We start from the raw sequence: 57671 nt of genomic DNA, 5'->3' as shown, positions 1-57671 counted from the left end.
CGGCGGTCGCCGCAGTCTTCCTCTTTGGCGGCATGCTCCTCGCCTCTTCCATGAAGCTCACAGGGTACTCCCGGGCCGCGGTCGCTGCCCCTCTTCAGGGAGGCCACAACTCCCTCCCCTCATTCGCGGACCTTGCGGAAGGACTTGGACCTGCGGTAGTGAACATAAAGGTCACGAAGGTCCAGAAGACGGGCTTTTCCGATCCCTCACAGATGAGGGAGGGGCCCTTCGGCGATATGTTCCGCCATTTCTTCGGTGACATGCCGAAAGGCGGCGGGACATACAAGACCCAGGGCGCGGGCTCGGGGGTGATCATCAGCGCCGACGGCGTAGCCCTCACCAATTACCATGTGGTGGAAGAAGCGAAAGAGATCGTGGTAACCTTCAGCGACAAACGGGAGTTCAAGGCACGTGTCATAGGCAAAGACCCCAAGACGGACCTCGCGGTCCTGAAACTCGAAGGGCAGGGCTCTTTCAAGGCGGCAGTACTGGGAAACTCCGAGGCCCTGCGCGTGGGCGAGTGGGTCCTCGCCATCGGCAACCCCTTCGGCCTCAGCAACACGGTCACCTCGGGCATCGTGAGCGCAAAGGGCAGGATCATCGGCGCGGGACCTTACGATGACTTCATACAGACCGACGCGCCCATCAACCCCGGTAATTCCGGCGGCCCCCTGTTCAATATGAAAGGCGAAGTAGTGGGCATCAATACGGCGATTATCCCCCAGGGCCAGGGCATCGGCTTTGCGATCCCGGTGAACACCGCAAAGACACTCCTGCCCCAGCTCGTTTCCAAGGGCCAGGTGACGAGGGGATACCTCGGCGTGAGCATTCAGAACCTCACTGAAAACCTTGCCTCCTCCCTTAATATGAAATCTGTAAAGGGGGTCCTGGTAAGCGATGTGGTCGAAGGCAGCCCTGCGGACAAAAGCGGGATAAAACGGGGAGATGTGATCTTCTCCTATGACGGCAAAGAGATCAAAGAAGGTCACGAGCTTTCTTCCGCCGTGGCAGCCACCCCCGTCGACCAGGTAACATCTCTGCGCATCTTCAGGGAAGGTAAAGAGATGACCCTCAAGGTAAAGACCGGGAAGCTGGCGTCCGCGGATACCGAGACCGTGAAGGAAGAGGAAACCACGAAGGGGGCGTGGGGGCTTACGCTCCAGGACCTGAGCCCCGAAACCGCGCGGAGCATGGGTCTACGCATCAGCCAGGGTGTGGTGGTCGCCGGAGTGGAGCCGGGAAGCCCTGCTGACGAGGCATCCGTCCAAAGGGGCGACGTGATTATCGAAGTGAACCGGAAACCGGTCAAGAGCGTCACAGAGGTAAAGCGGGAAGCACAGAAAGCAGGAGACAAGGGTCTCCTCCTGCTCCTCGTGCAGCGCGGAAGCGCGAGCCTCTATATTACAATGAAAGGCTGAACCGGGGGAAAAGAAAGAGAAAGGGCCGCCTGCCGGATGACAGGCGGCCCTGTTTTTACCTTTTAACCTTAAAGGGGAAGCCCAAGGGCCTTTCCCAGGCCCGTGAAATCCATATATTTATCGAGGAGGGCCTTGAAGTGCTCAACCTTTTTCGGCTGGTGAAACCTTGTTTTGCCGAAGAAGCCCTCCACGATCTCCATGGTTTTCATGGTGTCGTAATGGGAGAGGATAATGGGCACGCCCCTTTCTTCGGCGAGGCCGATGATAAGGGAAGAAGGCCGCAGGTTTCCCGTGAGGATGAGGCAGCGCGTGGAAGTCTCCAGGGCCGCGAGCTGGATATCGGGCCTGTCGCCGCCGGTGATGACCGCCTTGTTCACCCCCCTGCGGAAGTGGGTGAGGGCGCTCTCCGCGCTCATGGCGCCTACCATAAGGGTCTCCACGAGCTCGTCGTCTGCATTCCGGCAGCAGAGCACCTCGCCTCCCAGCTCATCTACAAGCTCCCGAATGCTTATTGACATGAGGGCTTTGTTGCGGGGGATGACGGCGAATACGGGGAGGCCTCGTTTTTCCATATAAGGCTTCACTTTCTCCTGGACGAGACCCATGTTGTACTGGGGCACGCTGTTGATGACCGCCCCCAGGGCAGATCTCCCGAGCCATTCATGGGCTGCGAGAAGGTCGTCGATGGTCTGGAGCGTATTCTGGTACGGTACGATGACGACGGTCCGGGCCCCGGTGACTTCCGCCACCTTCGCGGCCTGGAGGTTGACGATAAAACCTTCCCGTAAGCTCGAGCCGCCCTCCATGATCACCACGTCCTTGTTCTCGCTCACAACGCGGTGGGCGGCGAGGAGGCGTGCCTCGATCTCCTTGTGGTCCGGGCGCTCGAGGGCTGCCCGTGCCTCCTGTTCGGAAAGAATGAGAGGGACCATTATCTCGGGAGGATCGGTCTGACCGAGGGCGGCGCGTATGAAGACCGCGTCCTCATCGATGATCTGCTCGCCCACGGCGCGGGCGGTGGTGCTTACGGGCTTCATATAGCCGCTCGCGAGGCCGGCTTTCTGAAAACGGTAGGCAAGGCCCATGCAGAGGGCGGTCTTGCCCGAGAACCTTTTGGTCGATGTTACATAGAGAGTTGTAGCCATTACTGCCTCCTTGTCATGCGAGAACCAGCCTCATGTCCATGCCCATGGCGCCCCTGCCGTCCTCGAAGACCATCAACGGGTTTATATCCATCTCCACGATATCGGGAAAATCGACCACGAGCTGGGAGACTTTGAGGAGAGTATCCGCGATTGCCCCAAGGTCGGACCTCGCCTCGCCCCGGACTCCCATCAAAAGGTTGGAAGACCGGAGTTTGGAGATCATCTCCACGGCGTCCTGGCGGGAGAAGGGGGCGATCTGAAAGACCACGTCTTTAAGCGCTTCCACATAAATTCCCCCGAGGCCGAACATGACCAGCGGCCCGAACTGGGGGTCCCGGTTCATCCCGATAATCACTTCCTTTCCCCCATGGACCTGCTGCTGCACGAGACAGCCCCAGATGTCGGCGTGGGGCGTATATCGGGCGGCCCGGAAGGTGATGAGGTCGAAGGAGTCGCGCACGTCGGAGGCGGTCCTCACGTTGAGCCTTACCCCTCCGATATCGGTTTTATGGAGAATGTCGGGAGAAGCGATCTTGAGTACCACGGGATAGCCTATCTCATCGGCAAAAGCCACCGCCTCATCCGCGGTTTTGCATAGCTTGGAGGCAGGCATGGGTATGCGGTAGGCTTCGAGCACATCCCGGGCTTCCGCGTCGCCGATGGTGACCCTCCCTTCCTTCCTCACCCTCTCGAAGACTTCGTGCACTTTGTGAGTATCGAGGTCGATGGTCTCGTAGGGAGGGGCAGCCTTTTCCTGCCAGTCCCGCTGCCTGACCATGACCGCCAGCGCATCGATTGCGCGCTCCGGCATCATGTAGTTCGGTATGCTATGATCGGTCAGGGTTCTTACGGCGTTCCGTATGGATGCTTCACCCATGAAGCAGGTGAATATAGGGATTTTCGCGCCTTTGGCTGCCTCTGCCACCACCACGGCCGTCTCATCGATCTTTGTCGTGAACTGGGGGGTCAGGATCACCACAAGGGCCCCCACGTTCGGATCGGCCATCACCGTCTTTATGGCGGATGCGTAGCGCTCGGTTCCCGCGTCCCCCAAAAGATCGACGGGGTTCAATACGCTCGCGGCAGGAGGGAGGGCGTCTTTGAGGCTGTTCATCGTGTCGTCGGTAAGGGTCGCGAGGCGAAGCCCGGCGCGTTCGATGGCATCGGTACACATGATGCCGGGACCACCCGCGTTGGTGACCACCGCCACGGTATTGTTACGGGGCAAGGGTTGTCGCGAGAACGCGATGGCGTAGTCGAACAATTCCCCTACCGATTCCGCCCGGATCACACCTGCTTGCGCGAATGCCGCTTCATAGGCGCGCTCACTGCCCGCAAGGGCCCCCGTGTGACTGCTCACCGCCTTGGAGCCGCTCGCGGTTACGCCCGCCTTGATCGCGATGATCGGTTTTTTCTTCGTGAACTGCCTCGCCACTTCAATGAAACGGCTGCCATTGGTGATCCCCTCGAGGTACGCAAGGACCACTTTTACCTCGGGCAGCGCCGCATAGGCTTCGAGAAAATCTATCTCATTCAGGTCCGCCTTATTGCCCAGACTCACGAAACTGGAAAACCCCACGTTTTGGGCAAGGGAGATATCGAGAATACATGTGCAGAGCGCACCGGATTGGGACATGAAGGCGATGTCTCCCCGGGGCGGCATGCCCGCCGCAAAAGTTACGTTCAAGGGGGTGGTGGTATGGATGAGACCCAGGCAGTTGGGGCCGAGGACGGGCATCTGATACCGATGGGCGATATTCGCGATCCCGTGCTCCGCGACCAGTCCTTCGTGGCCGGTTTCACGGAAGCCGGCCGATATGATGATCACCGAGCCGACCCCGAGTGAGCCGCAGACCTCGAGGGTGTCGAGGACCATCTTCGCGGGGATGGCGATTACCGCAAGGTCGATGGGCTGCCCGATCTCCCCGAGGGTTTTATAGGCCCGAAGGCCGAGAAGTTCATCTTTGCCGGGGTTTACCGGATAAATTCTACCCGGAAAGCCGCTCTTGATGAGGTTAAAAAGAACCGCATACCCGGGCTTGTCCACACTGTCCGTCGCGCCGATTACGGCAACGGATTGGGGTGAGATAAGGGACTTCAGATTTCGATAGCTCATGACTTTCGGGACAGGGAATTCAAGCCCCCTCCTTTCTTAATACCTTCATTCGCCGGCCTGTTTCCGGATTGATAACTTTCAGCGATAAAGACGGAATCAACCGGAAGGCTAAAACCTTGAGAATGCTTATATTGTTTCTAAACTGATACATTAGTTTTATGCCTCTCGCATGTGGATCATTATGCTGCAAGGTAATGCAAATAATGGAGCATAACCAATACCTCCTAAAAGTAACATGAGGGAGAGAAAAAGTCCAGCCCCCCGTCCCTCTTTGTTAAAATATTTCACAAAAGGGGGACAGGCTTGCCCTATGCCCGGGATGAGCTCAACCTTTAAAAACCGTGCCCGCATGTCATTAAGTGATAAACCCCGGGAACCGATAATAATAATATGATACAGCCCCGGGAAAGTCGCAACAAGATATGGCGCGTGCCGAAAGGGCATGTCCGGAAGATGAGATGAATCGGTTCCGCTTTGACGCCTCCTGCCTGAAAAGGCTACGGAAAAGGCTTCAAAGAGAGGGCGGCTTTGTGCTGCTGGCCCTTGTCATCTTCCTTTGCGGATACCTCTTCTTCTCCTTTTACGGTCAGGTGAAAGCCAACCTCATAGAAGAATACAATAAGCGGCAGATGGTTCTCGCCAAACAGGCGGCAAGGAGCATCGAAAAGCTCATGGCCCAGCACGAGAGGACCTTGAAAGTTCTCTCCACGGACCGGCGCATTATCCGTCTGAACATGGAAGGGAAAGAGGTCATGGAGACGATCTTTCGCGCCCAGGGCCGCGACGTCAGAGGTGTATCCCGAATCGACGAGTATGGGAGGATCGTGTATACCGTGCCTTATTCGATTGGTACGGCGGGGAAAGATATATCTCACCAGCCCCACATCCGGGACGTTCTCTCAAAACGGGAACCCGCGGTAAGCGAGGTTTTTACCGCCATTCAGGGCTTCCAGACCATTGCATATCACTATCCCGTCTTCGATGGCGGCCGTTTTGCGGGTACCGTGGGAGTGCTTATCGATTTCGACCATGTCTCGCAGGACTTTTTGTCCGGAATAAAGGTCGCAAAGACAGGAGGCGCCTGGGCGATCAACGACCGGGGTACGGAGATCTACTGCCCCATTCCGGGCCACATGGGCCGTTCCCTCAGCGCAGCGTCCAACGGGTCGCAGAGCATGATCTCCCTCGCCCGCGAAATGATGGCGGGAAAGACGGGTACGGGCATCTATTATCTCCACAAGCGGGACGGGGAGCGCATGACGGCCCTCAAGAAACATGTCGCCTACGCGCCCGCCGCGGTCGGGGCTGCCAGATGGTCCATTGCGGTGGGGACCCCGGAAGAGGAGATATTGGAAGATATGGTCCTCTTCCGCAACAAGCTGCTCCTCCTTTTTGCGGTCCTTCTGGTGGGAAGCATTATTTTTTCCTATTATAGTTTTCGCGCCGGGGGAATTATCGCCGAAGAAGAGAAGAGGAGGCGGGCAGAGGAGGCGCTCAGGGAATCGGAGGAGAAATACCGCCATATCTTCGAAAGCAGCATAGAGGGCATTTTTCAGACCAGCCCCGGGGGCCGCCTTCTCATGGCCAACCCCGCCCTCGCCCATATGCACGGCTATGACAATCCCGAGGAGATGATGACGTCGGTACGTCATATCGAAGATACCTACGTCCATCCGGAATTGCGCCTGCCCTTCATGCAGGAGCTGAGTGAAAAGGGGGAGGTAAATCAATTCGAAGTTGAGCTTTTCCGGAAAGACGGGAGTACCTTTCTCGCATCGTTCAATGCCCGTGCGGTACGTGACGGGGAGGGGCGGGTGGTCCGCCATGAAGGAACGGCCCAGGATATTACGGAAAGAAACGAAAAGGGGAGAGAGCTTCTTCAGAAGACTGCCCTCCTCGAGGCACAGCTCAACGCATCGCCCGATGCAATCCTCGTTACCCACAAGGGGAAAAGAATTCTTCAGAACAGGTTATTTCTCGAGAAAATAGGCGCCCCGGCGACGATCACCGCGGACGACGAAGATACGTCTTTTCTGGAATGGGTTACGGACCTCACAAAGGACCCGGAGCAGTTTCTGGAACGGGTCCGTTACCTCTCCGACCATGAAGACGAAACGAGCCGCGACGAGGTGGAGCTCAAAGACGGCACCACCGTCGACCGGTATTCGTCGCCCGTAATCGGCAGGAACGGGGAGCACTTCGGAAGGCTCTGGATATTCCGGGATGTAACGGAGAAAAAGAGGGCCCACGAGGAGTTGAGGGAATATCAGAAAGCTATGGAAGGGTCGCGGGACATCATGATCGTCCTCGACAGGTCCTATCGCTACAGGGCCGTCAACCAGTCCTATCTCAAATACCGCATGATAAGCCGAGAAGAGGTGATAGGCCGTCGGGTGGAAGAGATTATCGGAAAAGAGCTTTTCGAGAAGGTCATAAAAACCCTGCTCGAGGCATGCTTTAAAGGTGATGTAATCCAGATCGAAATGAAACAATCCTACCCCGGAATGGGGGAGCGGGATTTCTACGCCACCTATTTACCGATAATGGGAGCGGGAGAGATCGACCGGGCGGTCCTCGTCATGCACGACATCACCGACCGCAAGCGCGCCGAGGAGGCGCTCAGGGAATCGGAGGAGAAATACCGGAGCGTGGTGGAGAGCTCCCTCATGGGCTTCTACGTGGTGCAGGACGGGGTATTCCGTTTCGTAAACAGGGGCTTCTGCGAGATTTTCGGATACGAGCGTGAAGAGATAGTGGGCCGCCTTAACCCTGTGGCCAACGCGATACCGGAAGACAGGCATCTGGTGGAGGAGAATATAAAGAAAAGGCTCTCCGGTGAACAGAATTTCATCGAATATGAATTCAGAACCATGAAAAAGGATGGGAAGGTCATAAACGTGAAGGTCCTGGGCGGCACCATGGTCTACGACGGGCAGCCTGCCGCTACGGGAACGCTGATCGATATCACGAGGGAGAAGTCTCTCGAGGCCCAGCTCCGTCAATCCCAAAAAATGGAGGCTATCGGGACCCTCGCAGGCGGGATTGCCCATGATTTCAACAATCTCCTCACGGTGCTGATAGGTTACGCCAATCTGCTCCAGATGCGCACCGAAGCTTCAAACCCCTTAAGGGTGTATGTGGACCGGATTATGACCGCGTCCCAGAAAGCGGCGAACCTTACCCGGGGTCTCCTTGCCTTCAGCAGAACACAGCCCCTCGCCCTGGAGCCCCACGACATAAACGAGCTCATAAGAACCGCCGGAAAACTCTTCGGCCGCCTTCTTACGGAGGATATCGAGGTGAAGCTCAAGCTTTCCCCTGAGGAGATGATCGTCATGGCCGATTCTAGCCAGATCGACCAGATACTCTTCAATCTGGTCACGAATGCCCGGGATGCAATGACGGAAGGGGGTACCCTCTCCATCGAGACGAAACCGGTGACCCTGGATAAGGAGTTCGTCCGGATTCATGGTTTCGACAATCCGGGCGCCTATGCCCTCCTTTCGGTCACCGATACGGGTCTCGGCATGGATGAGGCGATGAAAGAGAAGATATTCGATCCCTTCTTTACCACCAAGGCGGTGGGGAGGGGCACAGGGATCGGCCTGTCCACGGTCTACGGGATAGTAAAGCAGCACCACGGTTATATTTACGTCTACAGCGAGCCGGAAGTGGGCACTGCCTTTCACATCTATCTTCCCCTTTCCCAATGCCCGGCAAAAGAGGCGGCCGGCCCTCTTCCCGAGATAAAACACGGGACTGAGACGGTCCTGGTGGCGGAAGACGATCAAACCGTGCGCTCTCTTCTCAATGCGGTACTCACCGGAAGCGGCTATTCCGTCATAGAAGCGATCGACGGGGAGGACGCGATAGACCAATTCTCGAAGAGCAGGGATATCGCACTCGTCATACTCGACTCGGTGATGCCGCGAAAAAACGGCAGACAGGCGTACAACGAGATCAACAGAAGAGACCCGTCCGTAAAGGTCCTCTTTACCAGCGGCTACACGAGAGACGTGATCCTCGACAAAGGGATTGAGGCGAAAGAGCTTGATTTCATCTCAAAACCCGTATCACCCCTCGAGCTTCTGCGGAAGGTGCGGGAGGTGCTCGACAGGTGAGGGATTCTATAGTATAAATTCCAAATGAAGCCCCTTTCCCTGATCTTCGTGTTGGTGATGGTCCTCCTCTTCCTCCAGAACGTGCACGGGGATGAGGTCGGCGACATAAAGACTGCCATCGGAGCGAAGCGCGCGTCATGGACCGCGGGGGAGACACCCCTTATGGGCATGGCGGAGGAAGAAAGACGGAGCCGTCTCGGCATGTTGCCGCCTGTAGTCACGGAGGAACAGACTGAAGCCTCAGCGGCCTGGGCGAGGGCCGCAGAGGCGGCGTCCCTTCCCGCTCACTTCGACTGGAGAAACGAGGGGGGCAACTTCGTCACGCCCCCGAGAGACCAGGGGGCCTGCGGCTCCTGCTGGGCCTTCGGAGCAACGGCCGCCCTGGAGGCCGCCCATTTGAGAGTCCGGGGAACTCCGGGAACCGACCTTAATCTTGCGGAGCAGATCCTCGTCTCCTGCGGCGGGCCCCTCGTAGGAAACTGCAGCGGCGGCTACATGGACCGCACCTCCGATTTCCTCGCTTCCACCGGCCTGCCTCCCGAAACATGCTATCCCTACACGGGCACTGACGGCGCCTGCAGCTCAGCCCAGTCCGATTGGAGAGACGGCACCGTGAAAATCACCGGCTGGGCTTATGTGGTCTCCACCGAGCCGTCCGTGGATGCGCTGAAAGCGGCTCTCATCGCGTATGGGCCTGTCGTCACTTCAATGAAGGTATTCAACGACTTTTTTGCCTATGTGTCCGGAGTTTACTCCTATACGACCGGCGCCTTCGCGGGTCTTCACGCGCCATTGATAATAGGCTATGATGACCGGGAGCAATGTTTTATCGCGAAGAACAGCTGGGGCGCGGAATGGGGGGAAGCCGGTTTTTTTCGAATCGCCTATTCCGAGCTCACGAACAACGTGGCCTTCGGCAGCTATACGATCGCGTACGCCACTCAGCCCATGCACCTCCTTACGGTAAATAAGGTGGGAGAAGGGGCCGGGGGCGGTAAGGTGGCCTTGTCCGGTCCTGCCTGGAAGACCGCGGGAGGAGCCGGCCGTTATCCCGAGGGCTCGATTGTAACGGCAATAGCCGCGGGCTCGGCCCGTGTGGTTTTTAATGGATGGAACGGGTGCGACACCACGGACGGCGCAGTCTGCTCGGTAACGCTGACGGGCGACAAAGTCGTAAGCGCCTCTTTTCAATTACCCGCGCGCATGGTTGTTACCCCCGCCAACCTCAGTTTCGGACCCATAAAGGCAGGCAATGAGAGCCGTAAGTCCCTCAGGGTGCGTAATATTGGGACAGGGGAGCTCTCGATCGACGGGATCACGCTCTTTGGAAGGGATTACATTGATTTTTCCCATACGGACTGCGCCCGGGTCCCGGCGGCAGGGGAGTGCATCATGAATGTGGGTCTCACGGCGATCTCTTATGGAAAAAAGTCGGCTGCCATGCGTATTTTATCGAATGACCCGAAAAGACAGGCGGGCCTTACAGTCCCTCTTTCGGGCAATGCCCTTCCCCCAAGAATGAGCGTCAGTCCCGGGGCCTTCAGGTTCGGCGCCGCGCCCGTCGGTGGAACGCCTCTCACGAAGAATATTTCCGTAAGGAATACGGGTCTGTCCGACCTTATTGTCGGCGTGCCGGTGATAGACGGCGTCCATGCCTCAGATTTCAGCCTTTCCGGGACCTGCCCCGTCATTGTCTCTCAGGGCACGGGAGGTGTTCCGTGTGTCCTTAGCCTCTCCTTTCGCCCCGGCGCAAAAGGGGTGAGGAGGGCATCCCTCACGATACCTTCGAACGACCCTGCACGGCTCACCACACCGCTTCTCCTGAACCTCACGGGGCAAGGCAGATAGATCATGCGCCGCTCCGGCATCCATGGCCGGGTTGCGAAGGGTTCAGCGGAGGTTGCCTCTCGTCAATGATGCGAAGGTTCCACCCACGCAAAGTATCGCGAAAATAGTGAAGATAATCTTCGTGCTCTTGACCAGCAGGCCATAATAGGGTGGGGTAATCGCTACTTTACCGATAAAAAGCGCGAAGACCACCATGGCGATACCCATGCTGAGCATCTGGCCTATGAGCCGCGTGGTGGCAAGGGTGGACGACGCGATGCCGTAGAACCTGTTCTCTACGGATGACATGATCGCATTTGAATTGGGAGAGGAGAAGAGGGCAAAGCCGAAGCCCAGGACCGCAAGACTTGCAATAATGTAGGGCAGGGGAGTGGCGGCCGTGAGCAGGGCAAGAAGGATAAGTCCCACGGTGGTAAGGGCCATTCCCGCAGAGGCGACCAGCCTCGGCTCTATCCTGTCTGAGAGTTTCCCTGCAAGGGGCGAAAAGGCGGCCTGAACAATTGGTTGAGATACGAGGACTAAACCCGCGCTCTGCGGGGTGAGCCCTTTTATGTACTGAAGGTAGAGACTCAAAAGAAAACCTACCGCAAAAGTCGCGCTGTAATTGATGAGAGCGGCTACGTTGGAAAGGGTGAAGACCTTATTGGTAACAAAGAGGCTGATCTCGAGGATAGGCGTCTTTGTCCTCAATTCCCACCATATAAAGGCCCCTATGGCTGCCATTCCCGATAATACGAAGAGAAGGCCTGTCACTGACGGCAGGCGCGAGAACCCATACATGAGGAGGAGAAGAGTGAGGGCATAGATGAGGGAGCCGGCGATATCGAGGGATTCCCCCCGTGCCTCCGCCCATTCCTGCTTCAATTTTTTGATGCTCAGAAAGATCACGAAGAAGCCGAGGGGCACGTTAAAAAGGAAGACACTTCTCCATCCCAGGTGCTGGGTGAGAAGACCCCCCACAAAGGGACCGCACGAGAGACCGAGATAGACGGCGGCGATGTTGATCCCCAGGGCATGCCCCCTCTCTCCAGGCGGATAGACGGAGGTAAGCATGGCCACGCCCGTGCCGAAGACCATGGAGGAGCCGATCCCCTGAAGGGCCCTGAACGCGAGAAGGCTTCCGACGGAGGGCGCGAGGCCGAGGCAGAGTGACGAGACGGTGAAGACCCACATGCCGTAAATGAATATTTTCCTTCTTCCATATATGTCGGAGATTTTTCCAAAGGGCACGAGGAACATGGCTGCTGTAAGGAGATAAATGGTGGCTACCCAGTTTAACGTTATGGCATCGGCTGAAAAGGCCCTCCCTATGCGGGGAAGGGCGACATTGACCGTGGCGAGGGAAAGGGGCGTGAGAAAGGAGGAGACGGTGGCCACGATGAGGACCGACTTTTGCGTTGTCTTCAGATCTTGTTCATCCATTATTCACCCTATACTTATTTCTTACGATCGTATCCCATGACTGCGTAATGGGTGGCCTTGTCAAAGAAGTAGACGAGGCGCTCTCCCAGCTCGCACATGCGGTATATGTCAACCGCCTTGTCCCATACGCCTGAGGCATACATGAACATCCAGGCATGTTTTTTGAGGATGGCAAGGGAGCTGATAAGCTCTATCATGGGTATTCTTTTCTCATGTCTCAGGATACCGAGGTCCGAGTAAAACCCTTTCAGTCCCTCGTCCTCCTTCTTCCCCATGAGCCATGCTTCGAACTGGGTAAAGATGAAGCCTGCCCTCCGGCCCAGCTCTGCCCTGTCGAGTTTATGGAAGGAGCCGGTCGAAGGGTTCGTGCTCACGTCGTCGATCCACAGCTCTATGATCCGGGCCGAATTCGCCTGGACGGCCCGGGCCAGGTCGTCCGAGAGGAGCCTCCCGGCAGGGACGGCGCGGTCCTTCACCGTCTCCTCCACGAAGGTCTCGAAAGAATCGTGCATGTTCCACAGGTCTTTTTTCAGATCGACGAATTTACGGAGCGCCGCGGTCTGAGAATCGAATGCGAGCTTCGGCAGGCTCCTTATGGGGAAGTACCGGCATTCGAGCGCATCGTCTCCCGCGATCTCCGCGCCCCCTGTCTTCTCCGCTTCGAAGCTCACGATGAGCAGGTCGCCATAAAAGTCATTCGTATGGGAGCTTACGTCGATGAGCTGGACGATCCGTCCCTCTATGCCTGTCTCCTCCCTGAGTTCCCTCAAGGCCGCGTCTTCGATGCTCTCCCCTGTCTCGGCAAAACCGATGGGGCAGCACCACATATTTTTGAAGGGGTCACGCGCCCTTTTTACGAGAACGATCTCCCGCTCCCGGTTTGCGAGGATTATAGAGGCAACGGGCAGCGGGTTCTCATAATAAACCTGTCCGCAGTTCGGGCAGATCTGCCTCGCTTTACCCTCCTGGACTTCCGTATCGAGGGTTGTGCGGCAAAAACTGCAGAATATTCTCGCCTTCATTTCCGCACCACAAAGATGCGGTCGTTTTTATTGAAAGCAAGCCTGCCTTCACGCTCGAGGGCAGCGAGTATGGTATCCCTTGCTTCCCCGGGCGCCACGTCTCGGGAGATAAAGGACCTCTTGAAATCGATGTAGCGCGCGAGTTCTTCCTTATCCCGCCGGTCGAAGACGAGTGAATTTTCATAGTCGGCGAAGGCAATGCGGGTGAAGCGGGGTCTGAGGATCTCTTCCCCGTTCTCGGCGGAAAAACCCTGGATCACTTTTTTGAGATTGGAAAAGGAGAAGAACCGTTCCCCCTCCCGGAGCATGGCCTCGCTGTGGGTGATAATCAGAAAGACCCCGTCCGGACGGAGCACCCGCGCAACCTCATCAATTATGCCGGGAAAGAAATAGAGGGAATAGGCAGCCACCACGAGATCGAAATAATCGGAGGGCCCATCGATGGGCGCCGGGAGCAGGACTTTCCTGAAGACTGCCTCCTTCGTGATTTTCCCGGCGGTCTTCAGGAATTCATCGCGGTTCTCTTCGAGGCAATCGATTCCGATAACACGATTGAAAGGGCCGTGAAGGGCCTGTTCGAACCACCCATACCCCGAGCCGAGATCGAGTATAGTCCGCACCGCACTCATATCGACCAGGCCCAGGGCCAGATCGCGTATGTCCACCTTGTTTATGGAATATTTTCTTATCAGGCTGCCGATCAGTTTATGGACCGGCAGGTCGGAATAACTCTGAGTGATAAGGCTCACTCTCGTTATATAGCGCTTATCGGGTTTGAATGCAATCAAAAAGCCGGGGCGGGACGTTCAGAAAAACAAGATCCAAAGGGCTTAAATGCCTCTCTTCGCGAACATGCCCTTAAAAAGCACTTCAAGCTCTCTTACCATATTCTCGTCTTCGAATATGAGATTGTTGCGGGCGAGAATTTTTTCCTTAATCTCCCCCCGGAAAAGAGGATCCTTACCGAGGCGCAGGGCAATGTCCGCGTACTCGTCGGGAGTCCCGGCCACGCATTCCAGGAGGCCCATCCGCTTATAGAGCGCATAAGTCTGGCGGCCGCGCATATATTCTCCGGGGAGGGTGACGACCGGCGTGCCCACGGCGAAGGCATCGAAGGTGGTGGCGCCGCCGTTGAAATGGGTGGTGTCGAGGGCTGCGTCCGCGAGGGCCACGAGTCTCAGGTAGTCGTCGTACTCATATCTCGGCAGGAACCTCACGCGCTCCGACATAATCCGCAGGGTCTTTTCGAGGCGCGCCTTGAGCAGGTCTGCCCAGCTTGCATGTTTTCCATGAAAGAAGAGGATAAGGGCCTCCGGGTCACGGGACAGGACGGCGGCAAGAATCCCGTCAAAATAGGGGTGCACTTTGAAGAGCGATTGAGAACAGAGGTAGAGGTGGGCGGAGTCGGGCAGGGAGAAATCTGCCTTTTTTGCAGGGGGACCCTTTATTCGGGGTTTATAATAATAGGTGTAGGCGACGCGGGCCGGAAGGGCGACGAGTCTCTCCGTATAATGGGCCGCGCTATCCGGGGTCTCACAGTCTTCGTGAGAGATAAAGTAATCGACAGAGCCTATGCCGGTAGTGATGGGGTGCCCGTAGAACACGCACTGGACAGGCGCCAGCCTGCTCATGGCCAGGAAATAGGTGTAGGGCTCCATGCCTATGTCGGGGTAGAGGAGGATATCGGCCTCTATTTCCGCAATGAGCCGGCGCAGCTCACGCAGTGATTCGGGGGCAACTGTCGTGCGATCGGAGTGGGCTTCGATGAATTCGATCGTCTCGTCACGGGGATTGGGGAAGAGGACGGTATGGATCTCGAAGGCGCTCCTGTCGAGATGGGCAATGATGCCCTTCATATAATTACCGATGGTATGCTCTTTCAGATGGCGGGAAACGATGGCGATCTTTATCTTTTTCCCCACGGGCCGCCGGCGCTCTTCTCTGCAATGAGAGGCAGTATATCGAAGACCGGGGCATATATGTCCATAGAATTCCGCGAGCTTTTCCTGGAGCGATCGGTCGCCGCCCTGGTATGGGAGATAGAAATTTGCCCTTCCTATCTGACGTATGGGGTCTTCGATTGCGACGCCCCTATCCAGAAGGGCCGCAAGGTTCTCCCTGAGACGGACAGGGGTCGCATCGATCTCTTCAAGAGAGCGGCATATGACGGGGACGAGAGTCGCGAGCGCTACTTTCAGTCCCGGATCGGGCGCGATGGCATCCGCCTTTTCGTAGCAGGCCCGTGCTGCTTCGGTACGGCCTTCTTCGGCGAGAATCATTCCAAGGTTCGTATATCCCGTGGCGTAGGTCTCTCTCAGGCCCACAGTGGTCTCGAAATGGCTTCTCGCCTCTTCGAAAAGGCCTCGCCCGTAACAGGCCACGCCCAAATTATTATAAGCCTCCACGAAATCGGGTCTAAGCGCGATCGCTTGTTCAAAGCTTTTGGAGGCTTCCTCGTAGCGGCCGGTTCTTTTTTGGGCAAGGCCGAGGTTGTTGAACCCGTCGGCGCGGGACGGATCCTGCGTTACGATACGGGTAAAGCATTCTATTGCCTCTTCGAGGCGGCCCTCCTCCTGCAGGACAGCCCCGAAATTCGATAATATCTCGATCCCATTCGATTCCGCCCCGAAAGTTTCGAGGCAGCCGGCAAACCCCTCTTTCATATCGTCCGACGCCATGAGCGCCCTTGAGAGGGAGCCGTAAGCTTCCATTAATCCCGGTGAAAGAATAGCGCCGCGGATAAAGGAGGAGGTCCCTTCCCGGAAACGCCCCAGCTCCAATAGCACATTTCCCCTGCAAGCCCACGGTATACCGGAGCCGGGATCGATTCCGACGGCACGATCGAAGCTTCCAAGGGCCCTCTCGAAGAGGCCCAGCTCGTGACAGGTGATCCCGAGGTTGATCCAGGCAGGCACAAGCCCCGGGTCGAAGCTTGTCGCGCGCTCATAAAAGTCCATGGCATCGGCGCTTCTCCCGAGGCTGCGACAGACGTCCCCCATGGTGCAATGGTAGAGAGGGTTCTCCGGATCGATACGTATTGCCCCGGCCGTCTGCTCTTCGGCAGCCTCATAGTCGGCCCCGGCTGCAAAGACCAGTGCGAGAATATGCCTGGCCGACCCATTGTCGGGATCGGCGGCGAGGCTCATCCTGCATAGGTGCTCCGCCTCCGCGAGATGTCCTGTACGGAGAAAGTCGTATGCCTTTTTATCCTTCCCATTCCGATGGGTCCCCGACTCACCCATGAGTTCTCCCTGTGGCGGCGATTCCCCGTCAAGGGACTGACGGGCCGAAGGCCGGAAAACAGCGACTTCCGTCAAAGAAGGCTCATTCTCCCCTTCCGATCTACCTTTATGTGATCTTCGCAGCAATCTTCGTGCCAAAAAGTATTAACCTTCGGCCCGCAGTGACGATAATAGTTTTGTACACCCGGATTTATCCCCTTGTCAGGGAAAGGAGAAGAAGGAATGGAGCGGACGGGCAGGACCTTTGCCGCATGTGCCGGGGCGGCTATAATCGTATGGGCTTTCATGTCGGTCGCCTCATGTTCGGGCCCGGGAACCGGAGAGACTCCTTCCAAGCCTCCGGCCCCGTCCGCCCGGCCGAAGTCCCCTCCGGCGAAACAAGACGCCCGCAAAGATGCGGACCCGGACCGGTGGGTCGCCTGCGGCTCGGCGAAGGATGGAGTAACCCTTTATTATGATTCTAAAAATGTGCAGCGAAGCGGGGACCGTAAGGTCGTCAAGTTCTGGACCCGCGTTGCCCCTCCCAAAAATAACACACTCTTTACCGAAGGGCAGAAAATGGTCGAGAAAGGAGGAAGAGACCCCCGTGTTCTCGAGTATTTCAACTCCTTTCACGAGGCGAATTGCGCGGCCATGACCTATGATCTTGCAAAGATGGCCCTTTTCAGCTCCGACGGAACCCTCCTGGTCGAGCAGGCGGTCAACGTGCGGGGCCGTCGGCCCGGGCCTGACATAAAGGGCCTCATGGAAAAGCTCTGCGCCCAGGCACCCGAGGGCGAGGCACGAAAAGCCGGCGCTAAACCGGCGAATGGTCCGTGCGAGAGCGCAGGCATCATGGTCCTTATCGAGCCCCAGGAGGCAATTCAGGCGGGCGCGCAGTGGAGGGTCGAGGGCAAGGAGTGGAAAAAGAGCGGCGAGGCGGTCTGCGGCCTTCCAGTGGATGAGTCAACCCGCAAGGGGAGCTACAGGATAGAGTACAAGCCCCTGCCGGGCACCCCGTTCATCCCGCCCGTGACCCATGATGCCGCCGTCTCTTCCGAGTACAGGTACTCCTTCTACACCTCCCTCTATACCTCGACGCCGAAAGACCGGAAGACGCGATAGGCGATTGATTTTCCCTGGCGGAGGACCTATAGTCCCCCTGGACGGGAACCCGTCCAAGCCCCCAGGTGAAGGAGGTCTTCCACGGGAAAGGTCCGTATCGTGTCCCTCGCAACGATCCTTCTTTTCATTCTCACTCTTCTTGTGGCAACCGATTCCTGGTGTGAAGAGGAGAGGTCCGAGCCGACGATCCTTCTTACCATCTATTTGAAGCACGACCAATCGAAAACACCGGGCGAGATAAATGCCCAGCTTGAAAGGGCCGGATTCTGGAAGAAATTTCCTCCTGATCCCCGGAAGTATTCGGAGACTGAAAGCGCACGCTCTCACTCCCGTAAGCCTTGACTCCTCATCCGGACCGTACTATTCTTGCTTTGGATATTTTCCCGGAAGGAGGCTGTCATGGAGGAAAAGATACGGCAGGTAGCGGAGTGGATCGCGGGCTCGAATACCATCGTCGTCTTCGTCGGCGCGGGATTGAGCACCGAATCGGGGATACCTGACTTCAGGAGCCCCGGCGGTGTGTGGGACAAGTACGACCCGGAGGATTTTTATTTTCAGAACTTCGTCTCCCACGAATCATCCCGGGAAAAGTACTGGCAGATGGCAACTGAGATGTATGATGCCATGCGGGATGCCAAACCGAACGCGGGCCATCTCGCGATCGCCGAGCTCGAGCGGATGGGAAAGCTCGACTGCCTTATCACCCAGAATATCGACGGCCTTCATTTCAAGGCAGGCAATTCGGAAGAGAAGGTCCTCGAGCTGCACGGGACGGCCATGCACGTGACCTGCCTCTCCTGCCATGCCCGGTATGAGAGAGATGCCGTACAGGAGCGAATTGCCCGTGGAGACAAGGCGCCGCGCTGCGGGGGCTGCGGGGGGCTTCTCAAACCCGCCACCATATCTTTCGGCCAGTCGATGCCTGAATGGGAGACGGCCGAAGCTTCGCGGAGGTCGGAAGAGTGTGATCTTTTTATCGTGATCGGCTCTTCCCTGGTAGTCCACCCCGCGGCCTATATGCCGGTGATCGCCAAGCGGGCAGGGGCGAAGCTCGTGATCGTCAATCGCGATGAGACTGCCTGCGACAGCATGGCCGACTTGATTTTGAACGGTCCTGCGGGCTCGACCATGGCCGCCATAATGGAGCATGTCAGGAAGATGAGCGCCTGAAGGAGACGAGAGATGAAAAAACCGATATCCTATATTCTGTTCTGTGTGGCAGGGATCCTGATCTTTCTGGTCTATTGCGCGCCTGTCCGAGGCGCGGAAGGCCCGGATGGGACGGGCGTAAAACCGTCGGCAAGGCCCTCAGTCATACTGGTGAGTGATTTTTCCCTCGATGCCGGTGCCGGCGAAAAGGCAGATAAGGGACTCCACGGGCCTCTCCAGGTGAGAAAACGCATGCGTGAGATGGTCGACCGCCCGGAAGAGAGTCCCCAGGACAAGGCGAAGAGGATCACAAGCACACTGGCAGATTCCATCGTGGCGGAGCTTATTGCGAAAGGGGTGAAAGGCGCGAGAATCGCGCGGGGTGTGGAGCCCTCTTCCGGCGCCTGGCTCTTAGAGGGTGAATTTCTCGAATACGGCGAAGGAGACCGCCTGAAGAGGGCGGTTATCGGATTCGGCAGCGGCGCGGCCTCCATGGAGGTGCGGGAGAGGCTGAGTGAGGTGATGGACGGGGGATTGCGTCCTATCTACGACTCCACTGTGGGGGGCTCCAAGAACAGGATGCCCGGGGCGGTGGTCACCAAGAATCCTTACGTGGCGGGAGCGAAGTACGTGATGACAAAAAATGCACCTGACCGGGAAGTGAAGAAGCTCGGCACAGGGATCGCGGACAAGATTCTGGAGTATATGAAGGCACAGGGTTTCTGATCCGGTGAGGATCGTCGGCCACCTGGACATGGATGCCTTTTTTGCCGCCGTCGAAGAACGGGGAAATCCCGACTGGCGCGGAAAACCGATCGTAGTGGGGGCCGATCCACTTGAGGGGAAAGGCAGGGGTGTGGTCTCCACGGCCAATTACAAGGCACGGGAATACGGCATCCATTCCGCCCTGCCCATTTCATGGGCATGGCGCTATTCGGAAGAGGCGCGAAAAAAGGGTCTCGAGCCTGCCATATTCCTCTCCGTCAATTTCAAGAGGTATTCCGCCGCGTCCAAAAAGATCATGGAGATCGTGAGCCGATATTCCGGCCTCGTCGAACAGGCGAGCATAGACGAGGCATATTTCGATCTTTCCTTCGCCGGCTCCTATGAAGCCGCGGAAAAGATCTGCCGTGCCATAAAAGAGGAGATCAGGGCAACGGGTCTTACCGCCAGCGTGGGGATCGGACCCAATAAGCTTATTGCAAAAATAGCCTCGGACCGTGAAAAACCTGACGGCCTCACCGTAGTCAGGGAAGATGAGGCCGAAGCGTTCCTTGAGCCCCTGCCCATACGCAAGATACCCGGCATAGGACCCAAGGCCGAGGAGAAGTTCGCGCGCCTGAGAGTGAAAACAGTGGCGGACCTGAGGAAGCTTACCATTGCCGATCTCGAGCGGCTAATGGGCAAGTGGGGCGCCGACCTCTATCGGAAGGTCCGTGCCCTCGACGATACCCCCCTGGGGGAACTATCGGAGACCAAGTCCATAGGCGAGCAGGATACTTTCCTCCACGATACCCTCGATGCGACGACCATCCTCGAAAAGCTCGTCGGGCTTTGCAGAAGTGTCTTCTCGACCGTGGCCGCCGACGGCTTCACCTCTTTCAGGACCGTGGTCATTACCGTTCGCTTTGCCGATTTCGAGACCAGGACCCGTTCCCATACCTTTCCTGAGCCGGTAACCCGGGAACAAAGGCTGGAATTTGAAGCCATGAAGCTCCTCATGCCTTTTATCGACGGCCGTGAAAACCCGGGGCGCAAGCCCATCCGACTTATCGGGGTGAGGGTGGAAAAACTTGCGGCCCCCGGGGTTTAACCTCTTATTTCGGAGGAGTAGAGGCCGAGCCTGTTCCCTTCCCTTTTCATGAAAAGGGCACAATAGTTTATCTCTTCGCGTATCAGGGTTTTTGAAATGATTATTTTGCCTCCCCCGGCCTCCACCCGTCCCAGGGGTCCCGAAGGTCTTCTCCGCCGTCGAGATAGGGTTACCCCGGCGTGCCGGGCCGGCAATCGCCTCGTTTCACCAAGGCGCCGCCTTCTTGTCCCTATTGTATTTAGTCGCAGCCGTACTTAGATTTATGACAAGAAGGGATCGGGGCCCTTTTCGCAAAAAAGTCAAAGAAAGGAGAAAGCCATGCATGATGTCAAAAAGATTATGGTAGTGAGCACGTCAACGAGCACCTGCAAGAAAGCCGTTCATTACGGCGTTACCCTGGCGAAACAACTGGGCGCGAAGCTCTACGTGTTTCACTCCGAATACGACCCCTTCGATCTCGAAGGATGGGGCCTTCCTATCCCGTCTCTCAAGGCCCTCCGGGAGGATTACCTGAGGGCGCTCCAGACGGACAGGGCCGTACTTGACGACATTATCCAAAAAGAGACGACACCCGGTATGGAGGTCGAAGTTTCGGTGACGGACTTACCCATAGTAGCGGAAGTCGAGCGGATGGTCCATAAGGAAAAGATCGATCTTATCATCATGGTTTCTTATGAAGAGGGGCGACTCGAGCACTACCTGTTCAGCGGCAGCATGCATGAGATTGTGAGGAAAATGCCCTGCTCCATCATGCTGGTCAAAGGGCATCATACGTGGGAGTAAAGGGGGGAAAATTATTTTCGCGGTAAAAGCTCAAAGGTCCGACGGTCCGGGACCGGCGATCTTACTCGCCTCGACTACCACGATCTTATTTTGAACCTGTGAAACACCCGGGGCGGACCAGGCAGTCCGCTCCGCTTCTTCGCGCTCAGCCCAGGAGCGGACTTCTCCTAAAAGGGTGATGGTCCCATCCTGTGCCTCCACTTCAATATTGTCCTCATCGAGCTCCACAAGCCGGCTCAGGGCTTCGCCGATCTTGGAACGGACATCTATGGGAGTAGGTTTTGCCTGCACCACGATCTGGTTCGTGATGCCTTTTACTCCTCGTAAGCTGCGTACTATCTCTTCTGCGATCCGGCGCTCATGCTGCTCTTCCACGGTACCGTCCAGCGTGATCCAGCCTTTGGCTGCCGTGGCACGAATGCTTTCCGGCGGTATGGCAACATTCCATTCAAAGTGGAAAGCTATGGCGGCGACCAATTCCTGGTCCGATCGCTCATCCCGCGGAGGCAGAAGGACTCCGATGTCATTCACCACTGCCCTCACGCCGGCTATTTTCTTTGCACCCCATTCAGCGATCCATTTCTGACGGAGGTCCCGGACCGCGCCGCGGAGGGTCACCACTCCCCCTTTGACGGTTACTGCGATCTGGGATGCATTGATCATGGGTTCGAAGTCGAGTTCGTTCAGTACATCGTGCTGGATTTTCAGGTCGCTTTTCATATCCGGTCTCTCCTTTGCAGAGCGAGCCTGGGCGGCTGCGCCGTCTGAAAACATGGCTCCACTATAGAATATAATACGGCGGTGCCCTTTTTTAAACGGTTCTTTCTCTTTTCCAACCAATTTTATTCATTTTTTCTCAAAGATATTCCTTCGATTGGGCAAAAGAGCCCGCGAAGCTCTTTCGCGGAATGGTCTCTTTCTTTCCCGAGACGCGCCTTAAGGCGGATGGAGGCTCAGTCGGCTTTGCCGGCTGAGGGGGCGACGTGTTAGTACTGAGCATGCGACACGCGGTAACATTTACGCGTAGCGCAGAACGAACGACAAGGAGAATCCATCCCGCGCGTGTAGCTCGCACCGCGAGCGAGACCAACAGTAGCCAAAAGTAGGTGCCTTAAGCAGCGCCTTAAGCGGGGGGAGGCACCAGTTAGCAGTGAGCATGCGACACGCGGTAACATTTACGCGTAGCGCAGAACGAACGACAAGGAGAATCCATCCCGCGCGTGTAGCTCGCACCGCGAGCGAGAGGGGGAGGCTCAGCCGGCTTTGCCGGCTGAGGGGGCGACGTGAGCCCCTTATAACTTGAAGCTTAAACAATTCTGTGCTATTACATGGGCATAGAATGTGATTTAAAGGAGGATCTGGGTATGGGAGAGGTTGACGAGAAGGGCAAGGGAAAATGCAAGACCGATATGCTGACGGCCCACGACTTCAGGAGCGAAATCCCTCCCATAGTAGACCGCATCGTGGCGTCGCACAATCAGGAGGGCCGGTTCAGTCACCTCGGTCTGGAGCCCATTCCCTCAAGAATCACTGTGATCGACATCATCGGCAGGGCCATGAGAATCATCTATCCCGGCTATTTTTCCAATACGAATCTCGACGAGGTAAATGTACGATATTACTTCGGGCAACATGTAATAGAGCTTTTTCAGATACTCTCGGAGCAGATCACCTTCGCCCTCAGGCATGACTGCATGCGCTTCGATCTCGACTGTGCCCGTTGCGATGAAAGCGGAAAGAGGGCAGCCCTCAATTTCGTCGATGATATTCCGCGCCTTCAGGGTATGCTTTCCAAAGATATTGTGGCGGCCTATGAAGGCGATCCCGCGTCAAAATATTACGATGAGATTATCTTCAGCTACCCCGGCCTCTTCGCTATTACCGTCTACCGTATCGCCCATCAGCTCTACGAGCAGGGTGTGCCCCTCATCCCCCGAATGATGACTGAATACGCCCACGGCCTCACGGGAATAGACATCCATCCGGGCGTGGAGATCGGAGAGAGCTTTTTCATCGACCACGGCACAGGCGTGGTTATCGGAGAGACCACGATCATCGGCAACAGGGTGAGGATCTACCAGGGAGTGACCATAGGCGCCCTCTCCCTTCCCAAAGAAGAGGTCGAGCATTTGAGAATGAGAAAACGCCACCCGACGATCGAGGACGATGTAATCATTTACGCCAATGCCACTATACTGGGTGGCACCACGGTAATAGGCGCCCGCTCCGTCATAGGCGGCAACGTCTGGCTCACCGAGACCGTACCCCCTGACACGCAGGTATTTCTGAAGCGGCCGGAATTGATTATAAAAAAGAAGGAACCGGTCTCTAGTCACTAGTATATAGTATATAGTAACTGCGTGAAAAGGCGGGGCTGCTTAGCCGGCGAGGTAGTTCAGGCGGCTTTCTATCTCGTTTCTGGGGACGAAGCCGTTTACACGGTTTACTAATCTTCCGCTACTGAAGAAGATCAGGGTGGGGGTGCCGGTGATCTGGTATTGGGAGGGGATGGCGCGGTTGGTCGTGATATCGATCCTGGCGAATTTGACCCTGCCCGCGTATCGACCGACGAATTCTTCCATAATGGGTGCAAGCTTTCGGCTGTAGCCGCAGGTGGGGGAGTAAAACTCCAATGTAACCGGACCGGGAAAATCGGTCACTTCTTCTTTAAAACTCCGGTCGGTCACGCTGATAGCCCCTTCGGGGAAGGCCCCCTTGGGCGCAAGGGGGGAGCCGCATTTTCCGCATACTGCCTTTTGCCCCCATCTTGCCTTGGGAATCCGGTTTTTCGCTCCGCAACGGGGACAGTGAACAATAAAATTTGAGGTCATATTTATAAATATGGGTAGTCGTTTTACAATGTCAAGTCAGGTGGGGGAGGAAGCACACATATTGTACCCTTTTATAAACAATTGACAAGATGGTTTTCATGACGTAACTTGATTGTAAGGGGGCAGTCTCGCGGCCTTCTTGTAGGCCGACCCTAATCCTGCCGGGGGTAAAGTCATGAAAGAGACACTTCGACGGCTTCTTGAGGCCCTTTCCCGCAGTCTACCCGAAATCCCTTTCGCCGTGCAGTTCTGGGACGGAGAGCATTTCAACCTGAACGGCGACGAGCCGGCATTCACGCTCCGTTTCAGCACAAAAGAGTCGGCCCGGAGTATTTTCCAAAAAGGGACTTTAGGTTTTGCCGAAGAATATATGAACGGCAATATTATGATAGAAGGGGATTTCGGAGAGGTCATGCGACTCGGCATGGACCCGCTCATTCAGTACATGAAGCTTTCTTTGGGGACCCGACTCGCCCTCCTGACCCAACACATCAAATCGCTCAATACCCCCCGAGGGTCCAGGAGAAATATAACTCATCATTATGACAAGGGAAATGACTTTTACCAGACCTTTCTCGATGAGAGTCTCACCTATTCGTGCGCCTATTTCCATGTTCCCGAAAATACCCTTGAAGAGGCCCAGGCGCAGAAATATGAACACATATGCCGGAAACTGGACCTGAGAGAAGGTGAGACCCTGGTGGACATCGGATGCGGGTGGGGAGGAATGCTAATTTATGCTGCCTCCCGGTACGGGATAAAGGGCACAGGATGCTCCCTCTCGAAGGAGCAGGTCGAGCTTGCCCGAAAGCGGGTGGAAGAGGCGGGATTAGAGGGGAAAGTAGAGATCCTTCTCAAAGATTACAGGGAAGTGGAAGGCACTTTCGATAAATTTGTTTCCATCGGAATGTTTGAGCACGTGGGGAAGGGGTTTATCCCCCTCTTTACCGAAAAAATGAAGGCCCTGCTTAAACCCGGAGGCGCGGGCCTCCTTCATACGATCGGAAAGGAACAGGCGTCTCCCGGCGACCCTTGGGTCATGAAGTATATCTTTCCCGGAGGCTATATCCCCAACCTCCCCACAATAGTGGAAGTAATGGGGAAAAAGGGGCTTGTCCCCCAGGATATCGAAAACCTGCGCCTTCATTACGCATTGACCCTCGATAAGTGGGCAGAAAGATTTGAACGGAAAGCGGATCAGATTAAAGAAATGTTCGACGAAAAATTCGTCCGCATGTGGCGGCTATACCTCAACGGCTGCGCAGCAGCCTTCCGTGCAGGAGAGCTAAGGCTCTATCAGATCCTTTTTACCAACGGACTGAATAACAACTACCCCCTAACCCGCTCCCACGTCTACCGCAGTTAAAGGGGCTCACGTCGCCCCCTCCACGGGCAAAGCCCGCGGAGCCATCCCCTCGCGCTCGCCGTGCGAGCTACATCACGCCGGCCGGGCGTGAGGAACACCGCTTGCAGCTTTCCGCTTCACTGTTTTCGGGACGAGCGAACTTCCGCGGGCTGGATTCTTCCGCAGCTACGTCGTTGCCTGCGTCGTCACTCTCCTCGACGGCAATTAATGGGGCTCACGTCGCCCCCTCCACGGGCAAAGCCCGCGAAGCCACCCCCTCGCGCTCGCCGTGCGAGCTACATCACGTCGGCCCGGCTTGAGGTGTGTGCCTCGAAATGTTCCGCTTCTGGGTCTTCAGGGTGAGCGAACTTTGGAGTACGCCGCTTAAAGCGCCTACTGTTGGCTTCGTCGGCTCCTCCTTGTCGCCTTGATATGAGAAAGAATATGACCCGGCGCCGCTAACATGGCACTAACTACTAACGGCCTTTCTTTCTATCGCTGACTTATTGCCTCTTTTGGCAGTTACTATATACTAACGACTAGAGACTAGAGACTAGCGACTAGAGACTAGAGACTAGAGACTAGAGACTAGCGACTAGCGACTAGAGACTAGAGACTAGAGACTAGCGACTAGCGACTGCCCTTATTCACTTGGTATCACCAATGCCAATATATTTCTCGACTGCTTGGCGTCTCTCCTGTACTCTATGTTTCTCACTGCTTTTTTTATGGCTTTCAGTGAGGGGGGAGGACCGTCTTCCACGAAGTCGGCGCTTTCGGGGAAGGGGCTGCCGGCGAGGAGCATGTTGAACCGTTTGCCTGTATCGATAATGTTCACGAGGAGCGCAGGGGCGTCGACGAACTCGCACGTGATCGTGATCTCGCCTTCCCCGTCGGCGCAGGAGAAGCGGAGGATATTCTCGATCACCTCGATCGTGCCTTGCCTCAGGGCCTCTATCTTCGTGTCGTTGAACCCGCCTTCCCATGCCTGGTGGGCGAGGAATTCAACCAGTTCCTGTATCGATTCCCTTTTTGCGGGCAGGGTAATATCGTCGGGTGCTGCTGAGCCGTCGCGTCTTTTCATCAACATCTTTTCACTCCTTTTCATGTATCTTATTGTGCACGAAGAGTATTTTACACGTAGCTGCGTCCAATAGCAAGGCTTCGGCTGCGAATGGCCGAAACAACGGATTCTTCTTGATATCCGCACCTGTCGTGCCTACTATTGTAACAGGTATTTGTTATGAGAAAAGCAGGACCATAGAGTGTGGCGCAAGGGAGGCGCCCGGAGCGGACCTTTGGAACAATGACGGGGCTCGTTCGAAGAGATGATATCCATGGACGATATACTTCAAAAATTTGATCTGTCAGGGGAGCAATCGGGAGCAGGGTCGGGCTCGGCGCTGCTTTGCGGCGGCGAGATGCACGAATCGGTTTCGCCCATTGACGGACGCGTTATCGGGAGGGTCCGGTGCGCCAATGAGGATGACTACGAGCACGTCATGCTCCGCGCGCGCCACGCCTTTGAACAATGGCGGATTGTCCCGGCGCCGAAGCGGGGGGAGTTGGTGAGGAAGCTGGGATACGCCTTCCGCGAACATAAGAAGGAGCTCGCCGCCCTCATCAGCCTCGAAATGGGGAAGGTCCTTGCCGAGGCGGAAGGGGAGGTGCAGGAAGTGATAGACATGGCCGATCTGGCGGCGGGCCAATCGAGAATGCTTTACGGCCTTGCCATGCATAGCGAGCGGCCGGGGCACCGGATGTTCGAGCAGTGGCATCCGCTGGGGCCGGTGGGAGTGGTCACGGCCTTTAATTTTCCCGTGGCCGTATGGGCGTGGAATGCGATGCTTTCTCTAATTGCGGGCGATACGGTGGTCTGGAAACCATCGTCCAAGGTCCCTCTTACCGCCATTGCCGTCATGAAGATCGCCTGGGGTGTCCTTAGCGAAAACGGGCTTCCCGAAGGGGTGCTGAACCTCCTGATCGGACCGGGTGGAACTATCGGAGAGGCCCTTGTCTGCGATAGCCGCATCCCCCTCCTCTCCTTCACCGGGAGTGTGGAGACGGGGCGCCGCGCGGCTTCCGAGGTAGCGGCCCGGCTGGGCCGGACCATCCTGGAATTGGGAGGGAACAACGGCGCGATCGTAACCCCCGGCGCCGATCTCGATCTGGCGGTAAAGGCCGTCCTCTTCAGCGCCGTAGGCACTTCCGGCCAGCGTTGCACTACCATGCGCCGGATCATCGTCCATCAGACCGTCTATAATGCCTTTGTAAAGTCCCTCATCAGTGCGTACAAGCAGGTGAGTATCGGAAACCCCCTCGATGCGGGTACCCTGATGGGCCCCCTCGTGGACCGGGAGGCGGCCGATACCATGCAGGCGGCCCTTCTCACGATAGAGAAACAAGGCGGCCGCATACTTTATGGAGGAGATATGCTTTTGGGGGAGGGATATGAGTCGGGCGCCTACGTGACGCCCTGTCTGGCGGAAGTACCGGCTGACGTACCTATCGTCAGGGAAGAGACCTTTGCCCCCATCCTCTATGTCATGCGGTACACAAGCCTGGAGGAAGCGATCCGGTGTCATAATGAAGTGCCCCAGGGGCTCTCGTCCGCAATTTTTACCCACGATCTCAAGGAGGCCGAGCTGTTCCTCAGCCAGAAAGGCTCCGACTGCGGCATCGCCTGCGTCAATATGGGCACCTCAGGGGCTGAGATCGGCGGGGCTTTCGGCGGTGAAAAGGATACGGGAGGCGGAAGGGAAGCGGGCTCCGATGCGTGGAAGGCCTACATGCGCCGCCAGACCTGCACCATCAACTGGTCCGGTGAGCTGGCCCTGGCCCAGGGGGTCCGGTTCGGGGCAACCTGAATTCAGCGGCCGGAACCGGTGCGGGGGAAGAGATTTTCTATTGCCGCCCGGGCGGACTCCTTGCGTAATTGCAGAATTTCGTTGTATTGATCGATGAGGGTGCGGCAGCGCCCGATATCAGCCGCAACGGCAGGTCCGTCTCCTGCCCTGTCCGACCGGACCGCCGACTTCAGTCCCTCGTCGCGTGCCTTCCGGAGCGCAACAACTTCACTTCTCCCATGGATCTCCCTCGAGAGGATAAGGAATGATTCGACGGCAATTTTGTTGAGCTCTCCTATTGTCATTCCTTCGAAGGACGCGGCGCCGGCGATGCCCATATGGGCGAGAATAACAAGGGCGGTCCCGGTGAGGCAGAGGAACTGTTTACATGCGGGGAGGCCTGCTTCATCGCCCGCATCGTGAACCATGCACTTTTTTTGGCTCAGGAACATGCAGGGCCTGGCGCTCTCGTTGATCCACATGAGGGTCCGGTAGTCCGGCCCCGGGGGAAGGTCCCGGAGCAGAGCCCTCTCTATAAAAGAATCGGAACGGCCGGGGAAGAAGACCGAATGCCCTTCACCCTCTTTTATAAAAAAGGGTGGGGGAACGAGCTCCCTCACGTGGGCCTCGCCGTAAAAAGGAAGCCGGTCGACGAACTGATCGAAGGATAAGGAGTTTTCCCGGAGATATTCCTTTATGGCACGAAGCTTCCATGCGCCGATCACCACGCCGTGGCGCACCATGGGGCCCGTGAAATGGCAGCAATAGGCGGGGCAGCCTGCGACGGGGCACGATGAGCGGGTGAGGGCCTCATGGTCCGACCTGAGGGACCGGGCGACCTGATCCGCCAATAGCCGTAGCTCCCGGTTCTTTATGGGGGCCTCGGAAAGGCGTTCAACCATTTCCGTGTCGTCGAACGTGTTCCGTACGGTCAGGATAGCTGCCCTTAGCTCCTCTATGCGGCCATAATTACCATCCAGGCTTATGGCCTTGCCGAGATCGGAAGAGGCGCCTTCCGGGTCTCCCGCGGCACGTCTCAGGAGGCTCCTTTCGTAATAATAATCTGCAACCTCCGGCGCGAGAACGATGGCGCGACTAATCTCGTCGAGGGCGTCGTCGATCTGCCCTCTGCCGGCGAGGGCCATACTCAGGTCATAACGGGCGTAAGGAGTATCCTCGTAAAGGAGCGCCCGGCGCAGGGCCTCCTCGGCCTCCTGAAACCGCCCTTCTTCACAAAGTACCGCGCCCAGGCTGTGGAAATATTTTTCTTCGAGACCCCACGGGTCCCGGCCCCCTTCGTGGGTAACGATCGATTTCTCCTGTTCATGTTCTTTCGCGGGTCGGCCCGGGGTAAGCTTCATAACTGCAACAGTCTACCTTTTTCGTGGTCCGGAGTAAATGAGGGAGGAGATGACTTTTTCTTTGACCGGGACCGGAGATGATGGTAATTTTTTGGTGTCTGCCATAATGCCGGAAAAGGGGAGGTCAGAACGATGCGGAATCTGTTGATCGCGGTTGCAGTGCTCGTGGTATGGACCGGAAGTGTATCTGCCGAATGGAAAGAAGGGCTCTGGGAGATCACCTCAAAGGTGGATATGCCGGGGATGCCCAAGGATATCCCGGCCACGACCATGCAGCAGTGCATTACGAAGAAGGATATGACCCCCATGCCCACCAACAGATCGGGTGGCACGGAATGTACGAGGAAAGAGCAGAAGCTCGCGGGAGACACGGTCACCTATCTCATGGAATGCAAGAGCAAGGACGGGGGGACTATGGAGAGTGGGGGCAAGATGACCTTCAAGGGCAACAGCTTCGAAGGCACAAGCGTGACCACCATGACCCGTAAAGGCCAGCCGCCGATGAAGATGAATGGAAAGATGTCGGGGAAATACCTGGGGCCTTGCGCGAAGTGATGGAATCCTGACGCCGCGCCATTCACCTTTTTCAGGGTCCCTACCGGTCAATCCGGGGCTCAGGGGGCCTTAATGCGGCGGCTTCGGCTTTGCAGTCGCGGGAAGGCTTCAATCCCTTTGCCCGCGCGGCCGAGATCTCTTCACGGGCGGCGGCGAGCTCCTTCAGGAAATCAGGGTCTCCATGGAGCCTCGCCGTCACGGCCGCGCCCAGGATAAAACCCGCATTCACGTCGCTTTGCCAATGGACGCCGCATATCATGCGGCTTTCACCGAAGGCGATACCCCGCTCGAAGATCCTCTCCGCCCGGTCGGGAACGATCTCGGCAAGGATGAGGGCCCACATCCACCCCGCCGCCGCATGACTCGATGGATAAGAGCCATTCCTTCTGAGATAGATCTGGTCGGCGGGGGCGCACGTGGAATCCCCGTAAAATATGAAGGGGCGGGTTCGCGGGTATTGGTCTTTGGCGCGCGAGACAGTGCGGCTCGCATCGATCCGTGCCCTCGCCATGAGGTTGAAGAGCCGGGGAGTTGCCTCGGCCGTGATGGGCGCGTCTATGGCGCAGGAAAAGGCATGCGGAGCCCCGGCGGTCCTGAGGTCCCCATCCGTCCTCGCGAGATCCCAGCGCGGCGTGCCCCGAAGCTTCCGTGTCGCCCGATATGCCTCCTCATCGGCCGCAAAAGCGGCTGACGTCCCGGCCGGTGGGGCCCGATTCAGCGCGGCACTGTCGGGCACATCGCGGACCGGAAGAAAACCGGTGAGCTCTTTCTCGTGATTTGCCGTAGGGGAAATGTCCCCGGCCGCGCATCCTGTGGTACACAGGAGCAAGCCCAGTAAGAGCGCGATCAGCCGCAGCCCGGTCCCGGGGGCCGATCTTTGCCGGTTGGGGAAAGAGAAAAGTGTCTGCCCGCGGGGCATGGGAATACCTTTCATATCACTCTCGCCTATAGTTAAAGATAATTATTGCGCGGAATATTTCAGCCCGTCACCGGAAGGCGCCGGCATATGGCTATCCGAATTCGGAGATTTGCCACTCTTCGTAATGCCTGCTGGAAAGCTCTGCGATGAACCTCGAGGGCTTCGTGATGATGTGGCCTACCTGACGGTCAAAGACAATGAGGGGATAACAGAGGTACAGCTCGTCCATGGCGCGGGTCGCGGCTACATAGAAGAGCCTCCGCTCCTCCTCGATACTCCCTTCCTCCACCGCCTTCGGGTTTGGAAACCTTCCTTCGGCGCACCAGATGATGAATACGGCCTTCCACTCGAGCCCTTTCGCCTGATGGACCGTGCTCAGGATCACCCGCTCGTCTTCCTTTTCCCCCGCGTTTTCGATCTCCTCGCCCGTAATGCCGCCCATAAGGGAAAGCTCGGCGAGAAAGGTCTCGAGGGAGTGATACTGGGATGAGAAGTTCATGAGCTGGCCGATATCCTCGAGCCGCGCCTCATGGTTGGGGTAGTTGTATTTCACATACTCCCCGTATCCGTTCTCGAGGATGGCGGAGATCATGTCCGCCGGGGCCTCCCGCTCGTGGAGGCGGGAGAGCTCGCGGAAGAGCTTCGCCCACGTGGCCACGCTTTCTTTCTGCACGCTCTTGAACACTTCTCCCAGTTTCCCCGTGGTGAGAAGCTCTACGGGGTTTTGAGAGGACCTCACATAGGCATAGATCCTTTCCGCGGTCCTCTTCCCGATCTTCGGGAAGAGCTGGAGCATTCTTTTCCAGGAGACTTCATCGTCCGGGTTGACCACGACCCTGAGAAAGGAGACCACATCCTTGATATGGGCCTGCTCGAAAAATCGCAATCCGCTCCGTATCTCAAAAGGGATATCCCTCCGGGTAAGCTCCATCTGAAGCTCCATGCAGTGGTAATGGGCGCGGTAGAGGACGGCGATCTCCCTCAATGGCACCCCCTCGTCCCGAAGCTCGAGTATCCTCTGGGCCACGAACTCTGCCTGCTGTATCACGTCCCGGGAGGGGGCAACCGCCGGTATGATGCCGCTCTCTTTTACGCTTCGAAGCTCCTTTGCGAACTGCTTCATGTTTTTTGAAATGGAATTATTCGCAAGACCGAGGATCTCCGGGGTGCTCCTGTAATTCGTTTCGAGCTTGAATACCCGCGCCTCCGGGTATTTTTTCGGGAATTCGAGGATGTTCTGGAAATCGGCCCCCCGAAAGGAGTAGATACTCTGGGCGTCGTCCCCCACTACCATGACCTGCCTGTTGATGAGGCCCATGAAATCGATAATCTCCGCCTGGATCCTGTTCGTATCCTGGTACTCATCGACCAGGATATGGGAGAAGGCCATGGCATAGAACTTTCTCAGGTCCTCATGGTCCGCGAGGAGCTTATGCCAGAAGGAGAGGAGGTCGTCGAAGTCCATGGCATTCGCCGCCCGTTTCTTCTCCTCATACTTACGGCGGAGCATGACGATCTCTTCCGTGAGGTCGGCGAAGTAGGGGAACCTCTCATCTATGGCTGTTTCCACGTCAGCCATCGTATTTACCGAATAACTTATGATATCCTTTATCACGCTGCCCTTAGGGAACCTTCGGGCTTTACGATCGATATTCGACTCCTTTACCGCCGCCTCGATCAAGTCCTTGGCGTCTTCATTGTCGAGGATGGAGAAATTCCGCCTGAAGCCCACGAGCTCCGCATGTTTCCGGAGGAGGAGGTTACCGATATGGTGGAAGGTGCCGCCCCAGATGGAACGCGTGTCGATCTTCATGAGGTGCTCGACCCGGTGGAGCATCTCTCGGGCCGCCTTATTCGTAAAGGTGAGAAGAAGGATACTCGAAGGAGAGACACCTTGTTCGAGGAGGCGTGCCACCCTATAGGTGACCACTCGTGTCTTGCCGCTGCCCGCCCCCGCGATGACGAGCACGGGACCCGGTTCAGCCAGGACTACCTGGAGCTGCTCTTCGTTTAGTTCCTGCTCGTAGGGGATATGAAAGGAGCCCTTCGTCACGTCCTTGTGGAGGGTATATTTTTTCATACAGTTTTAAAGTATGCGCCACTATGCACCGCAAGTCAAGGAGCGCGCAAAAGCCTATCATGATTGGCGCGCCGCGATGGTGAGGCGCCTTTCGAGCCGGCCGGAAGGAGGTCTGAAGCAGGTGCTTCGATGGTATGCCGGGTTGGCTGCATTTTGTTCCCTGATGCCTCGAGGGCACATGAAGGCACAGGGTAATATCAGATGAAGCCATGGAGGGATATCAGGGGAAGGCATGGGGATAAAATGACAGTGAAGGCGGAGAGCTTTCCACCCCCTTCATTTCGGGGGCTTCTCCTCATGGATTTGATGGTCCACTGAATGCCTTTCCGAGGAAAGGGGCAGCGACTCCAAGGGCGGACGCCCCGACAGGCATCTGTCCCCGCTGTCTATTTTTGACAGTCGGGGCAGAGTCCTGTCTGTTTGTAAGCTACCCAACCTTCAGTAGTAAACATCCCGGGAGAGACGCAATGGTTACAGCCTGTGCATTGAAAACGCATAAAGGCTTTTGCGGCCATAGCGCGTCTGGTATTGTCTCCTCCGGATTTGTCGACCTTTGACGGTCTCATTACTTTGCGTTGCTGCATGGCGCCTCCTGTCACCCATTTGGTGAAAATGTTCAGGTTGACCTTTGGGCTCCGATGCCCTCAACCTCTTTGTCTTGTCCGGGCCGGGACAAATCGTCCGCAAACCTGCACATAAGCATTTTCGGGTTATACTCGATTCTCATGTGCGGTAAGAGCTTCGAAAAGCCCGGCCCGACAGCTACGAGCGGGCTTTACCCTCTTTCGACGTTCGCCGCGGCAGGACCCTTGGGGCCGGCCACGACCTCGAAACTTACCCTGTCGCCTTCGCTCAGCGATTTATAACCGCTGGTTCTGATCGCAGAGTAATGCACAAACACGTCATTGCCTTCGTCCTGGGCGATAAAACCGAACCCCTTTGCGTCATTGAACCATTTCACCGTTCCATTGGCCATAGTTATACCTCTTTCATTTTAGTATTATAAAGCCCTTATAAACCTAAAACTAAGATGTGATGAAATTGAAGTCAAGAGCCCCGGGCATAATAAAATTGCCCCTGTGCCTCATTTTACGCACCCGGATCGGTAACCGGTGGTGACCCGGTCCCCGCATCGGAATATGGGAGTTGCCGGATTCAGAGGAATGATTACCATTTAGATAACGACCGGAGGAGATATGGATTACATCCTCGAGAACCTGGCAATCGGCAATTTCGACGAGGCGACGGCCCCTGCCGTTGATATCGACGCCCTGCTCTGTGTGGCCGGAGAAAAAGAGCTCTCCTTCGTGCGGCGCCTCTACTGCAAAGTCCCCCTGGAGGATATGCAGCCGATCCCCGCGCCGCAACTAATTCAGGCAGTCCGTTTCATCCGGGAGTATATAGCGGATCACAGGATCATGGTCTTCTGCAACGCGGGAGTAGGGCGGGCGCCGTCCGTCGTGGTCGCCTATCTTTGTTGCATTGAAAACTACGGATTCGGAGAGGCCGTCGAATTCGCCGCATCCAGAAAGCCGTACATGTCGATCCTTCCCGATCTCATTCTCAGTATTGATAAGGCAAAAGGGCTTTTGGCCCGCCCAAGGGCGAAATCCGCGTGAGGTCCCCATGGTGACCGAACAATTCAGCGGCCGTAACACGATAATGTGCGTAGGCGGAATCGATACGGGCAAGAGCACTTTCGTGAAAGAGGCAATCGGGGAACTGATCGCCGCAGGTAAACCCTACATCCATATCGATCTCGACATGGGCCAGTCCACTATCGGCCCACCGTCCACTATCGGCCCACCGTCCACTATCGGGCTCAGGACTTCGGAAGGCGTGCAATACCTCTATTTCGTGGGAAATATCTCACCTTTCGGGGTGGTGAGGGAGCTCGAGGGCGGTCTTACCCGGTTCCGCAGGATCATGGACGGGCTCCCCGGCCGGCAGACTCTCGTCGATACCACGGGCCTGGTGGAAGGCCCTTTCGGTTGGGCTCTGAAGAGGATGAAGATCGCAATTCTGGGAGTCGATTTTGTTGTCTTTTTCGACAAGGAGGGAGATACGCGACAGTTACGGGACCATATCGCGGAGATGGAAATCGCGAACCTCGTCCTGTGCCCGTCGCAGTTCGTCCGGGCAAGGAGCGCGGGTGAGCGGGCCTGCTACCGGAAGTCCCTCTTCGATGAACATTTCAAGGATGCCCCGGAGATCAGGCTCTCCACCGCGAACCGGCGCGTCGTCAGGGGGCCATGGCCGGTGGGAGAGGGCCAGTTGACGGGCCTTATCGGCTCCGACGGCTTTCTTGTCTCTCTCGCCCTGTTCAGTGACGAAGACCCTGAGGGCATCATTGTTCGCGGCGTTGTTGCGTCCCCCGGGGAGATCAGGGTCATACGCTTCGGCAGATATAACCCCTTTCGCCCCACGACGCTCACCACTGAAGCCATAGAGTAAAAAACAACTGCCTGGGATTTCAGTCAATAAAATATATTATTGTCTTCTTTTAAGTATTATTATAGACAAATATATCATTTATGCTACTATTGTTACTATAGGGCATGAGAGAATAAATCCGATCAGTATACGGGGGTGCTTATGATAGGCATACTTACTTACCGGATTATGTGGATTGGAATTTTCATCTGTCTTCTTTCGATCAATATTCACTCGGCCTGGGGGTTTGCGGAGGAGCCCCTCTACTTCAGGGATCCATTCACGGGCGTGGCAGGAATTGAACAGGTCAGCTCCGTTCACACCGAGCTGGCCCGTGCGCTGGCCCTGGCAGCCGGTTTCAATGATGCGGACGCGGCTATTATGTCGATCTACAATCAGCTTACCGATTCGATGCGGTTCAGCTCAACGAACGGCATGGTGTACTATACCAACTGCTCTGGCGTCTATCCCCCTATCCCAAATCCCGACGATCCTGCAATATGCCCGTCCGGGAAAGGAGAAGGGGCCCTCATCTTTCCGTTATACCCCAGCCAGACCACCTACGGACAGCCCTGTGTCCTGGCCCGTCCGGGCTTCTTCGGGCCTTTTTTTCATTTCCCGCGTACCGACAACGGCGAGTTGGAGAATGCCCGAAAGTGGGCGTGGGGAGAAACCAGGGTTCTGAAGGGTTACGCCGCGTTCTCGTGGGGCACCAAGGGCGCCGAGGCTATCGAGGGAGTCTGCCACTATCAAATGCCCATGAACATCGAAACAGGCCTGGAGCCCGGCTCGCTCGAGGCCTTCGGTACCTACCTGCACATGCTCGCCGATTCGATTCACCACCGCCTTTGCATTGCCGACATCCTCGCATTGTCGGCGACCGTGCCGGGACTCTTCGGCTGGCCCACTCTCGATCCGAACCGGGAGCCGAAGTCCTGTTATTACGATTGGAACAATCCCTCAAATTATGACGAGAATGGGGTGGAATTCGGCTCCGGGAACGGCACGGACCGCAGCGACGACGCGAGCATCGCCGTCTACGAAGAGCTGGTGAGGCGCAGCATGGCGAGAGAGGGTAAATACTGTCCCATAGACTGGAATGCCCCTTTGATTGCCATGGTCGGAAGCCCCACGCTCAGGGAGGCATGTTTCAACTTTATCCACAACTGGGCGTATGAGAAGGAGACGGGGAACAAGGGCGAGTATGCGTCCCTGCGCCGTGATTACGCCCATCAGATGATGGATGCCATTCGGGCGCAGCGTACCCTCACGCACCGCCCCACCCTGGCCGGCATCGCACCTGCCAGAAGTCAGGCGACGGGTCTGGGTACGAATGTAACAGTGACGGTGAAGGGCAGAAATATGGCTCCCGATGCGATTGTGCGCTGGAACGGAGAGGCGTTGGATGCCACGTACGTGAATCCAAGGAAGATGACAGTCATCGTCCCTGCCGCCAAAATAGGCTCCGAAGGGAGCGCGGTCATTACAGTCTATAACCCTCAGGGCTGCGGCGAATCGGCAGGCAAGACTTTCGTCTATTCCTACCCGTCACCGGCGCTGAGCAGGCTCAACCCGGGTACTGCCGCCAGCGGCGGGCCCGCCTTTACCCTGAACCTCACGGGCAGGAACTTTATCCCCCTTTCGAAAGTCCGGTGGACCATGGGGCGCGTCGTGACGGAACTTCCGGTGACTTATGTTTCCCCCATTCAGCTCCAGGTCCAGGTAACGGAAACCATGGTGACCGGGAAAGGGGCGGCGAGGGTACAGGTCGAAACGGCGGGCGACAGAATACTTAAATCGGCCAGGCTTACATTCAGGATCAATTAATCCTGAACCGGGATCACCCATGTAAGACAGATCGGTGATCCCGGTTTTCAGTTGGTTTCCATTAATCCAAAGGAACGTTGCTAATCACGCCGGGCGGGAAGTCCTGCCCGTAAGGCTGGACGTATTGCTGACCGATCGCCTCCGTCATAAGCCTTTTGAAAGTCGGCCACGGTACATCGAGGTTCGTGGTCGAGGTGCTGCCCCCCGGAACGGTGAGCTGCATTGTGGCAGGAGGCACCTCACTAGTCAGGGGCGTCAAATTACGCAGCTGGTCGAAGGTCTGGGCGGTGTAATGGACCCGGACAAAGTATTGTTTTGTTCTATTGGACTGGCGCAGCTCGAAGACAAGCGCTCCGGCGGGAGCGCAGAAATCGGGCTGATAGCTCTGCAAAGACCAGTGGAGACCTAGAAGGCCCGCCAGCCCCGCGACATAGTAATCGGAGCTGGTAACCACGACAATCCGTGACTTACGGTCCCCGAAAGCCCCTCGCAGGTTCGTGTTCGAATGGGCCTGCATCATGGAGCGAAGCACGTGGGAGGCGGCATTGGAGCTTTGCGCCTGGTTGATATAGGGCGAGCGCATTGCGATATTGATCTTCAGTATTTCCAGCCGGGTCTCCTGGGAAAGGGTATCGGGCGTAAATTTGCCCCAGCCCACATCCCCGGGCGCGAAGTTGTCGGTATATTGCATGACGAAGGGGTCGGTGGCCTCGGTTGTGGTACTCAGCCCACCCATGTTAATCGCGAGGCCCGCGTTCGTGACAGGTGAATAGGCCGTGAGAGTAAAGGGGTGGGTGGTCTGAGAGGTCGGGTCGACCGAGCCTGCCGGGGCAAGCACGTTACGAACGAGGGCAAGCTCGGCGCTGTATGCGGATGCCAGAGCCGCGGCGGTGCCGTACTTTCCCTGAACCACCATCAACGCACGATCGCTGTCGATAGTCACGAAGCCCGCCGCAACGGGATCGAATACCGGATCGGTCACGGCAGGCGTGTTGGTATTGGGATCGGCGATCCTGTAGGAGTGGACCGGTATGGTGACACCGGGGATCAGCCCCTCGCCTATCTTGGAAGCCGTAATGTTGGAGCGCTGGATCGAATTGGCGCGGAAATAGGAGCGGGAGAGGTCCGTGGAGGCGCTGCCCGTGAGAAGCCCTTCGCTGAGCAGATATTCACGGAAGTAGGAGCCGAGCAGGCGTGCCGCCTCCTGCCCGCGGGGAGTCAGGTAGCCCACAGGGACCCCGGTGAAAGGCGGGTAGGTATTCGTCGAAAAAGTGGCCAGTGTGTCCGCGGGAATTGCGGATGACCGTATGCTATGACGGCCGAAGATGATGATCTGTTTAAGAGTGGTGCCGTCGCTTACATCCGTGATCGTCTGTGCCAGGACCGGGCCTGCGATGATGAGCGCAAGCAGGAGACCTATGAGCATAAATTTACCTCTAAATAATTTCACCCGTACCTCCGGAGTCGATAATTTAAAAACCATGCATTGGGATTATCGCTCACGGGGCATGAAACATAAGTCGATCACGGACCAATGTTCCCGCCTCTTTGCCCCGATTTAAGTTCCCATTTGCCGAAAAAGAGGGTATAATATGACGTTTTTCTAGGTCTAAATTAAAATTCATAAAATTAGGAGGGTGGCCCATGAGAATTGTGTTATTAGGGGCTCCGGGTGCCGGTAAGGGTACGGTGGCAAAGCAGTTGACCGAATTTGACGGATCAGTGCAGATCTCCACGGGTGACATCCTGCGCAACGCAGTCAAGGCGAAAAGCGCGCTTGGACTCGAGGCACAGGGGTACATGGAGAGGGGCGAGCTTGTGCCCGATAAGCTGATCATGGATATTATGGAAGCGAGGCTCCAGGAGCCCGACTGCGCGAAAGGCTTCATCCTCGACGGCTTCCCGCGAACCATTCCCCAGGCCCAGGACCTGAAGGCACTCCTCGCCAAGTTGGGGATCAAGCTCGACGCGGTGATAAACCTCGATGTGCCCAGGGACGTGATCCTCGACCGGCTCACCACCCGCCGGACCTGCTCGAACCCTGACTGCCAGGAGATCTACAATATAAAGAGCAAGCCCCCAACACCCGAAGGCAAATGCCTCAAATGCGGCTCCCCCGCGGTACAGCGCGCGGACGAGACCGTGGAAGCCATTACCCAGCGACTGGAGACTTACAACGAGAAAACCGCTCCTCTCGCCGCCTTCTACGAGAAGGAAGGTCTTCTGAAGACCATAGCCTCCTTGAGCAGTGAAGAGATCGTAGCCCAGGTGAAAGCTGCGTTAAAGAAGTAGATCCTTTATATATCCGGGGCGTGTCGCGGCAGGCCCCGGATTTTTGTCTTGCCCTCCATCCGTACTCTATATTATTGCCATCGGCGCCCAAGGGGGGGCGGGTTCTGCCATCCTTTCGGCAGGAATTCACAGGAAGACACCAGACGCAGAAGGAAGAGACCCATATGAAATTCGGTTTTTCCACTTACTTTTTCATTAAAAAAAATCCTCTTGAAGTAATCGCGGAGGCCATGGACCACGGTGTACGGGTTTTCGAGATCTCCATGGAGATCCCCCACGTCCTCTCCATGGGAAATGGGGCGGTGAAAGAGTTGGGGCGCCTCGGCAGGGACGGGGTTGAATTCTCCATGCACGCACCCTTTTTTGAAATCAACCTCGGCAGTTTTTTTGAAGATATACGGGCCTTATCCAAAGAGAAGGTGATGAGGGCCCTCGATGTGGCCGCCAGGATCGGCGCAAACCCCGTCGTCGTCCACCCGGGATATACATTTCTTACAGGGAAGGCCCCTGCCATCGAAGAGAAGACGCGAACCAATTTTCTCGAAGATCTGACGGAAATCGCCGCCTATGCCGACAAGAGGGGGGTGAAGATCGCCCTGGAAAACGTGCACATGCCTTATTTCCTCTTCTACGAGCTGCGTGATTTCGTCGCCCTCCGGGAGGCAGTCCCCGACCTCGGCGTCGCCCTGGATATCGGGCATGCCTTTATCACAAAAACCACTCAGGGAACTTCCGGGCGGGAAGAAGCGATTCTCGACGATATCGGCAGGATAGGCATCGAGCACCTGAGACACGTCCACTTCCACGGCAACAGGGGCACGAAAGACGATCACATGCTCATGGAAACCGATGCGGACCTGGGGAAGATCGTGAAAGGCCTCGCCGATTCAGGCTATGGCGGCAAGATAATCGTGGAAAGCTACGATATGGAAAAATACGGAATTTCTCCGGTGGTAGAGAAGCTGAAGGGCCTGGGCGCCCGGTTCTGATGCCTTCATAAAACACCAGTACAAATATATGCCTTCAGGATGGTTGCAGAAGGGATTTAAACGCGGTATAATTGTATACCAAATGACCGGGGGGCCGGAAGATTCGGCGTTGCCGAACCGCGCGATTCTGTAGAGCAAACCCGGAGTTAGGCCTGTCATATTCCCTTGACAAATTCATTGAGAAAAGGCTATTAGTACAATATATCACACAATTTTTGAAATAGGGGGTCTGGATGATAAGAGAAGCGGTGTTAACTGATTTGCAGAAGATTGTCGGCAAGGAAAATGTCCTTAACACGCCGGAAGGTTTGAAGGCATATTCCTATGACGGCACGACGAGCTGGCAGCACGAGCCTGACGTGGTAGTCTTCCCTAAAACCGCGGGAGAGATATCGGAGATTCTCAAGCTCGCGAACAAGGAAAAGATCCCTGTAACGCCGAGAGGCGGCGGCACCAATGTGAGCGGGGGCTCGGTGCCCATGTTGGGAGGAATCGTCCTTGTTACCACCAAGATGAACAACATCCTGAAAATCGATAAGGAAAATTTATCGGCCACAGTGGAAGCGGGCGTGGTGCTTCAGGATCTGACATTGAAGCTGGCTAAGGACGGTCTTTTCTTTCCGCCCGATCCCCAGAGCTTTCTCGGCGCGACCATGGGCGGCATTATCGCCGAAAACGCGGGCGGGCCTGCATGCGTGAAATACGGCGTCACGAAACAGTATATCCTTGGAATCGAGGCCGTGCTTCCCACGGGCGAGATCGTAAATCTCGGGGGCAGGACCTTGAAGAACGTGGTCGGCTACGACCTTCTCCATATCTTCATCAGCTCCGAAGGGACTCTCGGCGTGGTGACGAAGGCGGAATTGAAGCTCCGTCCCCTTCCTCCCGCGAAAAAGACGATCATGGCCGTCTATGCGGATGTGGCCGTAGCAGGTGAGAGCGTCTACCGGGTCCTCGAAAACGGCGTAATTCCCGATAAAATAGAGCTTCTCGACAACTGGGTCATCAACAGGATCGAGGAGATGGCGCCTATGGGCCTTCCCAAGGATGCCGACGCGGTGCTCCTCTTCGAGTGCGACGGCATTCCGGAGACCGTGGAAAAAGAAACCGAAAAGATCGTCGAGATCGTAAAGAAATACGGTGCATCGGATGTAAGGGTGGCGAAAGACCAGGCGGAGGCGGACAAGTACTGGATGGCGAGAAAGGCCGGCTTTGCGGCGGTCTTCGGAAAAGCCCCCACCGTACTCTCCGAGGACGTGACGGTCCCGAGGGGGAATATCCCCGCCCTTATCAAGAAGATAAAGGAGATCGCAAAGAAGTACAATGTGGAATCCTGCGTATTGGGCCACGCGGGCGACGGCAATCTCCACCCTTCCGTTTTGACGGATATGAAGAACAAAGAGCATTATGAAAGATCCATAAAGGCAATAGACGAGATTATCGAAAGCGCGGTAGAGCTTGGGGGCGTCCTTTCAGGAGAGCACGGCATAGGTCTGGAGAAGCAGAAATTCTTCAACCGTGTGACGAACCCTGTGGTCGTCAATCTCATGAAGGGGGTCAAGAATCTCTTCGACCCGAACAACATAATGAACCCAGGCAAGATTTGGGATTAAGGTATTAAAGGGGGTCGCGCTTGGAAGATCTAAAAGAACTTAAAAAAATTGAAAAATATGCAGACCAGTGCATGAAATGCGGCTTTTGCAGCTTTTTCTGCCCTGTCTATCAGGAAGAAAAGGTGGAAACTGCCGTGGCGAGGGGGAAAAACTATCTCGTGAGGCAGGCCCTCAAGGGGGAGCAGAAGTTTACCCCCGAAATGGGTAACATTATCGGGAAGTGCCTCCTTTGCAAGAGATGTGTGGCCAACTGTCCCGCCAAGACCCAGATCGACCGGGTGGTGGTAGGCGCACGAGCCCAGATGGTCAAGAATAAGGGGCTCGGCTTCATCAAGAACTTTGCCTTCCGTAAGGTGATGTCAAACAGGAAGGCTTTCGGACGTTACGTAAAGATGGCGAAGGCGTTTCAGTGGATGATGCCCACCACGGAGGGTAAGATCCGCCATCTGCCCGATTTCCTCAAGGCCCTGGGCGCGGGCAGGAATATTCCCACCCTCGCAGACAAGTTCCTGAGGGACGTGGTGCAGCGGGTGAACAAGCCGAAGAACGGAAAAGCACCCGTAATGAGGGTCGGCTTCTTCTCGGGATGCGCCATGGACTTCATTTTTCCCGAAATTGCCCTTAAAATGATAGACGTTCTTACGAATCACGGCGTGGAGGTGGTCGTTCCGGAGGAGCAGAACTGCTGCGGCGCCGCCATCTACTTCAGCGGCGATTTCGAAACAGGGAGGATGCTCGCCGAAAAGAATATCGAGGCCTTCAAGGATTTCGATTACGTGGTGACGGGCTGCGGCACGTGCAGCTCAACCCTCAAGGACTACCAGAAGTATCTTCCCGACACGGAAGATCAGCAAAAGAGGTACGAGGCCTTCGAAAAGAAGGTGAAGGACAGCACGGAATTTCTCATCGACGTGCTGAAAATAAACCCGGAGGAATTCAAGCTCAAAAAGGAATTCGTGGGGAAGACCGCGACATGGCACGATCCATGCCACCTCGTACGGTATCAGAACATAAAGGAACAGCCGAGGGCGATCCTCAAGGCCCTGAAAGGGCTCAACTACGTGGAGATGCCGAATGCCGACATGTGCTGCGGGATGGGCGGCTCTTTCAGTGTCTATCACTATGATCTATCAAAGAAGATAGCGCTCAAAAAGATGGACGGCATCAAGACGACGGGCGCCGATATCGTGGTGACCGCCTGCCCGGGATGCATGATCAACCTTATCGACAACGTCCTGCAGAACAAGATGCCCCAGAAGGTACACCACTACCTGGAGCTTATAGAGTAAGCGAAGACTGATATATCCCCGCCCACCCCTTTCGGGCAAAGAAGGGACGGGCGGGGATTCTTCCGAAGCACGCGAAAGAACAGTTCCGAGACAGGCTGCCCGTAAAGGGTGCGCCTGAAGTGTCCTTACGAGGGAGACCTTGCAGACAGAGAGGGAAAACCCGCCCCTCCCCTTTCAGGGGCGGCGCATGAGGAAGGACGGGACCGAATGGACGATCGGGATTTTATCTGGTGCGGCTGTCCTATAAACCACGCTTTTCAGATCAACACACCGCCGCGAGAGGCGGCGCGAAACCACTACATTAAGGAGGGTTTTTATGAAGAACGGGCACTGGTTGACAGCAAAAGACGTACTGAGGGTAAATGGGTTCAAGTATCCGAATAAAATAGGCATAAAAGACCTGTACAAGAGCTATACCTTCAAGCAGTGGGATGAGAGGGCGTGCAGGCTCGCCAATGCCCTCGCCGATATGGGCATGAAGAAAGGCGACCGCTTCGCCGTGCTCGCATATAACTGCGTGGAGTGGATGGAGATATACGGTGCTGCCGCAAAGGGAGGCTTTGTGTGCGTGCCCCTCATGTTCCGTCTCGCCGGCGTGGAGATGGAGTACAACATCAATCACAGTGAATGCAAGGTCTTCATCGTTCAGGGCGGCGTTGACGGCGCCGACGGGAAGGAATTCCCCTGGATACAGATGGTCACGGAGATGAAGAAAAACATCCCCACCGTGAAAGGGTATCTCTCCTTTGCCCTGGGAAAGGAGACCTATGACGGCTTCGTACCTTACGAAGAAGCCCTCGCCAAGGCGAGCGCCACCGAGCCCGCCACCGTCGTCGATGCCGATGACCCGTGGGTAATCATGTATACGGGCGGCACCACTGGTAAACCGAAGGGTGTGGTAAAGAGCCACCTCAACCTCTTCGCCCAGTACTTCATCCAGATCTACGACCACCAGTTCAATTTTGACGACGTAAACCTCCTCGTCATGCCGTGCTGCCATGTCAATTCCCTCTTCTACTCCTTCGTGGCAACCTGGGTCGGCGGGGCGGTCATGGCCTATAACATGGTAAGCTTCAATCCCGAGAACCTGCTCAAGACTTTCTCGGACCACGGGGTAACCTTCACCTCCCTCGTACCCACCCATTACATCATGATGCTTGCCCTGCCCGATGAGGTGAAGCAGAAATATGACCTCTCGAAAGTAAAGAAACTCCTCATCTCTTCCGCCCCGGCACGAAGGGATACGAAGCTCGGCGTCCTCAAGATGTTCCCCAATTCGGAGCTGAATGAGGCATACGGCTCCACGGAAGCAGGAATCGTCACCGTCCTCAAACCGAACGAGCAGCTCACCAAGCTCGGCTCATGCGGCCGGGAAGTTATCGGCACCGACCTCATTCGTCTCTATGACGAGGACGGAAACCTCGTAACCAAGCCCAATGAGGTGGGCGAGCTCTATTCGAGAAGCCCCATGCTTTTCGAAGAATACTGGAAAGACCCGGAGAAGACCGCGGCAGCCATGAAGGGCGAATACTTCAGCGCCGGCGATATGGCCTATCGCGATGAGGACGGGTACATCATTCTCGTCGACAGGAAGGCAAACATGATCATATCGGGCGGAGAGAATATCTTCCCCTCCGAGGTAGAGAACTGCCTGGGCGGCAACCCCAAGGTAAAGGACGTGGCCGTCATCGGCGTGCCCCACGAGAAATGGGGCGAGCAGGTTACGGCGGTAGTCGTGCTCCATGAAGGCCAGGAGGCGACGGCAGACGAGATCACCGGCTTCTGCAAGGGTAAGATCGCAGGCTTCAAGGTACCGAAGAACATCGTCTTCATCAAGGACGAGGAGATGCCGAGAAGCGGCGCGGGAAAGATACTTCACAGGATGCTGAGAGAGAAGTACGGCAAGTGGGCCGACCACCAGTAAGAAGAAACCTTCAAACAGGAAACAGAAAGGGCTGCCCCATGGGGCAGCCCTTTTCATAACGGCATTTTGTAATTTATGCTTTGGTTATCTCGAATGACATCTGGCCGTCATCATACTTCAGGGTCCTGATGCCTACGTCCATTCCCACCGCAATCTGATCGATGGGGATCTCCTTCGCGAGCCTGGCGAAGAGTTTTATGGTGCCGAAGTCGACTACTCCCATGGTGTAGGGGGGATCGGCTTCGAAACCGAAGGGCGCGTAATAAGCGGTCGTGAAGGTTTCGAGTTTCCCTTTTGCGGGCATATCGAACCAGTCCATTTCAGGGGAGAGACATGACGCGCAGTCGGCTCTCGGGGGGAAGTATTTGACGCCGCACTTCTTGCAGACGCTCCCTTCGATTTTGCCTTCTACGAGGAAGTCGACAAACTTGCCCGTTTTTGTCATTGCCGTAAAGCTTTTTCTTCCGAATTTTTCAAATCCCATGGATCACCTCCCAAAGATTGTGACGCTGCCGTAGAGCCCGACGCCGCCGACGTTGTGAACGAGACCGATATCAGGGTCGCCCGCTACCTGCATGGGCCCTGCCTCACCTCTCAGCTGCAACACGATAGTCCTCATCTGGGAACCACCTGTCGCTCCGATGGGGTGACCCTTGGAAAGAAGACCTCCGTCCACGTTCACGGGGATTTTGCCTTCCTTGTAGGTCGCCTTTGTCCGGATAAGCTCCTTGCCGTCGCCCATCTTGGCGAATCCGAGTCCTTCATATGCCATGATCTCCGCGATGGTGAAGCAGTCATGGACCTCGGCCACCTTTACGTCTTTCGAGGTGATGCCGGCCATCTTATACGCTTCGGCTGCCGCGCCGTATCCTACGCTCAGACCCTGTGCAAAATCAGGACGGGCCGCCATGTTTACGGCTTCCGAAGCCCCGCCGATACCCATGATCCATACGGGTTTCTTGCTGAAGGCTTTTGCCTTTTCCGCATTGGCAAGGATGATGCATGAGCTGCCGTCCGCGTTGGCGCATGCGTCGCCGACCCTGAGAGGCCAGGCAACCGGCCCTGCCATCTTCGCTTCCGGATTGTTGGCGTCGAAATCAGCCGCCTTTATACCCTTACGATAGACCGCTCTCTCATTGATCTGGCCGTAGGTGGCTGATTTCAGCCTTACGTTCATGAGATCGTCATGGGTGAGGCCGTTTTTCGCCATATACGCCCTGGCATAGAGGGCATAATAGGCAGGCATCATGGTGCCGAAAGGCGCTTCCCACTGAATGTCGGCGCCCCTGCCCATTCTTTCCTGTGATTCCGCAGAGGTAATTTCCGACATCTTCTGGAACCCGCAGACCACCACCACGTCATGGAGGCCGGCTTTGATCATGCTGTATCCGACTTTTACGCCCGTACTGCTCGAGGAACAGACCGTCTCGACATAAAAGGTGGGCTGGGGGATGAGTCCCAGATATTCCGCAAGGACGCCCGCAGGCGATCTCTGCTTGTCATACTCCGGTGCGGAGCAAAACACGGAGGCGCCCACATCTTTCTGAGTGATGCCGGCGTCCTGCATTGCTTCTCTGAAAGCTTCGAAAGCCAGTTCCCTGATCGAGCCGGGATAGCCTCTGACGAAGCTACTCTGGCCTACGCCGATAACCGCAACATCTTTTGCCATAACCTCCTCCTTGACCTATTGTTTTTTTGTTTGCTTAGTCCTTTGGTACATAGTTACAAAACGATTATGATCTTTCATGTCTTTGGAGAAGACATGGGTCCCGTCATTCTTTGAGACGAAATAAAGAAAATCGACCCGTGCAGGATTGAGGACCGCGCTGATGGAGCTTTTGTCGGGGTTGCAGATCGGTCCTTTTGGCAGGCCCTTTAAGGTATATGTGTTATAGGGCGTGTGTGCCGTAAGGTCCGATTTCCTGATGGGCCCCTCGGCCACCCCGTCGGCAGTGTAGAGCACGGTAGGATCGCAGTCAAGGGACATGCCTTTGCGCAGCCGGTTGTGAAAGACAGCGGAGATTACGGGCTTCTCATCCCGTTGTTTTGCCTCTCTTTCGATCATGGAGGCGAGGGTCAGGACATCGTGAACGGAGAGGCGTAGCTCGCCCATGCGCCGCTTCACATCATCCCGGGAAAAATACGCGAGGGTCCTCTGGGTGATTTTTTCGACCAGCTTTTCCGCATCGATCTCCCGGCTGTAAAAGTAGGTATCGGGCGCGAGGTAGCCTTCCAATGATTCGGCCTGTATGCCCAGGGCCGTCACGAGGGAACGGTCTTTCAGGATCCTGAGAAAATCTCCCGCTTTCATGATATGGGCTTTCTCTGCGGAATCAGCCACATTGAAGATATTGTTCCCTTCGACGATCCGGAGGGTATAGATGTTCCTCTCTCCGTGTGCCATTTTTCTCAGGATGTGGAACATGCCCATGTCGGGAGTCAATTCGTATTCGCCCGCGATCAGCTTACCTTTATAAAAAATGGAGAGGGCGACGAAGAGGTAGGGTATACGGATGAATCCCTCGTCGGCGAGCTGCTGGGCTATTCCGCTGACGCTCGTTCCGCTTTTCACAATAAACTCGTGAGACCCTTTGTCTTTGCCCTGTGAAATATTCGCCAGGCAAAGGGACTGGGCCAGGAGAAAAACTGCGAGGGCCGCAAGTAGAACGGGTCTATTGGTTTTTCTTCCCATCGAGGTATCCCTGCAATATGATCTGTGCCGCCATCATATCGATAAAAGGTTTTCTTTTCTTTGAGTTAACCTGGTGCATCTCGAATATCCTGTTGGCCTCGTTCGTGCTGAACCGCTCGTCCCACAGGACCACGGGGAGGCCGGTCACCCGCTCTATCTCGGCAGCGAAATCGGCCACAGACTGGCCCCTCTTTCCCATTGCCCCGCTCAGGTCTTTCGGCAATCCGACGACGATCTCTCCCACATCGTGGTCGACCGCAATCTTCTTAAGCGCCTCGAGATCCTTTTTTGCAGTGGTCCTGGTGAGAACTTCCAGCGCTTGCGCCAAAGTGTGCGTGGGGTCCGACAAGGCCAGCCCGATCCTTCTGTCGCCCACGTCAAGAGATAAAACTCGCATTTTGACGTATTATACCAGTTTTTTACCTCGAAATTCAAATAAATATTCGACATGGCCCGATTCGACCCTCTCCTGTTCTTCATGGAGCGCAGGTAGATCGCCCGATGGCGGACTTCGGCGGAGATGGGATAATAGTGCCTATTTTCACAATCTATGGCAAAGTCGGCCTTTGCCGTCGGCTGATTGAAAGGCGGGAGTTTAATGATTACCATAAAGAGAGCAAATAATGCGGCTGTCCATAGGGTGCGTCGAGAGGCGGTCGTCGATGTAAACGCAGCTAAGGAGGAGAAGATGGCAGAGGAAGAAAAAACGAAGGAGATACTCGGGACATCGCACACAATCGCAATGGTGGGGCTTTCGCCTTCGGAAGAGAAGCCGAGCAACGGCGTGGCGAGGTATCTGAAAAAAGCGGGCTTCCGGGTAATCCCCGTCAATCCCGGTTATGAAGAGATCCTGGGGGAGAAATCATACAAGTCCCTCTCCGATATACCGGACAAAATAGATGTGGTCGATATATTCATGAGGGCAGACAGACTCCTTCCCGTGGTGGAAGAGGCAATTAAGATAAAACCGAAAGCGATCTGGCTTCAATTGGGCATTGTAAACGAAGAGGCCAGGGCCCTTGCCGGGAAAGCGGGCATTCCTTTCGTGATGGACAAGTGCATGAAAATAGAGCACTCCCGTCTGACCGCACAATAGATCCGGAAAGCAATAACCTTTAAATTCTTCTGTGCTCGCGGGTGAGCTCCTGACCTCAGTGCGGAAACGGGCTCTTTATGTGATCTCTCCCCGGCATGAGCTTCCCCCTCCTGCCGTGCAGCCGTAACAATGGTCGCCCACCACGATCCTGCGATGGGCGAGCTTCTCCATGTCGAATCCCGAGATATGGTCGGGCGCGCCATGGTTTACGGGGAGTCCTAAAATATGATTGAAATCACAATCATGGAGCGTTCCGTCCCAGGCAACGGAAAGGGTGGTCCTGCACATGAGGTTGTCCAGGGTGGCAGGGTTGAAGGCCCTCACCAGGCCTGCCATATATTCCGCATAATTATCGGTCTTTTTCAGATATTCCCTATACCTGCCGATAGGCATATTGGTAAGACAGAAAAGGTGATCGAAGCGGATGGCATGGCGTTCCCGCAGAATCCTCTTGTACGATGATTCGAGACTCGCCTGGGAAGCCGGCATATAGGCTCCTCCGGGATTGTGGGCCAGGTCGAGCACCAATCCGCTTCCCTCCTGTCCGTATCCCGCGGCATTGAGCCTCTTAAGGACCTCGACGACCCTCGAAAAAACGCCTTCGCCCCTCTGGCGGTCCGTCACATGGGGGTCGAGGTGAGGCAGGGAGACGACGACCTCCACTCCCTTCGATGCATAAAAGGATATAAGGGATCGATAGGGCTCCTCCAGGAGGATCACCCCGTTGGTCCGTACGAGGACCCGACGCCCGAGCGCGATACACTCTTCGATAAGCTCCCTTAAATCGGGGTGCATCTCCGGGCTGCCTCCGGTAATGTCGACCAGGGGAATGGGATGAGATTTGAGTACATCGAGGACCTGCTTCATGGTCCCGGCCGACATAATTTCTTTCCGCTCGGGCCCCGCCCCGATATGGCAGTGGCGGCACGCGAGGTTGCAGCGATAACCCAGGTTGAGCTGCAATACCCCGATGCCCTCCGCCGTCAGGAGTCCCGGAACCTTTTGAGCAAATGCGGGTTCTGCCACGATGCAAACCATATTACATTTCCTTTTTTCTGATGATTTTCCTCATCTGGGTCGTATGGGCCAGCACGATGCCCGCCGTCATGGCGGCGCCCACATGCTGGGCTTCCATCATTTCCTCCCGGGATATACCTAAGGATAGGCACTGATTAGTATATGCGTCAATGCAGTAGGGGCATCTCTGGGTCGTCGCCACCACGAGGGCGATAAGGGCCTTTTCCCTCTCGGTGAGTAGTCCCGCCTTCATCGCCTCACCATAATATGCGAAATACTTTTCTCCCAGCTCCGGCGCGTATTCGCCTATATCCGGAAAATCTTCGAGATCTTTTTTCTCGTAATAATCACCCATGAAATGCCTCCTCGGAATATCCCTGCCGGCTGAAAAAGGGATTAATTTTCAAAATTATAGCGTACAAAATATATTTTTGGAATATGTATGGTTCTGCTGCCGAATGAGAATTTGCCGGGAAATCCCCAAAAACTCTCTCAAGGCAGGATGTCTGCCGAAGGGTAAAGGTTTTAGGGAAAGGTCGGAGGGAGACTGTTTTTTTCTTGACATGATTTCATGCAAACGGATAATATTGCATAAAAGGATCCACGTGGAGTCGGAGGTAATGAGGCCTCTTTTGCCTAATGATGGGCAAAGGAGGCCTTTTCCTTTTTTTCTGTCGGTTGGGTTCGACCATTCGGGGCGCGGCGAGCGTGCGACGACAGCGCAATTGTCACGGGTCAGATGATCGTCGATAACGGCGGGGCTTTCCCTGTATTGAGAGCGGGAGCGATCAAGGGAGGAAAGGATTAATTGATCCCGAAAATGAGGATCGGGGAGTTTATGACTCGAATTAATGACTAATTTACAAAAGGAGGAGAAAATGGCGAGAGCGTATAAGATGTACATAAACGGCGAGTGGACCGGCGCGTCGGATGGGGCGGTCTACGACGACTATAACCCTTATACGGGCGAAGTTTTCGCCCAGGTCCCGGCGGGGAAGCGGGTCGATGCCCTGGTCGCGATCAACGCGGCCCGGACGGCATTCCCGGCCTGGTCTAAAACCCTTCCCGCGGAGCGGCAGGCCCTGTTTTTGAAAGCCGCCGATATCCTCGAAAAGAAACAGATGGATATCGTGGAAATCCTTGCGGAAGAGACGGGATGCACATTTGGCTTTGCCATGTTCCAGACCATGTTTACCCCGGGGCTGCTTCGTGAGGCGGCGGCCCAGGTCCACGGACCTATTGGAGAGATAATCCCCGGGGACCTCCCGGGCGCCTTCAATATGGCAATCCGGCAACCGGTGGGCGTGGTGGCGGGCATAGGTCCCTGGAATGCGCCCCTTATCCTGTCGCTCCGCTCCATCTGCCTGCCCATAGCCTACGGCAACACCACGGTACTTAAATCCTCGACCGAATCGTCGGTGGCGGGAGGCGTGGTCCTCGCCGAAGTCTTTCATGAGGCGGGTTTCCCCAAAGGCGTCTTCAATCTCGTGACCAACGGCCCCGGCGCGAGCGCAGAAATTGGGGACGAGTTCATCGAGAACCCCGCAGTGCGGCGCATCAGCCTCACCGGCTCGAGCGAGGTGGGTCGTATCCTGGCGGAAAAGGCGGGCAGATACCTGAAGCGGGTCGCCCTCGAGCTGGGCGGCCAGAACCCCATGATCGTTCTTGCGGACGCGAATATCGACAATGCGGTAAATGCGGCGGCCTTCGGCGCCTTCCTTCACCAGGGCCAGATATGCATGTCAACGCGACGCATCATTGTCGAGAGGGCGGCGGCAAAAGAATTTACGGAGAAATTCGCAAAAAAGGTCTCCGCCTTCAAGGTCGGCAATCCCAAGGAGCCCGATACGATCATCGGCCCCCTCATCAACCGGCAGCAGTTCGACAAGGTGAAGACGAGCATCGAGTCGGCGATAAAAGACGGTGCCAAGGTGGTCTGCGGCAATGCCTATGAAGGCCTTTGCTGCTCCCCCACGGTCCTCACGAACGTGAAGCTCGGCTCACCTTTCTGCTGCGAAGAAACTTTCGGTCCCGTGGTATCGGTCATAGAAGTGGAGAGCGTGGAACAGGCGGTCTCCATTGCGAACGATACCATGTACGGCCTCTCGGCAAGCGTCTTCACGGGGGATTTTATGAAAGGGTTGGAGATCGCGGAGCGCATCGAATCCGGTATAGTCCATGTGAACGACCAGACGGTTCATGATGAGCCCCAGGTACCTTTCGGAGGCATCAAAGACAGCGGCTGGGGCAGGTTCGGTGGCAAGGCTGCCCTTGAAGAATTTACGGAGCTGCGCTGGATAAGCGTGCAGCGCACGCCGCGCCAGTACCCGTTTTAGTCCGATTACGGCGCGTCGGGGAAGGGAGCAGGTTTTCAGTGAACGCGTGGCAGCCATAGGGGCGGCGACGCACCGATTCCAAAAAAGGAGGGTTCATCTATGGAAGAGCACACCGGAATCAAACAGCCCATGTTGGGGATACTGGCGACAATCATTGTCTTTGTTTTTTCCCTGGGGATAATCGCATGGTTTAAAACGGATACATTCCTCACCTGGGTCGGCTACCTCGCCATGACGGTCATCCCTATCCAGGTGATCGTGGGGCTCGCATGGCAGCATAACTATCCGCCGCCCGCGGCGAAAATGGAGCAGCCTCTGAAGGGGGTCTATCTCCTTCTCTTCACGTTCTTTATAGGCACTATCGTGGCCTCTCTGTCCCATTTCACCATAGGCGGCTTTGTGGCCCCGCCCACGCCTTTCGTCATATTTTTCACCATTCTTTCGGTGGTGCTCAGCCTGTGGCTGGTGATCGTGTGGCAGTGCTGGCCCATGAGCGCCATTCACCCCCATCCGGCCTTCGTAGGCTTCGGCACCCTGATCCTTGTCTACATCCTCGATATTATCTTCTATAAATCGCTTATGGACTTCAGCTTCCTCCAGGGAGCGCCCTTCTATAAGGCGGCCCTCGATCCGGGCGGACCGGTGAACGCGTGGGTGGTGATCGGCTTTGCCGTAAGCACCGTGGCGGTGATACTTGCCATGGCCGAGCTCGATTTCTGGCCCCTGAGCCTCATACCGGCAAGAGCGCCCGCGTGGGGAAAGATGCCGCTCTTCGGCTTTATGGCTACGGTGTGGATACTGGTATGCGCCTTTATCCTGCGCGCAATCTGCGTGAACGGCTTCGGAATGGACCCGGTCATTTATACGGTGCGGGTGCCTATCTGCATGATCTTCGGTGAGTTCATCATGCTCCTCCTCATGCAGACCGCGCCGGTTCAGACCATGAAACAGCCGGCGAAGGGGTTCATCCTCATCATCATCTCCATCCTTCTCGCCATGCTGATGTATTACCTCTATACGTGGTTCAGTTATCTGATTGCCGGCGGAGTGCCGAGCGGTCCTCCCCTCTACCTTCACGAGCTCTGGATTGCCACGGCCCTTCTCTCCATCACTTTCCCCGTGATCGCCGTCTATACGGGACTATTCAACTTCTGGCCTCTTTCCGAGCCCATGCCGAAAAACGAAGAGGCAAGAGTGGAGGCGTAAAAAACGGATTCGTGACTTCAGCCCTCGCAACAGGTCAATGCCGGGCGGACCTTTTCCAGCCCCCATAGCCCGGTGCTGCGGGCCCTCCTGCAAAGGGAGGGCCCGCACCTTTCCATACAGACCGCTTCCATAAATTGACAAGGAGGCGACGGAAGTGTATTACACCTGAAGGGCGTCATCTCGAGAGGAAGGCAGAATGGGTGTCTATATTGAAACCGGAGTTGGTAAGGGGATTTCCGGCAAGGACGTGGACAAGGGGAGGGAGGCGGCGGCAGAGGCCCTTTCCGGGCTGCAACGGTTCACGCCGAGCCTTGCGGTCCTTTTCGTTTCGCCTGAGCTCGATATCGAGGCAGTGCACAGGGGCGTACGGGAGATCATAGGCGACTGTCCCCTCATCGGCACGACTACGGCAGGGGAGATAGCGAACGGACACCTCTTGAAAAGTGTGGTGGTGGCAATTATTGCCTCACCCCACCTCAGGGTACGGGTAGGGATGGGAAGGGAGGTGAGCCTCGATTACAGGAAAGCGGTCAGACAGGCCCTTGCCGCCGCGGAGGCTACCGACTACTTCAGCGCCGATCATCCCCTTCATCAGATGGTCCGCATGTCAACTTCCAAAGGCACGGGGGTTTCTCCGGTCTTCGTCATCGTCTTTTCCCCCGGTGCGACCAAGACCCAGGTCTCGTTAAGCCACGATATCCACACGGAATTGCGAAAGGCCTCGGTAAACCGCATCCCCATTTTCGGAGGGAGCTCGGCCGATTACTTCCATTTCGAGACGAACTCGCAGATCTTCAATGACGCAGTGGTGAAGGACGCGATCGTCCTGGCTTTCGTGGAGGCCGAGATCCTCTTCGGCTTCGGCATGGCCCACGGCTTCTCCCCTACCACCAAGCGCGCCCTTATCACCAAAGCGTCAGGCCATTTCGTGGAAGAGCTGGACGGTCGTCCGGCCATAGAGGTCTGCGCCGAGCTTCTCGAAATGCCCGTCGATCGTCTGGGGGACGGGGTGCTCTGGTTCAGCCAGTTTCCCTTCGGCACCACCGACGTGTATGGCAATTCACTCCTCCACGTGCCGGAATGCGTGGTCCCCGACGGCTCCATCCAGTTCGGACCGGTTATGAGGACCGACCAGGTCCTTACCCTCATGAAAGCCACGGGAGACGATGTCGTCCGGGCAGGGCTCACTGCCTATAGTAATGCCCTCAGGCAAGGGGGCTTGAGCAAACCCTGTTTTACCATGATCCTTTCCTGCGCCTTGAGGAAGCGTCTCATGGGCGCCAACGGGTCGAGGGAAGTGGACCTTATCTACAGAAAAGCGAAGCCTCCGGTGTGCGGATGCTATACCTTCGGAGAGCAGGGGGTTTCCGAGGACGGCCTTCCCGTCTATTCGAATCAATCCGTCTCGGCACTGGTCTTTTCCGACGAGCTTAACCCCGTCACTGCCCTCATGTACAAGGGGAAGCGGATCTACCATGACTTCACGTCCCGCCTCAATAAAAAAGAGACCCAGATGAAGGTCATGAGCAAGATCAACAGCATCATACAGGAGGAAGACGATCCCCTTCGGCTCCTCTCCCAGTTGTCGGACAAATTGAGCAGCCTCTTTCCCTGGGGGGACTGGAAATTCTACTTATCCGGAGACGGGTCGAAGGATTTTAGCCTCGCGGGCTCAAAAAATCCCCATGGGTTCCCGCCCGAAATAGAGGGAAAGGCTACCCCTCCGGGGTATACCCCCATCTTCCTCGACAGCCACGGCAGGCGTTTCGGTCTCCTGCTCCTGAGAAAGAAGCCTTCCGTCGTACTCCTCGATGAAGAGGATATGGTGCTCGCCAGGACGATAGGAAGGCTCACGGCGAGGGGTCTTCACAGGATAGAGATAGACAGGCGGCTCATGAATAAGCTCATGCAGCTCGAGATCCTGAACCACCTGAGCCATGAGATCTCCAGGTCCATCACTGCAAATACCAAACTCAGGAATATCATGAGGCATGTGAGGAGAATTCTCGGGCTTTCGACTGCAAGCCTCTGGCTCATAGACCCCACACACCAGTTTCTCATAAAGGAAGCCTCTTCCGTGGAAGGCGCCTCCCGGCCCGGGCTCAAAAGCGCGGAGGCCGACGAGAGGCTTGCCAGATGGCAGATAGAGAATTGCCGGCCCATCTCCGTCTTCGATCCCCCCCGGGAAGGGTCTCCCGTGGATGTGCCTGCCGCTTTTGCGAAAGGTTTTGTCTCCCTGCCCATTGCCTACAAGGGACAGATGCGGGGGATAATGAATCTTTTTTGGAGAAAAGAGCGGAAATCGCCATTCCAGTGTGACGAGATCGAAGAAAGCATGGAGTTCCTGGCCGGTATCACCAGCCAGCTCGGGGTGTTCATCGAGAACCGTTACCTTCAGAAAAATACGACGTTCCTGAAAGAGATCCATCACCGGGTGAAGAATAATCTTCAAAATGTGGCAAGCATCCTGCGTCTCCAGATCAGGCGTCTCGAAGGCACATCCGCCGAGCAGGCCTTAAGCGACAGCATTTCGCGCATCATGAGCATTGCGGTGGTCCATGAGACCCTCTGCCAGGGTGAGATCGGAATGGTCGATCTGAGGAGACTCATCGACAACGTGTGCGAGCTCTGCCTGTCCGGTCACGTGGAGCCGACAGTGGAGGCTGTCCTGTCCGGACCCTCCTGCATGATCCCGTCCAGGGAGGCCACTTCGCTCGCACTCATCGTGAACGAGCTTATCCAGAACGTGGTGCGCCACGGCTACAAGGGGCGAACCGACGGATCCTTGGCGATCACTCTCGGGCAGGCCGCTCATCACGTGGTAGTCACGATCGAAGATCAGGGTGCGGGGCTGCCCGACGGTTTCGACACGGGAAAGGACGGAAACCTGGGGCTCACTATTGTGCGGACCCTCGTGAAAGACGACCTGAGGGGTAGATTCCAATTAAATGGAAAAGGAGGAACCACCGCGCGTATTATGTTCCCTTTACCGAAGAATTATTATAATTTAAACGCATGAGCTTCCGGATATTGATTGCGGATGACGAGCCCCTTATCAGGATCGACCTGAGGGAGCTTCTCGAAGGGATAGGTCATGAAGTGATTGCCGAGGCGGTCGACGGGAGAGAGGCCCTGGAGCTGATCAAGGTCAAGAATCCTGACGTGGTCGTTCTCGATATCAAGATGCCCCGGCTGAACGGGATAGACGTGGCGAGAAAGGTGGCAGACCGCTACCCCGTGATCATTTTGACCGCCTATTCGGAACGTCACCTCGTGGAGCAGGCGAGGGATGCGGGGGTGATGGCCTATCTCACCAAACCCTTTCAGGGCGCGAGCCTGTCTCCGGCCATCGAGCTTGCAGTGCGCCATTTCGTGGAGAAGTCGGCCCTGTCGGAGAGGATTACGAGGCTCAAGGAGGAGCTGGAGACCCGAAAGCTGGTGGAGCGGGCGAAAGGCCTCCTCATGCAAAAGGAGCACCTGAAAGAGGAGCAGGCCTTCAGGAGGATGCAGAAGATCAGCATGGACAAGAATATCCCGATCAAAGAGGTAGCCCAGGCAATAATCACCATGATGGGGTAGGAGCAGGGATAGGGTCGGGCCTGGGACGGGGGCTTCAGGTCGTATCATACACTTGGACGGCCGGTGAATCGGAGGAAATGGCCCATCTCCGGCGCCTGACTCCGCTTTGGTGCTACACCGTACATCGAGTACGGAACCCGTGAAGCAATCACTTTCCCCGTGGCTCTGTTTCCTGATTTTAGGGGATTTTTATAGGGTAATCAGTGAAGAAGTCGCTCTGCCTATGGTGACATATCCCTCCTTCTCGTGGTCTGTGAG

Annotated in this window: 46 protein-coding genes (1 of these 46 running past the window's edge); 26 read left to right on the top strand and 20 right to left on the bottom strand. The window is 56.2% G+C overall.

All coding sequences use genetic code 11. The features are described from left to right. Positions 1 to 1418, top strand: the 3' portion of a protein-coding gene (locus tag VGJ94_09545; protein ID HEY3276852.1) for a DegQ family serine endoprotease. It extends 58 nt beyond the left edge of the window; only the last 1418 of its 1476 coding nucleotides appear in the window; the start codon falls outside the window, past its left edge; its stop codon occupies positions 1416 to 1418. A 68-nt stretch (positions 1419 to 1486) separates the two neighbouring features. On the opposite strand, the gene VGJ94_09540 is transcribed toward VGJ94_09545, so the two are convergent. Both VGJ94_09540 and VGJ94_09535 read right to left on the bottom strand, forming a co-directional pair. Further along, positions 1487 to 2563, bottom strand: a complete 1077-nt coding sequence (locus VGJ94_09540) for a phosphotransacetylase family protein (GenBank protein ID HEY3276851.1) — start codon at positions 2561 to 2563, stop codon at positions 1487 to 1489. A gap of 13 nt (positions 2564 to 2576) precedes the next feature. Next, the gene (locus VGJ94_09535) at positions 2577 to 4679 is read right to left on the bottom strand and encodes an acetate--CoA ligase family protein (GenBank protein ID HEY3276850.1); all 2103 of its coding nucleotides are present in this window, start codon (positions 4677 to 4679) and stop codon (positions 2577 to 2579) included. A gap of 458 nt (positions 4680 to 5137) precedes the next feature. Between VGJ94_09535 and VGJ94_09530 the strand changes: the two genes are divergently transcribed. Both VGJ94_09530 and VGJ94_09525 read left to right on the top strand, forming a co-directional pair. Then, the gene (locus VGJ94_09530) at positions 5138 to 8800 is read left to right on the top strand and encodes a PAS domain S-box protein (protein HEY3276849.1); all 3663 of its coding nucleotides are present in this window, start codon (positions 5138 to 5140) and stop codon (positions 8798 to 8800) included. A 24-nt stretch (positions 8801 to 8824) separates the two neighbouring features. After that, positions 8825 to 10648 carry a C1 family peptidase gene (locus tag VGJ94_09525; GenBank protein HEY3276848.1) on the top strand — a complete coding sequence of 608 codons (1824 nt, stop codon included), beginning with the start codon at positions 8825 to 8827 and terminating at the stop codon, positions 10646 to 10648. A 42-nt stretch (positions 10649 to 10690) separates the two neighbouring features. Here VGJ94_09525 and VGJ94_09520 read toward each other — a convergent pair whose 3' ends face one another. The 4 genes from VGJ94_09520 to VGJ94_09505 all read right to left on the bottom strand — a co-directional run bounded on the left by VGJ94_09520 (position 10691) and on the right by VGJ94_09505 (position 16334). Beyond that, positions 10691 to 12070: an MFS transporter gene (locus VGJ94_09520; GenBank protein HEY3276847.1), complete on the bottom strand. Its 1380-nt coding sequence runs from the start codon at positions 12068 to 12070 to the stop codon at positions 10691 to 10693. Between the two features lie 14 nt (positions 12071 to 12084). After that, positions 12085 to 13092, bottom strand: a complete 1008-nt coding sequence (locus VGJ94_09515) for an NUDIX hydrolase (GenBank protein HEY3276846.1) — start codon at positions 13090 to 13092, stop codon at positions 12085 to 12087. Next, entirely contained in the window at positions 13089 to 13841 is a 753-nt protein-coding gene (locus tag VGJ94_09510) for a class I SAM-dependent methyltransferase (GenBank protein ID HEY3276845.1), read from the bottom strand. Before VGJ94_09510 ends, VGJ94_09515 begins: the two co-directional genes overlap by 4 nt. Before the next feature lie 81 nt (positions 13842 to 13922). Beyond that, positions 13923 to 16334, bottom strand: coding sequence for a tetratricopeptide repeat protein (locus VGJ94_09505; protein ID HEY3276844.1), 2412 nt, complete (start codon positions 16332 to 16334; stop codon positions 13923 to 13925). 222 nt (positions 16335 to 16556) lie between these two features. Here VGJ94_09505 and VGJ94_09500 point away from each other — a divergent pair, with 222 nt between their 5' ends. The 6 genes from VGJ94_09500 to VGJ94_09475 all read left to right on the top strand — a co-directional run bounded on the left by VGJ94_09500 (position 16557) and on the right by VGJ94_09475 (position 21183). Then, the gene (locus VGJ94_09500; protein HEY3276843.1) at positions 16557 to 17438 is read left to right on the top strand and encodes a surface-adhesin E family protein; all 882 of its coding nucleotides are present in this window, start codon (positions 16557 to 16559) and stop codon (positions 17436 to 17438) included. 99 nt (positions 17439 to 17537) lie between these two features. Then, positions 17538 to 17780, top strand: a complete 243-nt coding sequence (locus VGJ94_09495; protein HEY3276842.1) for a hypothetical protein — start codon at positions 17538 to 17540, stop codon at positions 17778 to 17780. Positions 17781 to 17837: 57 nt separating this feature from the next. Beyond that, entirely contained in the window at positions 17838 to 18608 is a 771-nt protein-coding gene (locus VGJ94_09490) for a Sir2 family NAD-dependent protein deacetylase (protein ID HEY3276841.1), read from the top strand. Between the two features lie 12 nt (positions 18609 to 18620). Next, complete coding sequence (locus VGJ94_09485; protein HEY3276840.1) at positions 18621 to 19313, top strand: DUF4410 domain-containing protein; 693 nt, start codon at positions 18621 to 18623, stop codon at positions 19311 to 19313. A gap of 4 nt (positions 19314 to 19317) precedes the next feature. Continuing rightward, on the top strand, positions 19318 to 20400 hold the full coding sequence (gene dinB, locus VGJ94_09480) for a DNA polymerase IV (protein HEY3276839.1): 1083 nt from the start codon (positions 19318 to 19320) through the stop codon (positions 20398 to 20400). Between the two features lie 318 nt (positions 20401 to 20718). Continuing rightward, entirely contained in the window at positions 20719 to 21183 is a 465-nt protein-coding gene (locus VGJ94_09475) for a universal stress protein (GenBank protein HEY3276838.1), read from the top strand. 30 nt (positions 21184 to 21213) lie between these two features. Here VGJ94_09475 and VGJ94_09470 read toward each other — a convergent pair whose 3' ends face one another. Then, positions 21214 to 21903, bottom strand: coding sequence for a BON domain-containing protein (locus VGJ94_09470; GenBank protein HEY3276837.1), 690 nt, complete (start codon positions 21901 to 21903; stop codon positions 21214 to 21216). A gap of 644 nt (positions 21904 to 22547) precedes the next feature. On the opposite strand from VGJ94_09470, the gene epsC reads away from it, so the two are divergent. Then, positions 22548 to 23522 (top strand): serine O-acetyltransferase EpsC, encoded by a 975-nt coding sequence (epsC, locus tag VGJ94_09465; GenBank protein HEY3276836.1) that lies wholly within the window; start codon positions 22548 to 22550, stop codon positions 23520 to 23522. 39 nt (positions 23523 to 23561) lie between these two features. Here the strand turns inward: epsC and VGJ94_09460 are convergent, their stop codons facing one another. Beyond that, entirely contained in the window at positions 23562 to 23870 is a 309-nt protein-coding gene (locus VGJ94_09460) for a thioredoxin domain-containing protein (protein ID HEY3276835.1), read from the bottom strand. 319 nt (positions 23871 to 24189) lie between these two features. On the opposite strand from VGJ94_09460, the gene VGJ94_09455 reads away from it, so the two are divergent. Then, positions 24190 to 25380 carry a cyclopropane-fatty-acyl-phospholipid synthase family protein gene (locus VGJ94_09455; GenBank protein HEY3276834.1) on the top strand — a complete coding sequence of 397 codons (1191 nt, stop codon included), beginning with the start codon at positions 24190 to 24192 and terminating at the stop codon, positions 25378 to 25380. A gap of 622 nt (positions 25381 to 26002) precedes the next feature. Here the strand turns inward: VGJ94_09455 and VGJ94_09450 are convergent. Next, the gene (locus VGJ94_09450) at positions 26003 to 26449 is read right to left on the bottom strand and encodes a hypothetical protein (GenBank protein ID HEY3276833.1); all 447 of its coding nucleotides are present in this window, start codon (positions 26447 to 26449) and stop codon (positions 26003 to 26005) included. A gap of 247 nt (positions 26450 to 26696) precedes the next feature. Here VGJ94_09450 and VGJ94_09445 point away from each other — a divergent pair, with 247 nt between their 5' ends. Beyond that, positions 26697 to 28226, top strand: a complete 1530-nt coding sequence (locus VGJ94_09445; GenBank protein HEY3276832.1) for an aldehyde dehydrogenase family protein — start codon at positions 26697 to 26699, stop codon at positions 28224 to 28226. A gap of 2 nt (positions 28227 to 28228) precedes the next feature. Here the strand turns inward: VGJ94_09445 and VGJ94_09440 are convergent, their stop codons facing one another. Continuing rightward, the gene (locus VGJ94_09440; GenBank protein ID HEY3276831.1) at positions 28229 to 29566 is read right to left on the bottom strand and encodes a tetratricopeptide repeat protein; all 1338 of its coding nucleotides are present in this window, start codon (positions 29564 to 29566) and stop codon (positions 28229 to 28231) included. Between the two features lie 132 nt (positions 29567 to 29698). Here VGJ94_09440 and VGJ94_09435 point away from each other — a divergent pair, with 132 nt between their 5' ends. Then, on the top strand, positions 29699 to 30121 hold the full coding sequence (locus VGJ94_09435) for a DUF3617 family protein (protein HEY3276830.1): 423 nt from the start codon (positions 29699 to 29701) through the stop codon (positions 30119 to 30121). Between the two features lie 40 nt (positions 30122 to 30161). Here VGJ94_09435 and VGJ94_09430 read toward each other — a convergent pair whose 3' ends face one another. From VGJ94_09430 to VGJ94_09420, 3 genes are all read right to left on the bottom strand, one after another. Continuing rightward, on the bottom strand, positions 30162 to 31055 hold the full coding sequence (locus VGJ94_09430; GenBank protein ID HEY3276829.1) for a phosphatase PAP2 family protein: 894 nt from the start codon (positions 31053 to 31055) through the stop codon (positions 30162 to 30164). 76 nt (positions 31056 to 31131) lie between these two features. Next, the gene (locus tag VGJ94_09425; GenBank protein ID HEY3276828.1) at positions 31132 to 33120 is read right to left on the bottom strand and encodes an ATP-dependent helicase; all 1989 of its coding nucleotides are present in this window, start codon (positions 33118 to 33120) and stop codon (positions 31132 to 31134) included. Positions 33121 to 33895: 775 nt separating this feature from the next. Then, complete coding sequence (locus VGJ94_09420) at positions 33896 to 34102, bottom strand: cold-shock protein (protein HEY3276827.1); 207 nt, start codon at positions 34100 to 34102, stop codon at positions 33896 to 33898. Between the two features lie 214 nt (positions 34103 to 34316). On the opposite strand from VGJ94_09420, the gene VGJ94_09415 reads away from it, so the two are divergent. The 3 genes from VGJ94_09415 (at position 34317) to VGJ94_09405 (ending at position 37380) form a co-directional block, all read left to right on the top strand. After that, the gene (locus tag VGJ94_09415) at positions 34317 to 34739 is read left to right on the top strand and encodes a dual specificity protein phosphatase (GenBank protein HEY3276826.1); all 423 of its coding nucleotides are present in this window, start codon (positions 34317 to 34319) and stop codon (positions 34737 to 34739) included. Positions 34740 to 34746: 7 nt separating this feature from the next. Beyond that, positions 34747 to 35574 carry a Clp1/GlmU family protein gene (locus VGJ94_09410; protein ID HEY3276825.1) on the top strand — a complete coding sequence of 276 codons (828 nt, stop codon included), beginning with the start codon at positions 34747 to 34749 and terminating at the stop codon, positions 35572 to 35574. A gap of 141 nt (positions 35575 to 35715) precedes the next feature. Next, the gene (locus VGJ94_09405) at positions 35716 to 37380 is read left to right on the top strand and encodes an IPT/TIG domain-containing protein (GenBank protein HEY3276824.1); all 1665 of its coding nucleotides are present in this window, start codon (positions 35716 to 35718) and stop codon (positions 37378 to 37380) included. A 61-nt stretch (positions 37381 to 37441) separates the two neighbouring features. Here the strand turns inward: VGJ94_09405 and VGJ94_09400 are convergent, their stop codons facing one another. Further along, complete coding sequence (locus VGJ94_09400) at positions 37442 to 38830, bottom strand: histidine-type phosphatase (protein HEY3276823.1); 1389 nt, start codon at positions 38828 to 38830, stop codon at positions 37442 to 37444. A 194-nt stretch (positions 38831 to 39024) separates the two neighbouring features. Here VGJ94_09400 and VGJ94_09395 point away from each other — a divergent pair, with 194 nt between their 5' ends. The 5 genes from VGJ94_09395 to VGJ94_09375 all read left to right on the top strand — a co-directional run bounded on the left by VGJ94_09395 (position 39025) and on the right by VGJ94_09375 (position 45487). Then, on the top strand, positions 39025 to 39672 hold the full coding sequence (locus VGJ94_09395; GenBank protein HEY3276822.1) for an adenylate kinase: 648 nt from the start codon (positions 39025 to 39027) through the stop codon (positions 39670 to 39672). A 164-nt stretch (positions 39673 to 39836) separates the two neighbouring features. After that, positions 39837 to 40661 (top strand): sugar phosphate isomerase/epimerase family protein, encoded by an 825-nt coding sequence (locus VGJ94_09390; GenBank protein HEY3276821.1) that lies wholly within the window; start codon positions 39837 to 39839, stop codon positions 40659 to 40661. A gap of 233 nt (positions 40662 to 40894) precedes the next feature. Further along, positions 40895 to 42274, top strand: coding sequence for an FAD-linked oxidase C-terminal domain-containing protein (locus VGJ94_09385; GenBank protein HEY3276820.1), 1380 nt, complete (start codon positions 40895 to 40897; stop codon positions 42272 to 42274). Between the two features lie 20 nt (positions 42275 to 42294). Next, positions 42295 to 43563: a (Fe-S)-binding protein gene (locus VGJ94_09380; protein ID HEY3276819.1), complete on the top strand. Its 1269-nt coding sequence runs from the start codon at positions 42295 to 42297 to the stop codon at positions 43561 to 43563. 316 nt (positions 43564 to 43879) lie between these two features. Beyond that, positions 43880 to 45487, top strand: a complete 1608-nt coding sequence (locus VGJ94_09375; protein ID HEY3276818.1) for an AMP-binding protein — start codon at positions 43880 to 43882, stop codon at positions 45485 to 45487. A gap of 73 nt (positions 45488 to 45560) precedes the next feature. Here VGJ94_09375 and VGJ94_09370 read toward each other — a convergent pair whose 3' ends face one another. Genes VGJ94_09370 through ruvX form a run of 4 tightly spaced genes read right to left on the bottom strand, consistent with a single transcriptional unit; the run spans position 45561 to position 48576 of the window. Continuing rightward, positions 45561 to 45971, bottom strand: coding sequence for a Zn-ribbon domain-containing OB-fold protein (locus VGJ94_09370; protein HEY3276817.1), 411 nt, complete (start codon positions 45969 to 45971; stop codon positions 45561 to 45563). Between the two features lie 3 nt (positions 45972 to 45974). Continuing rightward, complete coding sequence (locus VGJ94_09365; protein HEY3276816.1) at positions 45975 to 47156, bottom strand: beta-ketoacyl synthase N-terminal-like domain-containing protein; 1182 nt, start codon at positions 47154 to 47156, stop codon at positions 45975 to 45977. A gap of 15 nt (positions 47157 to 47171) precedes the next feature. Further along, a complete protein-coding gene (mltG, locus tag VGJ94_09360; protein ID HEY3276815.1) occupies positions 47172 to 48179 on the bottom strand; it encodes an endolytic transglycosylase MltG in 1008 nt (335 codons plus the stop codon). Next, positions 48160 to 48576 (bottom strand): Holliday junction resolvase RuvX, encoded by a 417-nt coding sequence (gene ruvX, locus VGJ94_09355; protein HEY3276814.1) that lies wholly within the window; start codon positions 48574 to 48576, stop codon positions 48160 to 48162. Before ruvX ends, mltG begins: the two co-directional genes overlap by 20 nt. Positions 48577 to 48867: 291 nt before the next feature. On the opposite strand from ruvX, the gene VGJ94_09350 reads away from it, so the two are divergent. Then, positions 48868 to 49275, top strand: a complete 408-nt coding sequence (locus tag VGJ94_09350; GenBank protein ID HEY3276813.1) for a CoA-binding protein — start codon at positions 48868 to 48870, stop codon at positions 49273 to 49275. Between the two features lie 75 nt (positions 49276 to 49350). On the opposite strand, the gene arsS is transcribed toward VGJ94_09350, so the two are convergent. After that, on the bottom strand, positions 49351 to 50313 hold the full coding sequence (arsS, locus tag VGJ94_09345; protein ID HEY3276812.1) for an arsenosugar biosynthesis radical SAM (seleno)protein ArsS: 963 nt from the start codon (positions 50311 to 50313) through the stop codon (positions 49351 to 49353). Between the two features lies 1 nt (position 50314). Continuing rightward, positions 50315 to 50647, bottom strand: a complete 333-nt coding sequence (locus VGJ94_09340; protein ID HEY3276811.1) for an arsenosugar biosynthesis-associated peroxidase-like protein — start codon at positions 50645 to 50647, stop codon at positions 50315 to 50317. A 523-nt stretch (positions 50648 to 51170) separates the two neighbouring features. Here VGJ94_09340 and VGJ94_09335 point away from each other — a divergent pair. The 4 genes from VGJ94_09335 (at position 51171) to VGJ94_09320 (ending at position 57413) form a co-directional block, all read left to right on the top strand. Beyond that, entirely contained in the window at positions 51171 to 52628 is a 1458-nt protein-coding gene (locus tag VGJ94_09335) for an aldehyde dehydrogenase family protein (protein ID HEY3276810.1), read from the top strand. Between the two features lie 99 nt (positions 52629 to 52727). Then, a complete protein-coding gene (locus tag VGJ94_09330) occupies positions 52728 to 53834 on the top strand; it encodes a hypothetical protein (protein HEY3276809.1) in 1107 nt (368 codons plus the stop codon). A 196-nt stretch (positions 53835 to 54030) separates the two neighbouring features. Continuing rightward, positions 54031 to 56853, top strand: a complete 2823-nt coding sequence (locus VGJ94_09325; protein HEY3276808.1) for an FIST N-terminal domain-containing protein — start codon at positions 54031 to 54033, stop codon at positions 56851 to 56853. Continuing rightward, the gene (locus VGJ94_09320; GenBank protein ID HEY3276807.1) at positions 56850 to 57413 is read left to right on the top strand and encodes a response regulator; all 564 of its coding nucleotides are present in this window, start codon (positions 56850 to 56852) and stop codon (positions 57411 to 57413) included. Before VGJ94_09325 ends, VGJ94_09320 begins: the two co-directional genes overlap by 4 nt. The last annotated feature ends 258 nt before the right edge of the window (positions 57414 to 57671 follow it).

The organism is Syntrophorhabdaceae bacterium, from assembly GCA_036504895.1.
GTDB lineage: Bacteria > Desulfobacterota > Syntrophorhabdia > Syntrophorhabdales > Syntrophorhabdaceae > PNOM01.
The sequence above is the reverse complement of the archived record's forward strand: the minus strand, read 5'-3'. Positions and strand labels throughout refer to the sequence as shown.

Bases quoted from the DNA above. Each gene is read 5' to 3' on its own strand.
- VGJ94_09405 (HEY3276824.1), top strand. From the start codon at position 35,716: ATGATAGGCATACTTACTTACCGGATTATGTGGATTGGAATTTTCATC.
- VGJ94_09385 (HEY3276820.1), top strand. From the start codon at position 40,895: ATGATAAGAGAAGCGGTGTTAACTGATTTGCAGAAGATTGTCGGCAAG.
- mltG (HEY3276815.1), bottom strand. From the start codon at position 48,179: ATGGGAAGAAAAACCAATAGACCCGTTCTACTTGCGGCCCTCGCAGTT.
- arsS (HEY3276812.1), bottom strand. From the start codon at position 50,313: ATGGTTTGCATCGTGGCAGAACCCGCATTTGCTCAAAAGGTTCCGGGA.
- VGJ94_09535 (HEY3276850.1), bottom strand. From the start codon at position 4,679: ATGAGCTATCGAAATCTGAAGTCCCTTATCTCACCCCAATCCGTTGCC.
- VGJ94_09410 (HEY3276825.1), top strand. From the start codon at position 34,747: ATGGTGACCGAACAATTCAGCGGCCGTAACACGATAATGTGCGTAGGC.
- VGJ94_09335 (HEY3276810.1), top strand. From the start codon at position 51,171: ATGGCGAGAGCGTATAAGATGTACATAAACGGCGAGTGGACCGGCGCG.
- VGJ94_09515 (HEY3276846.1), bottom strand. From the start codon at position 13,092: ATGAAGGCGAGAATATTCTGCAGTTTTTGCCGCACAACCCTCGATACG.
- VGJ94_09350 (HEY3276813.1), top strand. From the start codon at position 48,868: ATGGCAGAGGAAGAAAAAACGAAGGAGATACTCGGGACATCGCACACA.
- VGJ94_09530 (HEY3276849.1), top strand. From the start codon at position 5,138: ATGAATCGGTTCCGCTTTGACGCCTCCTGCCTGAAAAGGCTACGGAAA.
- ruvX (HEY3276814.1), bottom strand. From the start codon at position 48,576: ATGCGAGTTTTATCTCTTGACGTGGGCGACAGAAGGATCGGGCTGGCC.
- VGJ94_09425 (HEY3276828.1), bottom strand. From the start codon at position 33,120: ATGAAAAAATATACCCTCCACAAGGACGTGACGAAGGGCTCCTTTCAT.
- VGJ94_09365 (HEY3276816.1), bottom strand. From the start codon at position 47,156: ATGGCAAAAGATGTTGCGGTTATCGGCGTAGGCCAGAGTAGCTTCGTC.
- VGJ94_09430 (HEY3276829.1), bottom strand. From the start codon at position 31,055: ATGAAAGGTATTCCCATGCCCCGCGGGCAGACACTTTTCTCTTTCCCC.
- VGJ94_09450 (HEY3276833.1), bottom strand. From the start codon at position 26,449: ATGTTGATGAAAAGACGCGACGGCTCAGCAGCACCCGACGATATTACC.
- VGJ94_09435 (HEY3276830.1), top strand. From the start codon at position 29,699: ATGCGGAATCTGTTGATCGCGGTTGCAGTGCTCGTGGTATGGACCGGA.
- VGJ94_09320 (HEY3276807.1), top strand. From the start codon at position 56,850: ATGAGCTTCCGGATATTGATTGCGGATGACGAGCCCCTTATCAGGATC.
- VGJ94_09490 (HEY3276841.1), top strand. From the start codon at position 17,838: ATGGAGGAAAAGATACGGCAGGTAGCGGAGTGGATCGCGGGCTCGAAT.
- VGJ94_09455 (HEY3276834.1), top strand. From the start codon at position 24,190: ATGAAAGAGACACTTCGACGGCTTCTTGAGGCCCTTTCCCGCAGTCTA.
- VGJ94_09445 (HEY3276832.1), top strand. From the start codon at position 26,697: ATGGACGATATACTTCAAAAATTTGATCTGTCAGGGGAGCAATCGGGA.
- VGJ94_09370 (HEY3276817.1), bottom strand. From the start codon at position 45,971: ATGGGATTTGAAAAATTCGGAAGAAAAAGCTTTACGGCAATGACAAAA.
- VGJ94_09330 (HEY3276809.1), top strand. From the start codon at position 52,728: ATGGAAGAGCACACCGGAATCAAACAGCCCATGTTGGGGATACTGGCG.
- VGJ94_09525 (HEY3276848.1), top strand. From the start codon at position 8,825: ATGAAGCCCCTTTCCCTGATCTTCGTGTTGGTGATGGTCCTCCTCTTC.
- VGJ94_09340 (HEY3276811.1), bottom strand. From the start codon at position 50,647: ATGGGTGATTATTACGAGAAAAAAGATCTCGAAGATTTTCCGGATATA.
- VGJ94_09475 (HEY3276838.1), top strand. From the start codon at position 20,719: ATGCATGATGTCAAAAAGATTATGGTAGTGAGCACGTCAACGAGCACC.
- VGJ94_09440 (HEY3276831.1), bottom strand. From the start codon at position 29,566: ATGAAGCTTACCCCGGGCCGACCCGCGAAAGAACATGAACAGGAGAAA.
- VGJ94_09390 (HEY3276821.1), top strand. From the start codon at position 39,837: ATGAAATTCGGTTTTTCCACTTACTTTTTCATTAAAAAAAATCCTCTT.
- VGJ94_09375 (HEY3276818.1), top strand. From the start codon at position 43,880: ATGAAGAACGGGCACTGGTTGACAGCAAAAGACGTACTGAGGGTAAAT.
- VGJ94_09540 (HEY3276851.1), bottom strand. From the start codon at position 2,563: ATGGCTACAACTCTCTATGTAACATCGACCAAAAGGTTCTCGGGCAAG.
- VGJ94_09505 (HEY3276844.1), bottom strand. From the start codon at position 16,334: ATGGGTGAGTCGGGGACCCATCGGAATGGGAAGGATAAAAAGGCATAC.
- VGJ94_09395 (HEY3276822.1), top strand. From the start codon at position 39,025: ATGAGAATTGTGTTATTAGGGGCTCCGGGTGCCGGTAAGGGTACGGTG.
- epsC (HEY3276836.1), top strand. From the start codon at position 22,548: ATGGGAGAGGTTGACGAGAAGGGCAAGGGAAAATGCAAGACCGATATG.
- VGJ94_09470 (HEY3276837.1), bottom strand. From the start codon at position 21,903: ATGAAAAGCGACCTGAAAATCCAGCACGATGTACTGAACGAACTCGAC.
- VGJ94_09485 (HEY3276840.1), top strand. From the start codon at position 18,621: ATGAAAAAACCGATATCCTATATTCTGTTCTGTGTGGCAGGGATCCTG.
- VGJ94_09520 (HEY3276847.1), bottom strand. From the start codon at position 12,070: ATGGATGAACAAGATCTGAAGACAACGCAAAAGTCGGTCCTCATCGTG.
- VGJ94_09415 (HEY3276826.1), top strand. From the start codon at position 34,317: ATGGATTACATCCTCGAGAACCTGGCAATCGGCAATTTCGACGAGGCG.
- VGJ94_09500 (HEY3276843.1), top strand. From the start codon at position 16,557: ATGGAGCGGACGGGCAGGACCTTTGCCGCATGTGCCGGGGCGGCTATA.
- VGJ94_09325 (HEY3276808.1), top strand. From the start codon at position 54,031: ATGGGTGTCTATATTGAAACCGGAGTTGGTAAGGGGATTTCCGGCAAG.